At 61.3% G+C, this 57,021-nt stretch carries 54 protein-coding genes (2 of these 54 cut by a window edge); 20 read left to right on the top strand and 34 right to left on the bottom strand.

Translation table 11 applies throughout. From position 1 onward, the window contains the following. From cas12b to HZ994_15545, 4 genes are all read right to left on the bottom strand, one after another. Positions 1 to 2,844 carry the 5' portion of a type V CRISPR-associated protein Cas12b gene (gene cas12b, locus HZ994_15530; protein QTN33661.1) on the bottom strand. Its footprint begins 1,293 nt before the window's first position, so the window shows 2,844 of its 4,137 coding nt (coding positions 1–2,844); the start codon lies at positions 2,842 to 2,844; its stop codon lies off the left edge, out of view. A gap of 221 nt (positions 2,845 to 3,065) precedes the next feature. Then, positions 3,066 to 3,386 (bottom strand): hypothetical protein, encoded by a 321-nt coding sequence (locus HZ994_15535; protein ID QTN33662.1) that lies wholly within the window; start codon positions 3,384 to 3,386, stop codon positions 3,066 to 3,068. A gap of 208 nt (positions 3,387 to 3,594) precedes the next feature. Continuing rightward, positions 3,595 to 3,882 carry a hypothetical protein gene (locus HZ994_15540; GenBank protein ID QTN33663.1) on the bottom strand — a complete coding sequence of 96 codons (288 nt, stop codon included), beginning with the start codon at positions 3,880 to 3,882 and terminating at the stop codon, positions 3,595 to 3,597. 172 nt (positions 3,883 to 4,054) lie between these two features. After that, positions 4,055 to 4,723, bottom strand: a complete 669-nt coding sequence (locus HZ994_15545) for a VWA domain-containing protein (protein ID QTN33664.1) — start codon at positions 4,721 to 4,723, stop codon at positions 4,055 to 4,057. A 418-nt stretch (positions 4,724 to 5,141) separates the two neighbouring features. Between HZ994_15545 and HZ994_15550 the strand changes: the two genes are divergently transcribed. Next, positions 5,142 to 5,864, top strand: a complete 723-nt coding sequence (locus tag HZ994_15550) for a WYL domain-containing protein (protein ID QTN33665.1) — start codon at positions 5,142 to 5,144, stop codon at positions 5,862 to 5,864. Positions 5,865 to 5,927: 63 nt separating this feature from the next. On the opposite strand, the gene HZ994_15555 is transcribed toward HZ994_15550, so the two are convergent. Beyond that, a complete protein-coding gene (locus tag HZ994_15555) occupies positions 5,928 to 6,983 on the bottom strand; it encodes a DUF21 domain-containing protein (GenBank protein QTN33666.1) in 1,056 nt (351 codons plus the stop codon). Positions 6,984 to 7,050: 67 nt separating this feature from the next. Next, positions 7,051 to 8,319, bottom strand: coding sequence for an N-acetylmuramoyl-L-alanine amidase (locus tag HZ994_15560; protein ID QTN33667.1), 1,269 nt, complete (start codon positions 8,317 to 8,319; stop codon positions 7,051 to 7,053). Between the two features lie 144 nt (positions 8,320 to 8,463). On the opposite strand from HZ994_15560, the gene HZ994_15565 reads away from it, so the two are divergent. Both HZ994_15565 and HZ994_15570 read left to right on the top strand, forming a co-directional pair. Then, positions 8,464 to 9,810, top strand: coding sequence for a DUF2868 domain-containing protein (locus tag HZ994_15565; protein ID QTN33668.1), 1,347 nt, complete (start codon positions 8,464 to 8,466; stop codon positions 9,808 to 9,810). Further along, the gene (locus tag HZ994_15570; protein QTN33669.1) at positions 9,807 to 11,255 is read left to right on the top strand and encodes a GTPase/DUF3482 domain-containing protein; all 1,449 of its coding nucleotides are present in this window, start codon (positions 9,807 to 9,809) and stop codon (positions 11,253 to 11,255) included. The genes HZ994_15565 and HZ994_15570 overlap by 4 nt, the downstream gene beginning before the upstream one ends. Positions 11,256 to 11,258: 3 nt before the next feature. On the opposite strand, the gene HZ994_15575 is transcribed toward HZ994_15570, so the two are convergent. Beyond that, on the bottom strand, positions 11,259 to 11,654 hold the full coding sequence (locus tag HZ994_15575) for a DUF3147 family protein (GenBank protein QTN33670.1): 396 nt from the start codon (positions 11,652 to 11,654) through the stop codon (positions 11,259 to 11,261). Between the two features lie 88 nt (positions 11,655 to 11,742). On the opposite strand from HZ994_15575, the gene HZ994_15580 reads away from it, so the two are divergent. From HZ994_15580 to HZ994_15605, 6 genes are all read left to right on the top strand, one after another. Continuing rightward, entirely contained in the window at positions 11,743 to 12,192 is a 450-nt protein-coding gene (locus tag HZ994_15580; GenBank protein QTN33671.1) for a single-stranded DNA-binding protein, read from the top strand. A 7-nt stretch (positions 12,193 to 12,199) separates the two neighbouring features. Then, entirely contained in the window at positions 12,200 to 12,664 is a 465-nt protein-coding gene (locus HZ994_15585) for a DoxX family protein (GenBank protein QTN33672.1), read from the top strand. 43 nt (positions 12,665 to 12,707) lie between these two features. Continuing rightward, a complete protein-coding gene (locus HZ994_15590) occupies positions 12,708 to 13,052 on the top strand; it encodes an acyl-CoA thioesterase (protein QTN33673.1) in 345 nt (114 codons plus the stop codon). 580 nt (positions 13,053 to 13,632) lie between these two features. Further along, entirely contained in the window at positions 13,633 to 15,231 is a 1,599-nt protein-coding gene (locus tag HZ994_15595; protein QTN33674.1) for an FAD-binding protein, read from the top strand. After that, entirely contained in the window at positions 15,228 to 16,334 is a 1,107-nt protein-coding gene (locus tag HZ994_15600) for a hypothetical protein (protein ID QTN33675.1), read from the top strand. Before HZ994_15595 ends, HZ994_15600 begins: the two co-directional genes overlap by 4 nt. A 32-nt stretch (positions 16,335 to 16,366) precedes the next feature. Continuing rightward, positions 16,367 to 17,836 carry an SUMF1/EgtB/PvdO family nonheme iron enzyme gene (locus HZ994_15605; GenBank protein ID QTN33676.1) on the top strand — a complete coding sequence of 490 codons (1,470 nt, stop codon included), beginning with the start codon at positions 16,367 to 16,369 and terminating at the stop codon, positions 17,834 to 17,836. 2 nt (positions 17,837 to 17,838) lie between these two features. On the opposite strand, the gene HZ994_15610 is transcribed toward HZ994_15605, so the two are convergent. Both HZ994_15610 and cysE read right to left on the bottom strand, forming a co-directional pair. Next, positions 17,839 to 20,292 (bottom strand): MFS transporter, encoded by a 2,454-nt coding sequence (locus HZ994_15610; GenBank protein QTN33677.1) that lies wholly within the window; start codon positions 20,290 to 20,292, stop codon positions 17,839 to 17,841. Between the two features lie 4 nt (positions 20,293 to 20,296). Further along, positions 20,297 to 21,115, bottom strand: a complete 819-nt coding sequence (gene cysE, locus HZ994_15615; GenBank protein ID QTN34421.1) for a serine O-acetyltransferase — start codon at positions 21,113 to 21,115, stop codon at positions 20,297 to 20,299. Between the two features lie 28 nt (positions 21,116 to 21,143). Here cysE and HZ994_15620 point away from each other — a divergent pair, with 28 nt between their 5' ends. After that, positions 21,144 to 21,557, top strand: coding sequence for an Rrf2 family transcriptional regulator (locus HZ994_15620; protein QTN33678.1), 414 nt, complete (start codon positions 21,144 to 21,146; stop codon positions 21,555 to 21,557). A gap of 56 nt (positions 21,558 to 21,613) precedes the next feature. Continuing rightward, positions 21,614 to 24,814 carry an efflux RND transporter permease subunit gene (locus tag HZ994_15625; protein QTN33679.1) on the top strand — a complete coding sequence of 1,067 codons (3,201 nt, stop codon included), beginning with the start codon at positions 21,614 to 21,616 and terminating at the stop codon, positions 24,812 to 24,814. On the opposite strand, the gene HZ994_15630 is transcribed toward HZ994_15625, so the two are convergent. After that, on the bottom strand, positions 24,800 to 25,051 hold the full coding sequence (locus tag HZ994_15630) for a helix-turn-helix transcriptional regulator (GenBank protein QTN34422.1): 252 nt from the start codon (positions 25,049 to 25,051) through the stop codon (positions 24,800 to 24,802). The two genes, HZ994_15625 and HZ994_15630, sit on opposite strands and share 15 nt — an antisense overlap. Positions 25,052 to 25,123: 72 nt before the next feature. On the opposite strand from HZ994_15630, the gene HZ994_15635 reads away from it, so the two are divergent. Further along, entirely contained in the window at positions 25,124 to 28,174 is a 3,051-nt protein-coding gene (locus HZ994_15635) for a hypothetical protein (protein QTN33680.1), read from the top strand. 260 nt (positions 28,175 to 28,434) lie between these two features. Further along, positions 28,435 to 29,016 carry a hypothetical protein gene (locus tag HZ994_15640; protein ID QTN33681.1) on the top strand — a complete coding sequence of 194 codons (582 nt, stop codon included), beginning with the start codon at positions 28,435 to 28,437 and terminating at the stop codon, positions 29,014 to 29,016. Between the two features lie 17 nt (positions 29,017 to 29,033). Here the strand turns inward: HZ994_15640 and HZ994_15645 are convergent, their stop codons facing one another. The 12 genes from HZ994_15645 to HZ994_15700 all read right to left on the bottom strand — a co-directional run bounded on the left by HZ994_15645 (position 29,034) and on the right by HZ994_15700 (position 39,744). Next, positions 29,034 to 29,828: an HAD-IIB family hydrolase gene (locus HZ994_15645; GenBank protein ID QTN33682.1), complete on the bottom strand. Its 795-nt coding sequence runs from the start codon at positions 29,826 to 29,828 to the stop codon at positions 29,034 to 29,036. Positions 29,829 to 29,989: 161 nt separating this feature from the next. After that, a complete protein-coding gene (locus HZ994_15650) occupies positions 29,990 to 30,727 on the bottom strand; it encodes a PEP-CTERM sorting domain-containing protein (GenBank protein ID QTN33683.1) in 738 nt (245 codons plus the stop codon). A gap of 170 nt (positions 30,728 to 30,897) precedes the next feature. After that, positions 30,898 to 31,668 carry an imidazole glycerol phosphate synthase subunit HisF gene (gene hisF / locus HZ994_15655; protein ID QTN33684.1) on the bottom strand — a complete coding sequence of 257 codons (771 nt, stop codon included), beginning with the start codon at positions 31,666 to 31,668 and terminating at the stop codon, positions 30,898 to 30,900. Between the two features lie 81 nt (positions 31,669 to 31,749). After that, positions 31,750 to 32,064 carry an L-rhamnose mutarotase gene (gene rhaM / locus HZ994_15660; protein QTN33685.1) on the bottom strand — a complete coding sequence of 105 codons (315 nt, stop codon included), beginning with the start codon at positions 32,062 to 32,064 and terminating at the stop codon, positions 31,750 to 31,752. After that, on the bottom strand, positions 32,064 to 33,836 hold the full coding sequence (locus HZ994_15665) for a family 78 glycoside hydrolase catalytic domain (GenBank protein QTN33686.1): 1,773 nt from the start codon (positions 33,834 to 33,836) through the stop codon (positions 32,064 to 32,066). Before HZ994_15665 ends, rhaM begins: the two co-directional genes overlap by 1 nt. A gap of 149 nt (positions 33,837 to 33,985) precedes the next feature. Beyond that, complete coding sequence (locus HZ994_15670; protein ID QTN33687.1) at positions 33,986 to 34,945, bottom strand: acetyl-CoA carboxylase carboxyltransferase subunit alpha; 960 nt, start codon at positions 34,943 to 34,945, stop codon at positions 33,986 to 33,988. Between the two features lie 65 nt (positions 34,946 to 35,010). Then, entirely contained in the window at positions 35,011 to 35,907 is an 897-nt protein-coding gene (locus tag HZ994_15675) for a LysM peptidoglycan-binding domain-containing protein (GenBank protein ID QTN33688.1), read from the bottom strand. A gap of 48 nt (positions 35,908 to 35,955) precedes the next feature. Next, a complete protein-coding gene (locus tag HZ994_15680; protein QTN33689.1) occupies positions 35,956 to 36,492 on the bottom strand; it encodes a hypothetical protein in 537 nt (178 codons plus the stop codon). Positions 36,493 to 36,645: 153 nt separating this feature from the next. Continuing rightward, positions 36,646 to 36,888 (bottom strand): acyl carrier protein, encoded by a 243-nt coding sequence (acpP, locus tag HZ994_15685; protein QTN33690.1) that lies wholly within the window; start codon positions 36,886 to 36,888, stop codon positions 36,646 to 36,648. Positions 36,889 to 36,999: 111 nt separating this feature from the next. After that, on the bottom strand, positions 37,000 to 37,821 hold the full coding sequence (locus HZ994_15690; protein QTN33691.1) for a hypothetical protein: 822 nt from the start codon (positions 37,819 to 37,821) through the stop codon (positions 37,000 to 37,002). 61 nt (positions 37,822 to 37,882) lie between these two features. Beyond that, the gene (locus HZ994_15695) at positions 37,883 to 38,773 is read right to left on the bottom strand and encodes an alpha/beta hydrolase (GenBank protein QTN33692.1); all 891 of its coding nucleotides are present in this window, start codon (positions 38,771 to 38,773) and stop codon (positions 37,883 to 37,885) included. A gap of 5 nt (positions 38,774 to 38,778) precedes the next feature. Further along, positions 38,779 to 39,744 carry a ThuA domain-containing protein gene (locus HZ994_15700; GenBank protein QTN33693.1) on the bottom strand — a complete coding sequence of 322 codons (966 nt, stop codon included), beginning with the start codon at positions 39,742 to 39,744 and terminating at the stop codon, positions 38,779 to 38,781. A gap of 419 nt (positions 39,745 to 40,163) precedes the next feature. Here HZ994_15700 and HZ994_15705 point away from each other — a divergent pair, with 419 nt between their 5' ends. The 4 genes from HZ994_15705 to HZ994_15720 are packed head-to-tail and all read left to right on the top strand — an operon-like array spanning position 40,164 to position 42,125. Then, positions 40,164 to 40,277 carry a transposase gene (locus HZ994_15705; GenBank protein ID QTN33694.1) on the top strand — a complete coding sequence of 38 codons (114 nt, stop codon included), beginning with the start codon at positions 40,164 to 40,166 and terminating at the stop codon, positions 40,275 to 40,277. Then, complete coding sequence (locus HZ994_15710) at positions 40,274 to 40,480, top strand: hypothetical protein (protein ID QTN33695.1); 207 nt, start codon at positions 40,274 to 40,276, stop codon at positions 40,478 to 40,480. Before HZ994_15705 ends, HZ994_15710 begins: the two co-directional genes overlap by 4 nt. Positions 40,481 to 40,536: 56 nt before the next feature. Next, the gene (locus tag HZ994_15715) at positions 40,537 to 40,986 is read left to right on the top strand and encodes an IS3 family transposase (protein QTN33696.1); all 450 of its coding nucleotides are present in this window, start codon (positions 40,537 to 40,539) and stop codon (positions 40,984 to 40,986) included. 44 nt (positions 40,987 to 41,030) lie between these two features. Continuing rightward, positions 41,031 to 42,125: a transposase gene (locus HZ994_15720; GenBank protein QTN33697.1), complete on the top strand. Its 1,095-nt coding sequence runs from the start codon at positions 41,031 to 41,033 to the stop codon at positions 42,123 to 42,125. Positions 42,126 to 42,407: 282 nt separating this feature from the next. Here HZ994_15720 and HZ994_15725 read toward each other — a convergent pair whose 3' ends face one another. From HZ994_15725 to leuC, 8 genes are all read right to left on the bottom strand, one after another. Continuing rightward, positions 42,408 to 43,241: a pantoate--beta-alanine ligase gene (locus HZ994_15725; GenBank protein QTN33698.1), complete on the bottom strand. Its 834-nt coding sequence runs from the start codon at positions 43,239 to 43,241 to the stop codon at positions 42,408 to 42,410. Then, positions 43,238 to 43,819 (bottom strand): CDP-alcohol phosphatidyltransferase family protein, encoded by a 582-nt coding sequence (locus HZ994_15730; GenBank protein QTN33699.1) that lies wholly within the window; start codon positions 43,817 to 43,819, stop codon positions 43,238 to 43,240. Before HZ994_15730 ends, HZ994_15725 begins: the two co-directional genes overlap by 4 nt. Before the next feature lie 55 nt (positions 43,820 to 43,874). Further along, positions 43,875 to 44,573: a DUF882 domain-containing protein gene (locus tag HZ994_15735; GenBank protein ID QTN33700.1), complete on the bottom strand. Its 699-nt coding sequence runs from the start codon at positions 44,571 to 44,573 to the stop codon at positions 43,875 to 43,877. 148 nt (positions 44,574 to 44,721) lie between these two features. Next, positions 44,722 to 46,473 carry an apolipoprotein N-acyltransferase gene (lnt, locus tag HZ994_15740; protein QTN33701.1) on the bottom strand — a complete coding sequence of 584 codons (1,752 nt, stop codon included), beginning with the start codon at positions 46,471 to 46,473 and terminating at the stop codon, positions 44,722 to 44,724. Between the two features lie 55 nt (positions 46,474 to 46,528). Continuing rightward, complete coding sequence (locus HZ994_15745) at positions 46,529 to 47,095, bottom strand: 3'-5' exonuclease (GenBank protein QTN33702.1); 567 nt, start codon at positions 47,093 to 47,095, stop codon at positions 46,529 to 46,531. Between the two features lie 224 nt (positions 47,096 to 47,319). Next, complete coding sequence (locus HZ994_15750; protein ID QTN33703.1) at positions 47,320 to 48,087, bottom strand: haloacid dehalogenase-like hydrolase; 768 nt, start codon at positions 48,085 to 48,087, stop codon at positions 47,320 to 47,322. 23 nt (positions 48,088 to 48,110) lie between these two features. Beyond that, complete coding sequence (leuD, locus tag HZ994_15755) at positions 48,111 to 48,713, bottom strand: 3-isopropylmalate dehydratase small subunit (GenBank protein ID QTN33704.1); 603 nt, start codon at positions 48,711 to 48,713, stop codon at positions 48,111 to 48,113. A 42-nt stretch (positions 48,714 to 48,755) separates the two neighbouring features. Next, positions 48,756 to 50,180 carry a 3-isopropylmalate dehydratase large subunit gene (gene leuC / locus HZ994_15760; protein QTN33705.1) on the bottom strand — a complete coding sequence of 475 codons (1,425 nt, stop codon included), beginning with the start codon at positions 50,178 to 50,180 and terminating at the stop codon, positions 48,756 to 48,758. A gap of 198 nt (positions 50,181 to 50,378) precedes the next feature. On the opposite strand from leuC, the gene holA reads away from it, so the two are divergent. Next, a complete protein-coding gene (gene holA / locus HZ994_15765; protein ID QTN33706.1) occupies positions 50,379 to 51,515 on the top strand; it encodes a DNA polymerase III subunit delta in 1,137 nt (378 codons plus the stop codon). A 37-nt stretch (positions 51,516 to 51,552) separates the two neighbouring features. Here the strand turns inward: holA and HZ994_15770 are convergent, their stop codons facing one another. The 4 genes from HZ994_15770 to deoC form a co-directional block, all read right to left on the bottom strand. After that, a complete protein-coding gene (locus HZ994_15770; protein QTN34423.1) occupies positions 51,553 to 52,125 on the bottom strand; it encodes a DUF2238 domain-containing protein in 573 nt (190 codons plus the stop codon). Positions 52,126 to 52,230: 105 nt separating this feature from the next. Further along, positions 52,231 to 53,379, bottom strand: a complete 1,149-nt coding sequence (locus tag HZ994_15775) for a terpene cyclase/mutase family protein (protein QTN33707.1) — start codon at positions 53,377 to 53,379, stop codon at positions 52,231 to 52,233. Positions 53,380 to 53,605: 226 nt separating this feature from the next. Then, positions 53,606 to 54,610: a hypothetical protein gene (locus tag HZ994_15780; protein ID QTN33708.1), complete on the bottom strand. Its 1,005-nt coding sequence runs from the start codon at positions 54,608 to 54,610 to the stop codon at positions 53,606 to 53,608. Between the two features lie 101 nt (positions 54,611 to 54,711). Then, positions 54,712 to 55,647 carry a deoxyribose-phosphate aldolase gene (gene deoC / locus HZ994_15785; GenBank protein QTN33709.1) on the bottom strand — a complete coding sequence of 312 codons (936 nt, stop codon included), beginning with the start codon at positions 55,645 to 55,647 and terminating at the stop codon, positions 54,712 to 54,714. An 83-nt stretch (positions 55,648 to 55,730) separates the two neighbouring features. Between deoC and HZ994_15790 the strand changes: the two genes are divergently transcribed. Together HZ994_15790 and HZ994_15795 are read left to right on the top strand one after the other, a co-directional pair. Beyond that, positions 55,731 to 56,945, top strand: a complete 1,215-nt coding sequence (locus HZ994_15790) for a chloride channel protein (protein QTN33710.1) — start codon at positions 55,731 to 55,733, stop codon at positions 56,943 to 56,945. A gap of 49 nt (positions 56,946 to 56,994) precedes the next feature. Then, a protein-coding gene (locus HZ994_15795) for a hypothetical protein (protein ID QTN33711.1) crosses the window boundary here: on the top strand, positions 56,995 to 57,021 show its 5' portion. Its footprint extends 456 nt past the window's final position; only the first 27 of its 483 coding nucleotides appear in the window; its start codon is at positions 56,995 to 56,997; its stop codon lies beyond the right edge, outside the window.

Raw genomic sequence — 57,021 nt, forward strand, 5'->3', positions numbered from 1 at the left:
GGAGTTTGCCAAGTTTTCGAGATGGGTCTGTAGTTCGTGACGCAAAGCGGCGAACAGGTCGGCGGAGGCGTTGCGGAAATCAGGGATGGTGGTCTCGGTTAGGAGCGGGATGAGGGCTTTGACTTTTTCGTCTTCGTAGTGCGCGAGTTCAGCAACCTGGCCTTCGATGACTTTCTTTCGTTTTTCGGGATCCTGGATTTCGTGTGCCTTGAAGCAACTCCAGCGATGGTAAGCGGCAAGGCGGCTGAGGCGGCGATTTGCGATACGGAGGAGCTTGTCATTCAACTCGGGGAGGCTGAGATCGCCGTGGGGGCGTAGCCATTCGGTGGCTTTTTCGATGTCTAGTTTTTGGGCAAGGCTGATGGCGGCAATGTATTCTTCCGGGCTGGGCATGCGTCCGGTTTTACCGGATTTTTCACGTTCCCATTTCCCCTTGTTCTGGATTTTCAGGTCTTCTCCTGGGAGTCGGTACATTCCCGAGTCGATGACGGTTGCGAACCACTCGCGGATGCCGTCAGAGCCGATGGGGATGACGGGTTTGTTGGTATTGGCCTGATGGCAGGTAACTTTTAGTAGTGCCCATGCGCCGGCGTTACGCTGGCCGAGGTCGTTGGATAGGATGGTGAAGCCGTGCTCGACGATACGGGGGTTTTCCCACCAGCGGTTCTTCTTGGTCGCGTCCCTCTCTGTGCCCGGCCAGTGGAGATGGATGGATTTGTCTTTGGTGCCATTGAACTGATTTTTCCAAAGGGCTGACTTTCCAAGGAATTGGTGGAGAGGCTCGGCATCCAGGGAAACGGGGAAGTTCAGGAGGTGTCGGATTTTTCCATCGGCATCGCGATCCGGCATGAGGGATACGGCGCTATCGAAGGCGGCGGCTTTCTCCGGTGCGGGGAGTCCGAGGGCGGCGGTCATAGGCTGGAGCCATTTTGATTCCGCTCCTCCGAGAAGTTCATCGCGGCGGAGTCGAGGGGCGGAGTAAAATATGCGGACTCGCGTTTCTTTGAGGTGCGTGCCTGTCTGGAAGGCGATGGCGGTTTCCACGAAATGGCGTGAAGGAGCGTCCCCTTCGCCGGGGATTTCACCCAGTTTCACCTTTGCGAGTTTGTCCCCTAGGTCGGAAAACATGAAGAGCCTGCGTGAAAGATCCGGCTCGGCAGGGGTGAGCTTGATGGGGAGGCGAAAACGTTCAATTTCGCGTTCCAGCCGATGAATCTGGATAGCGGCTCGAAAGATTGCGATGCTTTGTGCGGACTTCTCCTGTTCATCTTCGTCGTCGGAAACTTTTTTTCCGGTCTGCCAGAGGGGGCGGTAAGTTTCTGTGCAGAGCAGGAGGAACAGTTGTACGGATCCGATCTCTCGCTTGTTTTTGTCATCGGCTTGGAATTTTTTTACCACCTTCTCCAGTTCCTCGGTGCTTGCTGTGAATTTTTCCTTTTCCCAGAGTTCGATGACATCGCGCAGGCCGCGAACGGAGCCGGTGCTGATCTGCCACTCGCCTTCGTTGAGGTTTCTGCCGAGTTCTGTTTCGAGGTCTGTGATCAGTTTCCATTTTGCCTCCCAGTCCTCGCGGCTTTTCCCGTATCTTGAGGGTGCTGCGACTTCGGTGTCTTCATCGCCGGATTTCGGGGCTTCGTCGGTGCGCCAGAGGAGGAAATCGCGCTCGTGGATGGCGCGGTGGAGTTTCTCTTCGCGTTCGATGGTTTTGAGATTGAACTGGTTGAGTGCTTTGAGGGCTTCCTTGAAGGCGGCGATGTCGAATTCTTTCCAGACGGGAAGGCCTTCAGATGCCGGGTTCCAGATCGGCAGTGAGGTAAAAGCCGGGAAAACGTAGCCGCGATTTCCACGGGCGAGTTTGATGGGATCGTCACCGAGGGAGCGGAAGAGGCTTTCGTCGTCTTTTTTGGCGGAGACTTTTGTCGCTTTGGGTGCCTTGATCCCGAGGCGTAGGAAGCGGCGGGTGAGTTCGCTGGGAAAGTGGATGAAGGTGATCGCCGAGAAGGTGAGATCTTTTGCGGCTTTTCTGTTTTTCGGTATGGAAATCTCATCGGGAAGCGTGGCGATTGCATCACGGTAAGCGGAGAGTTGTGTGGCCGGTTCCACCCCGAGATTCTCGAGAGCTTCGGTGAGGCGCTTGCTAGGATTTTCCAGCATCGATAAGAGATGGGAGATGGCTTCGTGGAGGCGCGCTTTAGCATCATTGCCTTTGTAGAACTTGCCGGGTTGGAGCTTCACACCCGCCCATGAGAGATCCATTATGGCGGCGATGGATTCGAGTTCAGCTTGGGAGGGTTCCGAATGAAGAACATTCGCGAGGGTGTCGGAGCCGGAAGTCGATTCGAGAGATGAAGCGCTGTAGTCCCAGGTTGGATTGGTTTTGGGATCGCAGAACCGCGGGAAATATCCGCGTCCTCCCTGCTGGATGGCCGCGTCGCCTCCGCATTTTGAGAGCAGAAGGGTGAGGGAGACCATGCGGACATTTTCCGGGGCTTCATTACCTGTGAGGATGGCTTTGAAGCCTTCCCCGATCGTGGCGTTGGTTGGTAGCGCGGGAAAAGTCCTTCGGAGAGAAGCCCTAAGTCCGGATAGTGGTGATTGGTTGCGAGGATGCTTTTCCCAGGAGGCGTCCAAGCGAACGCGAAGATCACGAATGACGCGGCTCGGTGATGATTTGTCCGCAAGTGATCCGAGGGCGAGCAGGTAGTAGTTCACGGCATCTTGGAAGATGCTGTGGTGCTTCCAGAGCGGGCAAGAGAGGGGATCGCCGATGGTTGATGTATGGGTATTGCCCTCCGAATCGATGATTTCGAGGGATTTGGCACGGCCTTGGTAGATGCGGTTCATGGGGGCTGATTGGTGAAGTATGAATTTCCGACGATGTGTTAGATTGACGGGTGGAATGCGTGAGTCGAGGTGAAAGACTGGGATGATTAGATGTTGAGTGATGTTTGCGGACGATCTGGGAGGGTGTGGGCGTAAGTTGGCACTTGGGATTGTGGCTTCTCCGAGAATGGAAGGCGGTTGTTTTTTTGTCGGGCGGTCAGCGCGCAGGCACTTGCCCTGAATCACGCGCAGACGGCGGGCTGGGGCTTTCGTTTTGCCTTGGCTTTGCGGGGAGGCTGGGAGCTTTGGCCCGGTTTGCGGAAGCGGGAGCTGTTCCAGGGGATGGGTTGTCCGTTGAAGAGGACGCGGAGGCCGGTGAGGAAGAGGCCTTGGTTTCCGTCGGGGCTGTGGCGGACGGCGACGACGTGGTAGGCGGTGCCGGGGCGGAGCGGGCCGTCGGGGAAGGAATAGGCGGAGAGGGGGATGCCGGGCGGTGCGCAGAGGGGGCGGGAGAGGTCGGTGTTGTAGGCGACGGCTTTGTGGCCGGGGCGGAATGTTTGCATGGGTGTGCCGGGGTTTGTTTCAGGGGGTCATTCGAGGGTGAAGACGCCGGTGGGTGTGGGCGTAGAAGGGCATGGCGTGTTGGGTGGCAGAAAGGGGTTTCCATTTTTCCTTGGGCTGGCCTTCGAGGGTGTGGGCGTAGGAATTCATTTTTGGGGAAAGCAGAGATGCTGATTTGGATGAGGTGGCGACCGAAGATCGCCACCACGTTCACAGTCGGGCGATGGATTCGATCTGGGAGAGGGTGAATTCGCGTTTGCCGAGCTGGAGGAGGAGTTGGGAGCGGGTTTTGGGGAGGGTTTTGGAGGCGATGGTGAGGATGCCCTGGAGGGGCTTGTCCTCGCCGATGAGCTGGAGCTGGACGGGTTTGCCCAGGATGACGCCGAAGCGGGATTCGATTTCCCGTTTGCTGGCGTCCATTTCATCGCGCCATTTTTGGTAGCCGTTGGCGTCGTTGGCGGGGGAGTCGAAATCGAGTTCGCCTTGGTCGAAGTCCATGGTCGCAAATTTGAAAATTTAAAATTTCAACTTACAAGGAAGAAGGGTGATTCCCGCGCCGCGGTGTGCAATGAGCTTTCCGCCCTTGCGGGTGGGGTGGCTGTCCGCGGCGCGGGAAAGGGGGGACTGTTGAGAGCTTGGGGATCGGTGACTCCTGACTCCTGACTCCTGATCACTGGCGGCGTTTTTGGTCTTCTTCGCGGAGGATGTCGGACATGGGGGCGTCGGCGTCGTGGAGTTGTTCCGGGGTGGCGAGGCCGGATTTTTTGGCGCGGGAGGCGAGGGATTTGCGGGAGAAGCTGGCCATGGCGGCTTGGGATCCGGCGGCGTCGGCGAGGTAGGCGGAGGAGTTGTGGGCGTGGATGTTCATCTTCGCGGCGGTGGCGATCGCGTCCTCGCTGGCTCCGAGGAAAAGGAATTCCCAGTCGTATTTCCCGGTCTGGTGCTTGATCCGTTCCGCGATGTCCTTCCAGGTGAAGCGGGTGGAGGAGTTTTCCTCGCCGTCGGTGAGGATGGCGACGGAGACGTGGTCGGGGCGGTCGGCGGCGGGGAGGGCGGCGAGTTTTTTCCCGAGTTTGTCGATGGTTTCGCCGATGGCGTCGAGGAGGGCGGTGCAGCCGCGCGGGACGTAGGTGTCCATGTTGAGCGGCAGGATCTCGGCGGCGGGCAGGGACTCGTAGCGGTGCTCGGTGTCGGTGTCGAAGAAGACGAGGGAGAGGTTGGTCCGGCCGGGCGCGGCCTGCTGGTCGCGGAGGTATTGGTTGAAGCCGTTGATGGCGGCGGTGCGGATCGACTCCATGGAGCTGGAGCGGTCGAGGATGAATGCGATTTCTGTTTTCATGGGATCTGAGGATTGTTGGGGTTGAGGGAATTTTAACCGCGAATCCGACTTCGCTAAAGCTACGACGGACAGGTGAACGCGAATCTGGGTTGAGGGCTGGGGTTGAGGGGGGGTGGAACCACGAATGTCACTAAATGCACGAAAGGAAGAGGCGGTGGGATCGGCTTCTTTCGGGTTTCTTAAAGATTGGCTGGCGGGATGGGGGTGGATCGTGTAGTGGGACTGGAGACAGTCGTTTTTATCGTCCCGATCAATTTCCCAAGAAAGGGTGAACGCGTCAAGAAAAACGATGGGATAAAATTTAACGACACGAAAGGCGATGGGTAACACGAGCAACAGGGATCAGTGGGCGGTGCGGGAGCGGCAGCTGTTCATCGAGCGGCTGGCTTGGTGGAAGGGGGTGGTGAACCGGGGGGATGTGCGGGATGTGTTCGGGATTTCGGCGGCGCAGGCTTCGGCGGATTTGCAGGGGTATCAGGAGGCGAATCCGACGGCGTTGGTTTATAATGTGCGGGCGAAGCGGTATGAGGCGGGGGAGGGGATGCGGTGCGTGATGCATGAGCCGCGTTTTGAGGAAGCGCTGAGCTTGTTTCTGGGGGTGGAGGTGCCGGGTGCCGGGTTTGCGGGCGATTTGTCAAATCGTGCCTGCCGGGTGGATTTTTTCAGGCCGCTGGTGAGGGAAGCTGGTGCGGAAGTGCAGCGGCGCGTATTCCTAGCGATGGATCAGGGGCGACGGTTGCGGGTGCGGTATTGGAGCGTGAACAGCAGCCAGGGGGCATTGCGCGAGATTGCGCCGCATGCGCTGGGGCATGATGGCTACCGCTGGCATGTGCGTGCCTGGTGTTTTGAAAACGGGAGCTACCGCGATTTTGTGTTAAGCCGCATGGAGGGCGCGGAGTGGCCGGGTGAGGAATTTACTGCGGATGCAGTAGATGGGGACTGGGAACGGATGGAGACGGTCGTGCTAAGGCCGCATTCGGGCCTGGATGAGGACCAGAGGAAGACCATCATCCGTGACTATGGGATGAAAGGGGGTGTGCTCAAGGTGGAGGTGAGGGCGGCAATGAAGGAGTATTTCCTGGCACACTGGAGGTTGCCGGTGGCGGGCAGGCCGGCGCATCTGGAGATTTCAAGCCCCTAGCCCAAGCCAGGGTGCTCAGGGCGCTTCGCGGGTGGGGAATCCGGGCGGAAGCCCGGCTCTGCTTCATTCGAGCTCGAGGCCCATTTTCTTGGCGCGTTCGTGCCAGAGGGAGCGGGCGTGGTGCTGGAGGTCGGGGTGGCGGTCGGATTCGTCGAGGATCTCGATGCCGAAGATGGTCTCGATGATGTCCTCGAGGGTGACCAGCCCGACGGTGGTTCCGAACTCGTTGGTGACGAGCATGATGTGGTGGCGCTCCTCGATGAAGCGCTGGAAGAGCTTGTCAACGGGTGTGTATTCCGGGGTGACGGCGATGGGCTTGATGACATCGGCGAGGGTGCCGGTGTCGTAGTGATCCTTGAGGTGGGCGAGGAGCGCGTCTCCGCGGATGGCGAATCCGGTGAAGTCGTCGCCTCCTTTTTCGTAGAGGGGGATGCGGGTGAAGGGCTTGTCCTCGATGAGTGCGGCGAAATCCGGGAGCGGTGTGGACTGTGGGAGCGAGAAGATGACCGGGCGGGGTGTCATGATGTCGGAAGCCTTCATGGCGTGGAGCTGGATGAGGTTGTGGACGAACTGGCTCTCGCGCTCGTGGAGGGAGCCGGAGGTCTCTCCGATGCGGGTCATGGCGAGGATTTCCTCGCGCTGTTCCGAGAGGTCGGGCACCGACTGTGCGGGCGTTATGAGGCTGGTGAGGGATTTGGAAGCGAGGACGAGGGGCTTGAGAGCGGTGATCAAAAAGTTGCAGCCAAAGGCGGTGAAGGGAGCGAGCAGGTTTGCGAAACGCGAGCCGATGGTTTTGGGGATGATTTCCGTCATCACCAGGATGGCAAGCGTGAGTGCGGCGGCGAAGACGGCCTCGCCGGTGTTTCCGAATATTTTCGCGTATTGTGCGCCGGCGCCGGCGGCACCCATGGTGTGGGCGATGGTGTTGAGGGTGAGGATGGCGGAGAGGGGGCGGTCGATGTCTTCCTTGAGGCGCTGCATTTTGAGGCCCCATGGCTTGCCGTCCTGAACGGCGCGGCTGACGGAGGTGGGTGTTAGGGTGAGGAGGGAGGCTTCCAGCAGGGAGCAGAGGAAGGAGAAGACGAGGGCGATGAGGACGTAGGTGATGAGCAGGGCCATGGTGAAAATTCTGAAATCTAAATCTTAAATCCTAAGGATTGCGGGGATGCGGGGATGCGGACTGGAGTCAGCGCTCCATGCGGGAGTAATGGTTTGCGAGGCCGGTGGCAAGGGCGGTGGCGTATTCGCGGTAGATGGAGGGTCGGTGCTGGCCGTTGATTTCCCGGAGCCCTTCGTAATCGCCGGCCTGGAAGCGGGGGTAGTCGATGTTGGAGTTCATGACATATGGCTCCATGTAGATTACGGGGCAATCGTAGAGGCGGTTGGCGAGGAGGTTGCGGGCCCAGAGGAAGGGGTTGGCGTTGACGGGGCGGAAGTTGGCGCCTTCGCCCTGATAGATGTATGGTGGGAGCCCGGAGATTTCGGCGAAGGTTCTGGCGACGGTTTCCGATACGAGGGCTTCCTCTTCATGGGTGCGCTGGAGGAGCTTTTCCAACATGGCGAAGCGCTGGTCAGCGAGGTGGATTTCGTCGGAGGTGTATGCGCCGTTGAGGAGGATGTGGAAGTGGGTGCGCGGGACGAGTTCGGGCTGTGCGGGGTCGCCCCATGCCTCTGCGTTGAAGTGGAGGCAGAGAACGAGATCGGGTTGGATGGTTTCATTGACGAGCTTTGCGCGGGCGCGGATTTCGGCGGTGCGGTAGAAGAGTTTTTCCGCAAAGAGGCGGAGGGAAGCGGGATCGGAGAGGGAGTCCGCCTCGGCGAGCCGGGTGAAATTCTCCGGTCGCAGCGGGGTGACGGGTTGGTTGGTGGAGCGTACGAGGGAGACTTTTGCGCCCATTGCCTCAAGCAGAGGTTTGAGGATTTCAGCGACGCGGAGGGTCATATCGCCTTCGATGACGGGTTTGGCGGAGCCGATCTGGAACCACCGGCCTTCGATTTTGGCCCATTCGCCTCCGATGTGGCCGGGGTCGATGGCGATGTGGAGGTTGGCGAGGGCTTGATCCGGCGGGGGGCTGGGGAGGGAGCCGGTGGATTGCCAGGTGCGGGGGGGCTGGAGGGTTTTCGCGGGGGTGGCGAATTCGAGGATGAAGGGTGGCTCGGAGGGATCGGTGGAGGTGAGGATTTCGGCGGAGTGATCGGAGAGTGAGATATAGGTTCGCCAGGTGTCGTCCGTGGTGAAAATTTCGGTGAGGAGCTTTTCGAAATCGCTGCGTGTTATGGTGTGCTGGTAGGCGGCGAGTGCTGGCCAGTCGGGCGGCTCGGCAAGGATGGAGAGATCGGGCTGCGGTGCCGGGGCAGGGGGCGGCTGCGGGTCGGTTTTTTCGGGGCGCAGTAGGAGAAAGATGGCAAATACGCCGAGGGTTGCGGTGGCGATGATGGGGGCGGGGTTTCGCATTGGGTAAAGATTAGGCATTTCGTATCAAACTCCAAATCTGAAATGAGTCGAGTGGAGGGGGAGGGGGCACAGCCACTTCTTGCGCTGTTGGATGGGGTCGTTAGGATGGCGTGGTTGAAGGCGCGATGGACATTGCGGGATTTGGTGGATTTCGAGGCCCTGGCGGGTCGCGGGGGGGTGGTGCGTACGGAGGATGTCAGGGCGGCGGTGAAAGGCCTTGAGGGTGCGGAGGCGCGGCGGGCGGGGATGCGGGTCTGGCTGGACGGGGCGAGGGGGGAGGGTGAGACGCCGGGCGAGGTGTGGGAGGGCGCCAGGTTTCTGGCGGGGGTGCTGGTCGGGGTGGTGATGTTGCTGGCGGGGGTCGGGGTGATGACCGGGATGCTCGACCGGGGGCGGATGGGCTTTCATGTGCCCATGGTGCTGGGGGTGGCGGTGGGTTTGCCGCTGCTGGTGATGCTTGCCGGTGGGTTTGCCTGGGTGTTGAGGGTCAGGTTTTCCAAGGGGCTTGGGTTTGTGCCACGGCTGTTAGGTTGGCTGGTCGGGAAGCTCGGCGGGGCTGGGAAAATGGAATGGTGGCGGACGCTACGGCAGGAGGGCGGCAGGGGATGGGAGGCGCTGGGCTGGAACCTGGTTAGGCTGACGCAGGCCGGGGCGGTGATGTTTTCCCTGGGTCTGATGGCGGGGCTGCTGGGTTGCATCTGGTTCATGGAGGTGGGCTTTTTCTGGGAATCGACGACCCCCGGGTGGATGGCGGCGCGGCTGCATGATGTTTCTGCTTTCGTTGGATTGCCCTGGGGATGGCTGTTTCCGGACTGGGTGCCGGGAATCACCGGAATTTCGCTCACCCAGCATGAGGAGGGTGTGGGGTCGGCTTGGCGGATGCAATCGGCCGCGACGTGGTATCCGTTTCTTTTTGCCGCGATTTTTGTCTGGGGCTTGCTGCCGAGGGGGCTGTTGTGGGTGATCGCCGTTGCGAAAGAGAGGAAGGCGCTGGGCGGATTGGATTTCCAGGCGAAGCGGCACCGTGAACTTTGGCGGGAGATCATGGGCACGCGGCGGTCGGATGTGAGCGAGGCTCCCCTGGACGGCGTGCTGGTGCTGGATGTGGGCGGCACTGGGCTGAAGGCGGACGGTCTTAGGGGTTTCCTGCTGCGGCGTCTGCGGGTGAATCCGGGGGATTGGTTCGAGGTGGGGGTATGGGACGGGAAGGGCGAGGAGGCGGCTGCGGAATCCATCCGGAAAGCCCCTGCGGGGGTGGTTCTTCTGTCCGAGGGTTGGGCGCTCTCGCCACCGAGGATGAAGGCGCTGCATTCCCAGATCCGCGCACTTGCGGGTGCGGAAACGATGATCCATTTCCTGGTGGCGAATGCAGGCGCGGATGGAAATCCCGCCGCTGTGAAACCGGAGGAAATGGAAATCTGGCGTGATTTCGTGGACGGCCTGGAGGATGCGGCGGCGGAGATATTTTTCTACGGGGAGGGGGGATTATGAGCGGGGGTGTGCCGGAATTCGCGGTGGTGGGGCGGGTGAACATGGGCAAGAGCGCGGTGATCGCGACCTTGCTGGAGATCGATGACAACGAGCTGATCCGCGTCAGCCCGACGCCGGGCGAGACCACGCGGGTGCAGTCGCACAAGGTGGTTTTCGGGAACAGGGAATGTGTGCGTTTCATCGATACGCCGGGATTTTCCAGGCCGGTGGAGGCGATGCGGGCGATCCGTGAGATCCATGGAGAAGGGACGCCGGGGCTCGGGGCTCTGCGGAGGTTCGTGGAGGAAAAGGGCGATGATTTTGCGGATGAGAAACGCCTGCTCGCGCCGCTTTTGGAGGGGGCGGGAGTTTTGTATGTGGTGGATCCGGGCAAGCCTTTGCGGGATGATTTCCTGGCGGAGATGGAGATCCTGCGCTGGACGGGCAGGCCGCGGCTGGCGCTGCTGAACCGCCGTGGGGAAGGCGCGGCGGAGGGTGAGGAACTGTGGCGGGAGAAGCTGGGAAGCGCGTTCAACCTGGTGAGGACATTCGATGCCCACCGCGCGAAGTACGAGCAGAGGCTGCTGCTGATGAAGGCGCTGCTGGAAATCGAGGAGCGGCACCGCGGGATGCTTGAGGAGACGATCTCGCTCATCGAGCTTGAGTGGGATGAGCGCCGCAACGAGGCGGCGGAAGTGGTGCGGGAGTTCCTCGCCGAGGCGCTTGAGCTGCGGGTTCGGGCCAAGATGGAGGAGAAGGACGAGCGGATGCCGACTCGGCGCAAGCAGAAGGAAGAGGCTCTGCGGGTGGAGTATTTCGACAGGCTGAAGAAGCTGGAGCGCGGGTGCTTCGGGAAATTGCTGGAAATTTACAGGCACCACTTGCTCAAGGTGGAGAGCGGTGAGGAGAGCTTCCGGGACATTGATCTTGAGAGCAGGGAGCTGTGGAGGAAATGGGGGCTGAGCCGTCAGCAACTGACGGCGCTTGGCGCCATAACCGGTGCGGCCAGCGGCGCGGCGATCGATACGGCCACGGGCTTCATCTCCCACGGAGTTTTCACGGCGATCGGTGGTGTCGGCGGTGCGGGCGTGGCGTGGTTCAAGGGCGGGATGCTTCCCGATCTGCGCGTCGATCTGCGGGATGGCCTGAAATTTTCCACCGGAGAGACCAAGGAGCTGGTGATGGGGCCGCCGGGCAATATCAATTTCCCTTGGGTCCTGCTGGATGGTGTGCTGGTGCGCTATGGGCGCATCCTGGAAAGGGCGCACGGGCGGCGCGACATCGAGGTGCTCGGTGCGACGGATGAGGGGGGATTTACGAAACATTTCCCCCAGGATAGGCGGAAGCTGTTAGGGAAATGGTTCGCGGGTTGTTCGAAGGGCGAGAGGCCGGTTGGCAGGGACCTTGAGACGCAGGTGCTGTGGGCGCTCGAGGAGGCGCTGGCCGAGGTTGGTGCCGGCAGGTGAGCCTCACTTCGGCATCAGGTCGATTCCGACTTTGCGCAACAGGATCACGGTGATCCAGAAAAAGGCGGTGGTGAGGACGCAATTGGCCCCGAGGGCCGTCCAGAAGGACCAGCCGCTGCGGAGCATCCAGGGGAGGATGAGGAACATGGGCAGGGTGGGCAGGACGAACCAGAAGGTGCCCTCGGCGTGGCCTGCGATTCGTGATGCCTTCTCCCCGCCGTGCCACATCCAGACCATGGCCAGCAGGGAGGTGAGCGGCAGGGCGATGAGGAGGGCGGAGAGCTTGTCACTGAACAGCTGGATTTTGGTCACAAAGAGGATGATGGCCGCGGTCAGAAGGACTTTCACAAGATCGAAGGGCGTGACGGCGAGGATCTTGCTCCATGGGATGTTGCTCATGGCGTGAATTTCCCGCCTGGGCCGCACGTCTTCAACATAAAACGCGCGGAAGTTGACCCTTATGCGGATTTGGTTAAAGTCACTCCGTATGAACGCCGCAGAACTTGCCTCAAAAATCCTCGACGCCATGCTCGGGCACCTCGGGATCGTCGCCGAGATCCAGACGCAGGAAACAGCGGATGGCCCGTGCCTGCAGATCTTTTCCTCGGACAAGGAGACGATCATCGGGGAGAACGGCGACCGGCTCGACGACATCCAGTATCTTGTGAACCGCATCCTGCGCCGCCAGATGCCGGATGCGGAGAGGGTGAAGGTGGATTGCGAGCATTTTCGCTCCATGCAGGAGGATTCGCTCCAGCAGGAGGTGCTGGATCTCGTGGAACTGGTGAAATCCCAGAAAAAAACCTACCGGATGCGCCCTCTCAACGCCTACTACCGCCGCCTGGCCTACAACGTGATCGCCGGCCAGGAAGGGGTCTCGGCGACTTCGCCATCCGGCGACGACCGCCTGAAGCGCATCAGCATATCCCCGAACTAAGACGGCCATGAAATCATTCTTCTTCGATTGCGGCACCCGCGATGCCACCGCGTCCCTCGGTTTGCTGGCCCTGCGGATTGGCATCGGGCTGATGATGTTCCTCGGGCATGGCCTCGGGAAGATTGAGAATTTTGTGGACAAGAAGGACGGCTTCCCGGTTCCGGATTTCTTTCCGCTCAAATACATGTCCCCGCCCGTCAGCCTGATGGCGACCATAGGCGCGGAGGTTGTGTGCTCCGTGCTCATCATCTTCGGTTTCGCGACCCGTCCGGCCGCCTTCGTTTTCGCATTCACCATGACCGTGGCGGCCTTCCACATCCACGGCGGCGGCCCATGGTTCCTTGGCCAAGGGGAGGGCCCCAAGGAACCCGCCTTGCTCTATCTGATCCCCGCCGTCGCCATCCTCCTTTCCGGCGCGGGCAGATATTCCTTCGATGCCGCCATCCTCAAGGAGCGCCGCCGCAAATGGTGAGTCGCCTTCCCTTGATCTGGGACCTAACCTTGAAAGTGGAATTTTGGAAACGCACCGACTCGTCCTGCCCGGAGACCTGAACCAATACGGTTCCCTCTTCGGCGGGCGGCTGCTCTCGTGGGTCGATGAGGCGGCTTGGATCGCAGCCTCCGCGGAGTTTCCGCACTGCCAGTTCGTGACCATCGCCATGGACAAGGTCGAGTTCCGCCACGGCGTTGGCGATGGTACGATCCTGTGCATCGCCTGCGAGATGACGCGCAAGGGGACCACTTCCGTCACCTATCGGGTGCGCGTGACCGATGTCAGGAACGCCCCGGACATCCCCGTTTTCCAGACGAACGTTTCCTTTGTTTCGGTAAATGATCGCGGTGAGAAGCGGCCGATATGAGTGGCGATGGCCATCAATGGAATTGGGATAGGATTCTGTCATGACGCGCGACCAACCGGCGTGCCTATCCCAAGTGTCGACCTTCTTCATCCCTGCTGCGGATTTACGACCATGAGCAGCTCCTGGCGCATCCGGCACTCGGTGCATCATGGGAGGGCTTCGCGCTTGGGCAGGTAGCCAGATCCCTTGGGCTGTCGTAGGAACAGTTGTTCACTTGGAGCGTCCGGAGCGGCGCGGAGATCGATCTGGTCTTCATGTCCCAAGGGAAGCTGTTCGGCGTGGAGTTTGAAAATTCCGAGGCTCCGCGAACCACGAGATCCTTTACAATGGCTTTTGAGGAGCTGGGTCTGGGGGCGGCGGCGATCGTTCACCCCGGATCAAAAACCTACGAGCTTGCGGACAAGCGCTGGGCTGTTTCGATACATGACTTGGAAAAGCTCAAAGGTCTGTTTTTCGGGTAGATCACCTTGGGGAAGCATGGAAGGGGTTGACGGTGAATTGGCGGGAAGGCACGTTCCCTTGGGTGCATTCATGGGAATAATTTTCGGTTGTTACCGACTTGATGTATCACCATTTCCAGATGATCCACACCGTAGACATCGTCCTCCCGCTTGGCGTTTCCGAAGATACGGAGGCGCGGAGGGGGGCTGTGGCGAAGATGCTGGGGGTGGAGCCGGGGCGCGTGAAAGGCCTGCGGCTGCGAAAGCATTCCATCGATGCGCGGCAGCGGGAGGTGAAGGTCCAGCTGCGGCTGGAGGTGGCGGTGGACGAGGATCTGCCGGAGGAACCCAGGCCGGCCTGGACGGCTCCGGCGCTGGCGGGAAATGCGAGGCGGGTGCTGATCGTCGGCTCCGGGCCCGCGGGGCTATTCGCGGCGCTCAAATGCCTGGAGCTGGGCGCGAAGCCCATCGTCCTCGAGAGGGGCAAGGATGCCTCGGCGCGGCGCTTCGATCTGGCCCCCATCCTGCGGGAGGGACGGGTGATTGCGGAATCGAACTACTGTTTCGGCGAAGGCGGGGCCGGGACGTTCTCTGACGGAAAGCTCTATACCCGCGCCAAGAAACGCGGCCCGGTGGCGGACGTTTACAGGGTGCTGGTGGCTCACGGTGCGCCGGAAAAAATCCTGACAGATGCGCATCCGCACATCGGTTCGAACCTTTTGCCAAACGTGGTCAAGGCGATGCGGCAGTCGGTCATCCACCACGGCGGTGAGGTGCATTTCCAGGCACGGGTGAGCGATTTCCTGATTTCCGCTGGGAGAATCCGGGGCGCGATCACGGCGGACGGGCGGGAGTTTTTGGCGGATGCCGTGATCCTCGCGACTGGCCACTCGGCGCGGGATGTCTATCGCCTGCTGGCGGAAAAGGGTGTGCTGATGGAGCACAAGCCCTTTGCCATCGGCTTCCGAATCGAGCATCCGCAGCCTTTCATCGACCGCAACCAATACCACGTGCCCGAGGGGAAACCGCGCCCCGAGCTGCTGCCCGCCGCGCGCTACCGGCTTGCCACCAAGATCGCGGACCGGGGCGTGCATTCCTTCTGCATGTGCCCGGGGGGATGGATCGTTCCGGCGGCGACCGATGACGCCCAGGTGGTGGTCAACGGCATGTCGCTTTCCCGCCGCGATTCGCCCTTCGCAAACTCCGGGTTGGTGACGACCATCGAGCCCGTGGACATCGCGCACCTCATTCCGCAGCATGGGATCATGGCGGGGATCGCTTTCCAGGAGGCGATCGAGCGTTCGGCGAAGGCTGCGGGTGGGAATGTGGGGCTGGGACAGGTCGCGCCGGGGCAGCGCGTGGCGGATTACCTTTCCGGGAAAATTTCCGCCGATCTACCACAGACATCGTACTTCCCCGGGGTGAACCCCGCCCCGCTCCATGAGCTTCTTCCCCAGGCGATCACCTCGCGGATGCGCAAGGGGCTGAGGCTCTTTGATCGCCAGATCAAGGGCTATGCCTCCAGCGAGGCGCTGCTGCTCGGATTCGAGACCCGCACCTCATCGCCACTGCGCATCCCCCGAGATGAAATCACCTTGCAGCATCCGGAAGTGGTTGGGCTTTTTCCCTGCGGGGAGGGGGCGGGATACGCGGGTGGGATCGTTTCTGCGGCCCTGGATGGGATGAAGTGTGCGGAGGCGGCTTGCGGGGCGCATCCGGGATTTCCCCGCCCAACATGAAATTTGACGGGGCGGGGGATTTCCTTCACCATGCCGGGACGATGAAAGGGAAGCGCCTGTTTGTGATTGCGTGCTGCGGGCTGGGCCTGATGGCATTTTCACAGTTGCTGATCGCCGGGATGGCGCTGGCGGTGCGGATTGAGAAAGGGCGGGAAATCAGGATCGTGGAGCGGCAGGTGGAGAAGCTCGTGCCGATCCGGATCAGCGTGCCGGTGGCTGGAGGTGAGGCGATTGCTCCCAAAGCGGAGGTCACACTTGTCCCGGAGCTGCCACCGGTGCCGGAGCCACAGGACCTGGAGATGCCGGCCATCGCCGATCCCCGGGCGGAGCTGCTGGTGCAGGATGGCAGGAAGGCGCGGATCGCGGGCGACATGGGGATGGCGATCGTGAAACTCGAGGAGGCGCTGAAGCAATCGCCGCAGGATCCCACGGTGCTCTACGAGATGGGCATGGTGCATGAGATGATGGGTGTCTACGGGGCGGCGGCGGATTACTATGAAAGGGTTTTCAATCTCGGGGTGACCGGCGCGGGCGAGCTTTACGAGGCGGCTGCCGCGAAACTGCGGGATGGCTTCGAGCAGCCGACGGACATGCTCGGCAAGGTCGCGCTGGGCAGGGTGAGGATTTTCAACGATGCCAAGGCGCAGGGCGGGCAGCGGGTGGTGCTGAGCGTGCCGGTGCAAAAGGCTCCAGGCGAGGAACTGGATGCCCAGGAAATCGAGGTTGCGGTCACCTTTTTCAACAAGACGGACAAGGGACAGATCGTGCAGTTGGAGGATGAATCCTGGGCGGAGCCTTCATGGGTATCGCTGCCCTTCGACTGGGCGGGCGGTGAGGAGACGCTGCGCATGAATTACCGGATCCCAGAGCGGGATGCGCAGACGGCGCATCTTTTCGGAGAGCTCAGCTACTATGGGCAGGTGGTCACCCTGACCTACAGGGGCGAGGTGCTCGATGTGCAGGCCTGGCCGCGCGACCTGGCCGCGCGGATCGGCCAGACAGCGCCGGCGGGCGGGGATTTTCCGGAATTCCTTAGCGAGGATATCCTGCCTCCGGGCTTCGATCCGGATATTCCGCTTCTCAATCCGCTTCCCAACGAGTGAAATCTGCGGCCACATCGGCAAGTATGGATAGCGTGAGCGAAGAGAACCACAGATTCGGCGATTACATCCCGAAGGAATGCCTTTCGGAAACCAGGACGACAAGATCCTGGCTGGCCGAGCAGGCATCGGTCGGGCGCATGGTGCTCATCGAGGAGCTGAAGGAGGAGGCTGCTGGCGAGATCGAGGCCTTCCTCGCGGATGTGCGCGCGATGGCCGCCGTGGAGCACCCGCTGGTGGGATCGATCTATGAGGCATGTGCCGAAAACGGGAGCTGCCACTACGCGCATGAGCTGCTGCCGGGCGATACCCTCGCGCGCCGTGCGGCGCAGGGGGATAGGATCAAGCCGCAGCTTTTCGTGCATATCCTCAAGAGGTGCGCCGAGGCGAACATCTACCACGAGACGCATGGCAACGCGACATCGCCGCTCGGGCTGGATGCGATCCACGTGGACAAGCAAGGGGTGATCCGCATGAAGAACCTGGTGGTGGCCGGCGAGCGCCCGCCTGAGGATTCGCCCCGGGATGTGGTGGCGATGGGCATTGAGATGGAGCCGCTGCTCGACCGGGATCAGCCGGGTGCCACGCGTTGCCTGACTTTGCTGGCTTGGATGCGCGGGCAGGATGTGCCCAAGCCGCTGCGCTGGGCGCAGGTGCGCGGTTATTGCGAGCAGATCGAGCAACAGCTCACCACACCGTCGGATGTCGTCGCCCCGCCGACTGCGGCGATGCGCCCGGAGAAAAAGAACGGGTTTGTGTGGGTGGTTGGCATCCTGCTGCTTGCGGTGATCGCAGCCGTCCTGCTCTTGCCGAAGAAGCCGAAGCGGGTGGCCGCAGAGGCTCCAAAGCCGGATTTCGTATCCGTCGAGCGCGGCAGGCACACCACGCCGGATGGCATGAATGTGCGGGTGCAGGATTTCAGGATCTCCGCATATGAGGTGACGATAGGCGAGTATGCGGCTTTCCTTGAGACCCTTGGCGTCCTCGGGGATGAGAAGGCCTTCGACCACCCGGAACAGCCTGCGGGCAAGGCGGGCCACCTGCCGGATGACTGGGCTGCGCTATACCAGGCGGCCAAGGCGGCGGGAGAATGGAACGGGCGGGAAATCGACATCCACACGCCAGTCGTGGGGGTCGATTGGTGGGATGCCTACGCCTATGCGAAATCGAAGCGCGCCTATCTTCCCACCCAGGAAATGTGGCTCGGAGCGCTCATGTCAGGCGCAGCGGTCCCTTCCAAAATCCCTGTCAGCGATCTCGTGCCGGTGAACGCGGAGACGGCGGATCGCACCACCAACGGTCTCCTGGGTATGGCGGGTTCCGTTTCCGAATGGACATCCGAGCCGCGACAGAATCCTGCCAATCCGCTGGGCGAGCCGCTGTGGCCGATCCTCGGAGGATCCTATCTGAAGCCTGGCAAAGGTGCGCTTGAGCGTGTCTTCGAGGCGGACAGGATGCTGCGCAGGCCGGATCTTGGCTTCCGCATCTGCAAGGACGCGGAGTGAATTCACCCGCGCACCAGGAAGCCTTCAGCGTCCAGTCCGGAGTCTTCCGGAAGTGGGATGGCACCGGGCATGATGCAGCCGTCCACGATGTGCCAGCCGGGCAGGATCTTGCCCCACGAGCCGGGCTTGTGGCCGGGCTGGAAGGCGCTCGTCCGCATCGGCATGGGCGGGTGGGGCATGGACATCGCGATGACATCGCCACCAAGCGCGAGGCCGGGCAGGTGGGTCAGGTTTTCCCGTTCGCTGGGTTGCAGCGCATGGGCTCCGAAATCGTGGAAAACAACCGCATCCCCTAACAGATCTGTCCCGGAGATCTGCGTGCGCAGCGATTCCCCGCCGATCCAGCGCCCCCCCACGAGCGGCTCGAAGCGGTCGTGCCTGACCAGCCTCCCCTTGGTGAGATTCGCGAATTCATCGAGCGATGCGAGTAGGGCGGGCTCGAGTTCGCCCGCGAGGACATGAATGCTTGCGCCGCGCGGGATCGCGGCGAACTGTGCCATGCGGTGGGCGTTGCGCCGCGCGGGCGATGCCCCGTGCGGGAATCCCAGGGCTGTTGCCGCCGTCGAGGTTTTCATCAGCGCCGCCTGCAGATCCGCACAGGTCGGCTTGGCCGGTTCGATCTCCTCGCCGACGGCGATCGCCAGGCCGTAGGTCATGCCATATGGGATTTTTCGGAAAAAACGACCGCGCTCGAAGGAGAAAATGGATCCCCAGGAGCCATCGACCCATACCGGAATGATGGGTGCCTTGGCCTTTCTCGCAATGAGCTCGAAGCCCCGCTCGATCCCGCACAACCCGCCTGTCCGGGTGAGCTGGCCCTCTGGAAAAAGGACGACGAGGTGACCCTCCTCCAGCGCGGCGATGGTTTTCCGCACGGCCTCCAGCGGCTGGTCGCGGCGTATCGGCACGCCGCCGAAGAGCCGCATCGCGAATCGGATCACCCGGTGCGACATGAAGGCCTCATCCATCACGAAGCGCAGGGGCCGCTCGCTGGCGGCGGAGAGGAAAAAGGCGTCCGCGTAGGTGACGTGGTTGGGCAGCAGCAGGGCGCCGCCGACCTTCGGGATGCGCCCGGTGCCGGTGAGGCGGATGCGGTAGATCGATTTCACCATGCCGATGCACACCAGGCGTATGAAATCCGCTGGCAGGATGCGAAGGACATACCATGTCATCAGACCGCAGGAGAGGCCGATGACGGTCATCTGCATGCGGAAGCCGGCAAGCTCCGACATCCCTAGTAGATCCGCAAGCGCGATCATCCCTCCGATCGCGGCGACGGCGAGTATGCCCGCAAAACAGTCCTGGAGGTTCACGGCGGACTGGAGCTCGCCGCGCTTGTCCGCCGGGTAGCGGTCCTGCATCCATGCATTGAGGGGGGCGAGGAAGAGTGCGGCGGAAAAGGCAAGCAGCCCGAGGCAGGCCAGGAATGGCCATCCGCCCGCAGGCAGGAAGGCCAGCACCAGTGCGCAGCCTGTCATCATCAGGCCGGCCAGCGGCACCCAGCCAAGCTCGATGCGTTTCCGCAGCAGCCATGATGCGAATCCGAAGCCGATGGCCATGCCCAGAGAGGCGGCTGCCATGAACACCGAGGAGAGCGTGCCGAAACCCTCGCCGCCATGCGTCAGGGATTTCGCCACTTTCACCGACCAGAGATTGATGAATGCCGCGAAACCCCAGAAATACGCCACCCCCAAGGAGGCGCGGCGCAGCCCCGGCTCTTTCCAAAGCTCACCCAGATCCTTGAAATGGCTGAACAGCAGCTTCGCGGTGAGCCTTTCACTGCGGTGAGAGGCAACCTTCGGAATCGCGATGGCCATCAGCACCGAAGGCACCGAGAAGAAGGCCAGGATGACAAGGGGTGCGAAGGCGGCTCCCCACGCTTTCTCCGGTAGCGCGCCGACCTCCTCATAGCGACGGTCGAACCACCACCCGGAAACAATCTGCCCCGCCAGGATGGCCAACATCGCCATCATCTGCTGCACACCCGCCGCGAAGCCCAGGTGCTTCGAGCCAACGAGTTCCTTGTTGATCCCGATTTTGGCAGGGCTGAAAAACGCCGACTGCACAGCGAGGAGGAAAAACCCTACCAAAGCCAGCCGCATATCCTGCATGGAAACCGCCACACAGATCAGCGTCAGGATGAAAACCTGGGCGATTGCCGCACCTAGGATGACATTGCGCTTGGAGAACCGGTCGCTCATCCATCCTGCCAGGGGGGCGAAGAGGACGAAGGGCAGCGCGATCATCAGCCCGGCGGCGGACTCCACCGTGAGGGAAACCGTTTTCCCCAGATAGGTGCCAAGCGATAGCTCGAAGGCCACCGCACCGCCCAGCGGGATCAGGATGAACTGTGCGGCCTTGTCGTTGAAGGCGTTCTGCGTCTGCTGCACGATCATGCTCCAGAAACCCACCCACTGCCGCTTGTCCGGCTCACCCACGGGTTCCTCGGCGCTCATGGTCTCAGGGTTTTCCGCCGCGGCAGTCGAGGTGCTGGTTCATCTCCATGGCGGGATTGGCATCCCTGGACTCCCCGACGACCACCGCCGGAACCCCCGCAACCGTCGTGTGCGGCGGTACATCCGCCAGCACCACGCTTCCCGCTCCCACCTTCGCATGCGTGCCGATCTCCACCCTCCCGAGGATTTTCGCACCCGCGCCCAGAAGCACGCCGGAGCGGATGATCGGGTGGCGGTCGCCGGTCGCCTTGCCGGTTCCTCCCAGCGTGACCTCATGGAGTATGGACACATCGTCCTCGATGATCGCCGTCTCGCCGACGACGAACGAAGTCGCATGATCCAGCAATATCCCGCAGCCTATCCTCGCCGCGGGATGGATGTCGGTGGAAAAGACCTCGGAGGATACGCTCTGGAGATAGAGCGCCAACCAGCGCCGCCCGTCCTGCCAGAGGCTATGGCTCACCCGGTAGGTGGAGAGGGCCATGAAGCCCTTGAAAAAAAGCAGCGGCTCAAGAGGCGAAAAGCAGGCCGGATCCCGCTCGAACATCGCCAGCAAATCCCGCCCGCAGGCATGGGCGATGCGGCTGTTGGCGGAGATGATTTCCGAAAACAAGGGCTCGATCATCTCGCGCGGCATGTCCTCCCGCGCCAGCCGCCTGCCGAGGCGCGCCGCCAGCGATTCCGCAAAGCTCCCGCGCGAGATCACCACGTCCTCCACGAGATGCCGCAGCCCCGCCTCCTCCGCGTGCAGCCTCTCCGCCTCCGAGCGCAACTTCGCCCACAGGTTTTCCAAATTCGCGGCTTCCCCACCGCACAACTTCATCCCACCCTTGGCTTGTTCCTTCTCGCTCATGAAAATTTCCCAAAAATTAGAATACGCATGCCGCGCCCTCGTGCAGCTCGCGAAGACCTATGACGGGAAGACCCTTACCCGACTCGACGACCTTGCGCAACGCGAAGCTGTCTCCGCGAACTTTTTGGTCCAGATCCTCAATGACCTCCGCCGCGCCGCCATCATCGACTCCCGCCGGGGTGCCAACGGCGGCTACCTCCTCTCCCGCCCGGCGGAAAACATCACCCTGCGCCAGATCGTAGAGGCCGTGGAGCCCTCCCAGCTCCAGAACACCGCCCTGGAGCACGGCGAATCCGGCTCCGCCGTCCGCCGCGCATGGGAGGGCGTTTCCACCAAACTCGCCGGCGACCTCGACACCGTGACCCTTGAATCCATCGCCAGCCCGCCCTCGGATCCGATGTTCTACATCTGAGGACTTTGCCCCGTTAGGCAAGATAACGCCCAGCCCTGCGTATTATCCACCTCCCAATGATCCGCTGGTTCGCAAAAAACGACATCGCCGCCAATTTCCTGCTTTTCGGGATCCTTGCGTGGGGCGCTTGGTCGGCGATTGAGAAGGTGGCGCTTGAGGTGCAGCCATCCTTCAACCCGGAGATGATCTACATCAACGTGCCATACCGCGGCGGCAGCCCGGCGGATGTGGAAAAGGCGGTGATCCTGCCCATCGAGGCGGCGCTGGAGGGGCTCTCCGGGATCGATTCCGTCGAGTCCCGCGCTGATGACGGAAATGCCCGCGTCATCGTCTATGCCGCCTCCAAGCGGAACCTCAAAAACCTGCTCGAGGAGGTGAAAACCAGGGTCGACCGCATCAGCAGCTTCCCGCCGGAGATCGAGCCGCCGGAGGTCTCCATCCCGGACAGCAGCCAGTGGTTCGACGTCATCAAGGTCGCGGTGTGCGGGGAGATGGAGGAGACCGACCTCCTGCGGGCTGCTCGCACCGTGCGCGACGACCTCATCGCGATGAGGGGCATCTCGCAGGCGAACGTGCTTGGCAACTCGCCGCTTGAAATCGCGGTGGAGGCGGATCCCCGCAGGCTGCGCGACTTCGGCCTCACCTTTGCGGATCTCAGCGAGGCGATACGCACCTCATCGGTGGATCTCCCCGCCGGCCGCATCCAGACGGATGAGGGTCCGCTGAACATCCGCTCCAAGGGCCAGGCCTACACCCGCGCGGATTTCGAGGGCATTGTCATCACCAACAGCAAGGGCTCGGAGGTGAGGCTGGGTGATGTCGCCTCCGTCTCCGACGGTTTCGAGGAATCAAGGAAAATCATGCGCTTCAACGGCAAGCCCTGCCTCATCGTCGAAGTGCTGCGCCTCGGCGATGAGAATGCCCTTGAGATCGCCGCGAATGTGAAACGCTACGTCGCCTCCGCTCCGGGCCGTTTCCCGGAGGGTGTCGCCATTTCCGTCTGGGACGATTCCTCGGAGGAGCTCCAGGGGCGGCTCGGCACCCTGCTCAATTCCATGTTCATGGGCGGTCTGCTGGTGCTCATCGTCCTCGGCCTGTTCCTGCGCCCCATGCTGGCCTTCTGGGTCGTGCTGGGCATTCCCGTCGCCTTTGCCGGCGGCCTCATCGTCATGCCCTGGGTCGGCCTGACTGCGAACGTCATGTCCATCTTCGGCTTCATCATCGTGATCGGCCTGGTGGTGGACGATGCCATTGTCACGGCCGAAAACGTATACACCAGGCTCCGGGCGGGCGAGGATCCGCTGGAGGCCGCCACCGAGGGCACCATCGAGATCGCCACCCCCGTGACCTTCGGTGTGCTGACGACCATCGTCGCCTTCGTGCCGCTCATGTTTTTCGATGGTTTCTACGGTGCATTCACAAAGCAGATCCCGCCCATCGTCGCCGCCGTGCTGATCTTTTCCCTCATCGAGTCCAAGCTCGCGCTGCCCTGCCACCTCAAGCATGTGAAGGTCCATAGGAAACGGCTCAACGTCTTCGAGCGTTTCCAGAAGCGCATCGCCGACAGCCTGGAGTGGTTCGTGGACAGATTCTACGATCCCACGCTGCGGCTCGCGACACGCCACCGCTATGTCACCCTCTCGCTTTTCCTTGCGGCCGGGATGGCCTCGGTCGGCTATTTCAGTTCGGGGAAAATGGGCTTCGTCAACATGCCGTCCATCGACAAGAACCGCATCATCGCAATGGTGCGCATGCCCGCCGACACCCAGGTGGCCGGAACGGAGGTGCGCACCGACTACGTCGCCTCTTTCCTGCCGCAGCTAAAAAGGGAGTTCACCGATCCGGCGACAGGCGAGTCCCTGATCACCGATGTGCTGGCCTCCGCCGGCGGTTTCCCGCACCGCAACGGCGTGGATGCCAACACCGGCTGCATCATCATCGGTGTCACCGATCCCGGGAAACGCAGCGAACCGGGGCCGAAGAATTCCGAGATCGCGGCGCGCTGGACGGAACTCGCGGGCAGCATGCCGGATGTGCAGAATTTCTACATCTCGGGGGACAGGGGCTTTGGGATGGGATCGGACAACGAGGTGGAGTCGCTCAGTGTCGAGATCCGCGGGCCGGATGGGGAGGGGAAAGACCAGGTGGTGCGGGATGTGGAGACGCTGCTGGAATCCTACGATGGGATCGAGAGCGCGTGGTCCAGTTCCGGCGGGTCGAACGATGAGCTGCTGGTGACGATACGCCCGGAGGGCGAGGCGCTCGGCCTGACGCAGAGGGAGCTTTCCCGGCAGGTTCGCGCGGCTTTCTTCGGTGAGCAGGCGCAGCGCATCCAGCGCGGGCGGGACGATATCCGGGTCATGATACGCATGCCTCTTGAAGAACGGGAAAGCCTCGCCACCCTCGACCAGCTCCGGATCCGAACCCCCTCCGGCGGCGAAGCCCCTTTCCCGACGGTGGCGAACGCAAGGTTTACCAAGGCCCGTTCCCGCATCGAGCGGGTGGACGGCGCGCAGGTCGTGGAGGTCCATGCCACGCCGGTCGATGAGGACGTTGATGTCGTAGGCATCTCGCGGACCCTCAGCGCGGAGCTGGAAGGCATTTTCAACTCCCACCACGACCTCTCATGGCGCTACACCGGCTACGTCGCCGACCATGAGGAAACGAAGTCCCGCGCCATCTACGGCGGGCTTGCCCTGTTCTTCGCGCTCTACGCCTTGCTGGCGATCCCCTTCCGCTCCCTCTATCAGCCATTCTTCGTCATGCTCGCCGTTCCCTTTGGCGCGATCGGTGCGCTCTTCGGCCACATCATCATGGACATCACGCCGTCCTATCTGTCGATCTTCGGGATCCTCGCGCTGGCCGGGGTGGTGGTGAACGATTCGTTGGTGATGGTGGATTTCATCAACCAGAAAGTCCGCGATGGAATGGGCTTGCGCGAGGCGGTGGTGCAGTCTGGAACCCGCCGCTTCCGCCCCATTTTCCTAACCTCCGCCACCACCTTCGCCGGGCTGCTGCCGCTGCTATTCGACCGCTCGCTCCAGGCGCAGCTGCTCATCCCGATGGCCACCTCGCTGGCCTTCGGCATCCTTTTCGCAACGGTCATCACCCTCTACCTCATCCCATCCGCATACCTCGCGGCGGAGGACATCCGCAAGCATCTCGGCAAGGCATGGGTCTGGTGGCGGTATCCGGGTGGGAAGCCCGCACCCGATGGGGAGGCTGCGGAGGCTGTCGCCGGATCAACCGTTCTTTGACGATCCCTTCGTCCCCCTCCCGATGGGTGCCAAGAGTAGCCAAACCTCAATTTCGTGCCCTTCCGCCAATCTTTCCAAAGTGGAAAGCCTCAGGTCTTTTTTCCTACCGGCCTCAACGGCCTGATAGTATTTGTATGACATGCCTGCAACTTCAGCGAATTTCTCTTGCGTCCAACCACGCTCCTCCCGCAAGGCTTTGAGCCGCCAGAGCAAGCATTTAAGAACGTCACCTTCCATTAAAAGCAAGCAGCGTATGTCTCCGAGAACGGGCTTTACACCTCCTTCACGGTAGTCTTTAGTCTGAAGCGAATGAAATCGCTCTTCCTCCTCCCCTTCGCGATCACCACCCTCTCCGCCACGCCGGAGAACCCGCTCATCCCATCCACCTGGTTCCAGGAAATCACCGCCACAGATGGCTCCACCCAGCAGTGTGTGATCTTCACCACCGTCCCCGGTGTGGAATACACTTTCTACCACTCCGATGCGCTCGAGACATGGACGGAGATCGGGAAGACCTATGGGCTTGGCCACGAGTTCGCCGCCGCGATGCGGGAGACGGCTCCCGCCCCTCCGCCACCCGATCCTGAGAATCCGCCGCCAATGCCGCCCGTTCCCAACAGCGCCAGCATTGCCATCCAGGCCTCATCCGGAGCCAGCGGAGGGACAGTGGTATCCTGGCCGTCGCACGACCACGGCAACGCGATCCAATACCTCATCGCCGGAAACATCGCATCGGATTGGGATACCGTTCCAATCTTCGCAGCATCCCACGGCACCCACCAGTTCTTCATCACACGCCCCGCCGGTGCAACCACCCCGCCCGTGCACAATCCCTTTCTGGAAACGAAGGACGCCGCAATGATCGCCGACCTTGAGGCCGGATTCGCGGATTTTAACACAGCGGTGGCGGCCGCCGCTACGACCGCCCGCAACACCCCCCCGCCACCGCCGCCTGCCCCGGGTGCGATGGGTTATTGGCGCATCAAGGCCGATTGGTCGCTCGACTCCGACGGCGACGGCAGCCCCGATCATCTCGAGTTCGCGCTCGCCGCCGCGCAGGCGGCAGCCGGTGACGGCCTGGTTGCCGACCCCTTCAACGCCGACACCAACAAGGACGGAATCCCCGACGGTCAACAGCTCGATTCCGACGTCGACGGCATCCCGGACGCCCTCGACATCGCCGCAGATGACGGCCTCGTCGCCTACGAAATCGTGGCCCTGCCGCGCTACGCAATGTTCGTTTTCCCGGCCGCCACAACTCCCCCTATCGCAATCAATGATCGGGGTACAGTCCTCTTTCCCAATAAAATCTGGAAAGGTGGCGTGTTCCAGAATCTCATCAACGACCAAGGCCAGATTCCCGGACATCAGCAGCCTGAACACGGAGACCACGGCATCTACGCCCGGGCTATCAACGAGCGTGATCAGATCATCGGCTCCGGAAACTATTTCATGGTCGGTGACGGGACGGTTCCTGACCCCTGGTTTTTCGACGCCCTGTTCCAGTGGCCGTCTCCGGAAGCAATTCCCGCCATGGTTTCGCTGGGGGCAAACGGCGTCACGACCTACGCCGAGCTGACGGACAGCCGGTACGCGCTCCATCTTGACAACGACGGGAATTTTTTCAGCCATGCCTTCATCTGGGACGGGGCATTGGCGGGGGGCGGGCCGCCAGGAGAGGATGCTGGCTGGAAAAAATGGACGCTCCCCGCCGGAGGCAACCCGCTTGCATCCGCCCCCGCCGCCGAATTCACCAAAGGCACCGGACCCGGAGGCATCGTCTGGGGCAGTGAATACGACATCCTCGGAGCCTGGTCGGAAAGCAACATCACCTCGCCCTTCAATGTGGACATCCCAGTCCGCGACCCGGTGAACATCCTCGACAACGGCAACGGCAATCCCGTGGCAACCTCCGCCTCGCCGTTTGAACAGGCGCAAGTCTTCAAGGATAACAAATGGCAGGTCAGCCAACTGCTCGCAGATACCCTCGACATCGCGGATAACGGCACAGCCATCAGAAAACATTTCCCCGAAGGGGAGCTTCCTCCCGCCATCCTACTAAATGGCAAATGGACAAGCATCGCCCGCGCCGCCCCCGGCATCCCGGAGCGCTGGAAGACCAGCCCCGTTGCCCAGCTCTCCGACACCAGCCCCGGAGGCTGGATCCTCGCCCACGACCGCCCGGCCGATACAAACCCTCCGGACAATGTTTCCGCTGCTCTGCTGCCGATCCGCATCAAGGGACGTTCCACCAATTCGGCGAACGTCATTGTGGAGAAGGCCGTAGGGGTGGATGCGTTCTCTATCGGCAGCAGCGATCCCGCGACTTCCGATGACAACATCGACCACGTCCAGGATCGCATTTGGATCATGGCTCCGCGCGGCAGCTACTCAAAGGAGATCGTCATCGACGCGCCCATACATGAAACCGCTCCGCTGACACTTTCGGCGGAGGGCATCACCTTCGGCGGGCAGCCCGAGGGCACTGTCACGGCACCGGGCCAGTCGCTTATGATCAGAGCGGCGCCATTGACCGACACCGGTTCGGAAATCCTCCTCGACCTGAAGATGGGGGACAACACCTCCGTCTCCAAACCCGTCGGCTTCAAGGTGATGAAATACCGGAAACTCAAGGTCACTCTCTGGCTCATCACCTCGGATCAAAATCCCCCCAACACATCGCCCAACGACCCCAACTATAAGCCCTTGCGTGCCCCGGACTTCCAACCCACCAAGGAACTACTCGACAACTATCTCAACGACCTCTTCACGCCCCAGCTCAATGTGGAATTCGACTGCAAGATAGAGGAAAACACCGTCCGATTCGACACCGCCACGGGAGCGGCCTATGGCGCTCCACCGAACGCCTTGAACGCCCCGACTGCCACAAATGGGCATCTCGATACCCAGGCCGATTTGAGTATAGAATTCGATTCCATCAGGGCGGCGGGACACGACGACGATGCCTCCATCAATCTTTACGTCGTAGGCGGGGCGACGTACCTCTTTATGCGCGGCTGGTTTCCCGATAAGAACCAATTCTATTTCAATTTCGCAGACGGACTGTCAAACATTCCCACAAGGACCTGCGTCATCGCCAATGGACTGCGAAATACAGACGCGGATTTCCTCGACACCATTGGGCACGAGATCGGCCACATTTTGGTCGGCGAAGGGCATCCCGACCTCGGAGACAACCTCTCTCCACTGCCGGGCACGAATCACGGCGAGCGGCTCATGCGCTCCGGCACAAAAAAGAAAACCGGCAACTCCCTTGGCCTGCTGGTGAAGCGGGAGTGGGATGATGCGGAGAAATGGTTAACAGCCGAAGAGGCCAGATTAAACAATCCAAATCAATGAGAGTAATCAGCATAGCCTTCGCACTTATTCTGGCTGTGACCCCAAGCAGTTTTGCTAGTGATTACTACCAAGACTCGGTGAAATTCCACCGTGAATGGGAAGATGCTGGTTCGACATGGCTTGAACGGTGGTCAGCTATGGAACGTCGCTCCTCCAATATGAGCAATGAGGAAAAGATCAGGCGCTTTTCGGGAATATTAGACGCGCCAGTAGAGACATATGGCACTGAGGAGGCAGATATCTATTACAAGATCCAAACCATGCTATTGGAGACACCAGGCCATGCCACCTACTACCTAGATAGGTGGAAGGAGAACCCCCACCATCCGGAAACCCGGTTCATGTTCCAGTATTTTCGCAACCTCCCCAGTCCGGAAACCATCGGCGTCCTCGGCGAGCTGCTCGCGGATGAAAGCCCGCGTCCAAAGCTCGCTGACGACGCCTCAAATGTGGAAGCAGTCATGACAGCATACCCAAATTGTGACAAGGCGGTGGAAGTCCTTTCCGTGCTCTTGGAAAACCCGCCAACAGAAAAAGGCCATTACAACTTCCCCACCGACCTGGTGATCTGGCAGCAATGGTATGAGCGGGTGAAGTCGGGTAGGGAAACTTTCCGCCTCGTCGGCGATCCGGTGGACTACACTCTGCGCGGCCCGTCGAAGCGCGGGGCCGTGACACCCGGCCCGAGGGACGGGAAGCGGAATGCCGGGACTGGCGCGGAAGCACCTTCTCCCGACAAGGCGCAGGCCGAAAATTCCGGGTATCTTCCCTACCTGATCGGCGGACTTTTCCTTCTTGCTGGGGTTTTCATCTACCTGCGAACCAGGTGGAATCCAGCCTGACCTGGATATATCTGTCGTTACAGGAAATATTTCCGCAACGCCTCCACTATACCCTGTCCGTGAGCGGCTTCTGTGACAAAGCCGCCGCGCGAGGCGACGAGATCGCGGATTGCGCCGACGGCGTTGGCCGGGCAGGCGGCGAAGCCGGAGTGCTCCACCGAAAGCATCTCGATGTCGTTGTGGCTGTCTCCGGCGGCGAAGGTTTTGGAGGTATCCAAGCCGTAGAGGCGGGCGACTTCCGATAATGTACTGCCTTTCTGGTAGTTCTTATGTCCGAAACGGAGATAGATCGAGTTCCGTTGCCAGCCGAGATCCGGCACGGCGGCGATCATTGGTGTGATCCTTTCCACGATCCACTCCATCTCCTCCTCGGTGCGCGAGATCAGGCCGGCTGGCTCGCCGTCCATCTCGATGTATTGGGCTCCGGTGTGCTCCTCCACTTCCTTGCGGACGGCTTTCAGTGCCTTCTTCGCCTTTTTGAAAAGCCTGTGGATCTCCTTCTCGCAGCGGTCGTTCCATTGCTTGTGGGGCGCGAAACGGCCGAACTGGTTGGGGAAATGGATCTCCCTTTCGCGCGCCACCACCCAGTCGGGAAGGAAGGGGAAATTGCTTTCGATGAAGCCCTCGACCACCTGCGGCATCGAGCGCCCGGTGTTGATCCCCCAGACGGCATTCTTGAGTTGCCGGAGATCCATGATGGTTTCGAAAAACGAGGCGGGTACAGGCGGGCTTTCTGCGGGGTCATGCAAAGTGCCGTCGAAATCGAAGGAAAGTATCAGTCCGGGCGTGGGACAGGCGTCTAAGGTTCTCACGCGGGGAAGCTACCGCATCGCGGCGGATGGGCAAGTGCGGGGGGATGGGAACCACGGATGAACGCGGATGTAAACGGATCGGAATCCGTTAACAGCAATTCCGGCAGCCGCTTGATTGGAATGCGGAGCGGAGAAAAGCCGGTCACAGACGCGGCTCTCCATCAGCGCCTGCGGCGGACGAGGAACCCAAGGATCGAAAGCCCGAGCAACATGGCACCGGAGGGCTCCGGGATTACGGAAAGGGTCAATGCGTTCAGAATCACGGCGCCCGAGGTTCCGGGGGAAATCGGACTGGAAGTCGCATTGATGGCCTGGGTGGTTCCCGAGGCGGTGAAGGTTCCGATGAAGTATTGCTTGGTGATCTGAGCCACCTCGGCTGTGAGGTTGCCGTTCCCGTCATTGAACCGGATTGACCTGCGGTCCCCGATATTGGCGCGAGAGTCGGAGGTGAAAAGCTGGACGGAATACTTCACCCCGTTTGTCAGCCCGGAAAGGGTGAAAGTGGCGCTGGCGCCTGGCGCAGCAACACCCGGGCCGTGTGCAAAGCTATCCATGACCTGGCTGAAATCGGCATCGGTCGGCGTGCCGTCCCAGATGGTGCTGAGGGGGGCGATGCCTTGGTTGTTCCAGCCCGATGTCATGGTCAGCGTGACGCCGTTGCTCGTGATCGCACCGGATGCCGTGCTGGCGAAGGTGACCGTTTGCGGGTTGACGGTGGTGGTCACAGCCCAATTTGTGGTGGTATTCGATAGGTTGAATGCCGATGACACGTTCGCTTGGATGACGTTCTCATTGGTGATGGTTCCCTGGGATGTCCATGTGATCGTGGCGGCATGAGCCAGCGGGCAAGAAGCGACGAAGATGCCGACAAGGGCGGATAGGCTGTGTTTTGCTTTCATGGAATATTATGATGTCTGACATGGGAAATATGAGAATCACCGAAGGCTGCGACAAGAAAAATTGCGCGCAGTAGGTATCACTTGGCATGAGGAAGGCCGGGATTCCGAGCAGGCTAATTCTTATGCATGGCTCCCAGAGCAAGGAAGCCGGTCGCAGGCGCGGCGCTCCATCAGTGCTTGAAGCTCGGGCGGACGGGGACGCCGTTTTTCGCGAAATGCTCCTTCGCCTCACCTACCGTGTGCATGCCGAAGTGAAAGATGGAGGCAGCGAGGACTGCGTCGGCTTTCCCTTTCTCCAAGACCTCCACCATGTGATCGAGGTTCCCCGCGCCGCCTGAGGCGATGACGGGGATGCCGATGGCGGAGGAGATGGCGGCGGTGAGTTCGCAATCGTATCCGGCCTGGGTGCCATCCGCGTCCATGGAGGTGAGCAGGATCTCGCCCGCGCCGCGCCTCCAGACTTCCTTGGCCCACTCGACGGCGTCGAGGCCGACGGGAGTGCGGCCGCCGTGGGTGTAGACGCCCCATTTTCCGGGGCCCTCGCGTTTCGCATCGATGGCTACGACGATGCATTGGTTTCCGAAAGCCTTTGCGCCTTCATCGACGAGGCCGGGGTTGTTGACGGCGGCGGTGTTGATCCCGACCTTGTCCGCCCCGGCGAGGAGCATGGTGCGCATGTTGTCCACGGAGCGGATCCCGCCGCCGACGGTGAGGGGGATGAAACATTTCTCCGCCGTGCGGCGGACGACATCGACCATGGTGTCACGCGCGTCCGAGGATGCGGTGATGTCCAGGAAAACGAGTTCGTCGGCCTCCTGCTCGTTGTAGGCGATGGCGCACTCCACGGGATCGCCCGCGTCGATGAGATCGACGAAGTTGACGCCCTTGACGACGCGGCCGTTGGTGACATCGAGGCAGGGGATGATTCGTTTTGCGAGCACGCGGGGAACTTCAATTTTTAAACTTCAAACTTCAATGAAGAAAGGGCTTCCGGGATTTTCTTTTCCCGAGCGTGTATTTTTTCACTCCAGGTGGAACACCCGCCGGAGATCGCCGCAGGCGGGGGAGTTGTCCGGGTTTGTTTCCATGAGTGGAGCCATGTGGCTCCACCATTTTTTCACGATGGGATGGTGCGGGAGTCCTGATGCACCGTGGCCGGCTGCGCGTTTCTGGATGGCGAAGAGGGTGAGCGTTTCCTCATCGAGAAAGATCGAGTAATCGGAGATGCCCGCCTCCCGGATCGCCTCCGAAAGCTCGGGCCAGATCTCGTTGTGGCGCTTCTCATACTCGGCCACGCTGCCGGGCTTGAGCTTCATGGTGAAGGCGTGTGTTTCCATTATTTCACTTCGATGGTCGCGGTTCCGGAAATTTCGTCTTTCAGCACCCAACGCGAGTTTTCCAGTGTGGCTTCCGCTTTTTTCCCGCCGATGAAAACCCCGGTCGATCCTGCTGCTGCCGGGAGATCCACTTTTGCGGCCATTCCCTCAGGGAGGGTAATGGAGATGGAGAAAGTTGCTGCCTTTTTCCAATCCACGGTGATGGCTCCGCGTGGTGTCGGCACCTTGCCCTTGGCATACTCCAGATAGCCGGGGTTCGGGCTGATGTGCGCCTTTTCCCAGCCGGGGATGAGGGGGCGGACGCCGAGGGTGAAGCGGGGCAGGAGGTTTGCGGGAGCAGCGCCCCATGCGTGGTTCCAGTCCTGGTTCGGCTTGTATTTCTGATCCCATGCCTCGTAGGTGATCGTGGTTCCGGTGTTGAGCATGTGCTTCCAGCTGCGGTCGCCATCGGCGGTGATGAGCTCCATCGCCTTGTCAGCTGCGCCGTTGTTGAATAGCCCTTCTAACAGGTATTGCGCCGCATAGACCGAGCAGGCCATGCCTTTTTTCCGCAGGAAAGCGACGACGCCATCCCGCTTGCCAGCAGGCACGAGGCCGAAGGCCAGCGGGAAGAAATTCGCATGGGCGGAGGCATGATCCGTGCCGATCCCATCCCGGTAAACCCCGCGCTTTTCGTCGAAGAGTTTCTCCTGGAAAACAGCATGCTTCTCTCCGGCCATTTTCCGAAAACCCTCAGCCTCTCCTTTTTTCCCGACGGCCTCCGCGAGATCCGCCATGTCACGAAGCGCCTTGATGTGGAATGCGTTCACCACGGTGTTGGTTTCCGTGAAAACGAACTTGTCGCGCTCGGTGTGCGGCCAATCGACGATGTCGCCCTTCTTGATCTGCGCGGCGTTGCTTTTCACCAGCCCATCATCCCCGGCGCGATCCGACAGGGTCTTTTTCTTCAGCGCCTCGTAGCGAGGTGCGAGCCATTTGCTGTCGCCAGTCCGCATCCAGTCGGCGTGCGCGATGAAGATCATGTGAGGTGCCCACTCGGTGGGCCAGGTCGCATAGTTCATCAGGTAATCATAGGTACGACGGGCGAAGCCGGTGTCGTCCGACGTATAGTAATGGCTGAGCTGGTTCAGGTAGGAGTCCGCCTCGTAGGGGATGCGCTCGCGGTCGCCATCGACATAGACGCCGGCGAAGGCGGTGGCCTTGATCGTGTATTTGCAGAGATCCCAGATGCGGTTGAGCGTCTCGTCCGAGGAGGAAAAGGAAGAGGCTTCCTCATCCCAGTCCGCAGGGAATGCGGCGCGGCGGACGATCTGGTCCGCATTCAAGCCACCCGGCAACCCCTCGATCTCGACCCACCTGAAAGGCAGGATAACGCCCCACTCCGGCGGGGTGAGGATGGCGGGCGGGGTTTTCCCATCGCCCTGCTGGGTGTTCCGGGCATCTGCGGGCGGCGCAATGATGACGGGATCCGTTCCTGCGACATGGATCTCCGCCGTCGCATACCGGACGGTGCCGGGCGGCTTCCTGTTGATGCGCCCCTTGTCGAAATCTTCCCCAAAGTGGACTGTGACCTTGCCGCTTGCACCGTTGGGCGGTGTGAGCATCAGGTTCCCGAAGGCGACTTTTCCGAAATCGACGAGAATGATCCCGGGAGCGGGCTCGGTGATGGAGACGGGCGGCTGACCGTTCAGTTCAACCGGTGCTGCGTATGCTAGGTGCAGGCCTGCGATCAGGAATACAACGGAGGTGAGGATTTTTTTTCGATGTGGCATGTCGCCCCATGCTGGATATGTTCATGGAAAAGTCACGCAGGACTTCCGAGCAGCATCCAGAGGCACATAGCCATCATCATCAGGCTTCCCGTCCGGGAAAGGAAGCCATGCGGCACCCCGGTCCGCCCTCGCCATGCATGGACGATCGGTTAGCCCTCCGCCTCGTTCCACTCGCCGAATTGGCGGAATTTCTCGTAGCGCTCGTTGAGGAGTTGCTCGATCTTGAGGGAGCAGAGGTGGTCGAGGTGTTTGGAAATCACCTCGCGGAAGGCGATTGCGGTGGCGTGGTGGTCGTGATGGGCGCCACCGGTCGGCTCCGGCACGACGTCGTCGATGAGCTTTAGCGACATGAGGTCGGGGGCGACGAGTTTCATCGCCTCGGCGGCCTCGGGGGCGTGCTTGCGGTGTTTCCAGAGGATGGCGGCGCAGCCCTCGGGGGAGATGACGGAGTAGTAGGCGTTCTCCATCATGATGACGCGGTCGGCGACGCCGATGCCGAGCGCGCCGCCGGAACCGCCCTCGCCGATGACGACCGCGATCACCGGAGTCCTGAGGAGCATCATCTCGCGGAGGTTGAAGGCGATGGCCTCGGCGATGTTGCGCTCTTCCGCACCGATCCCGGGAAACGCCCCGGGGGTGTCGATAAGGGCGATGACTGGCATCGAGAATTTCTCTGCGAGCTTCATCAGGCGCAGCGATTTCCGGTAGCCCTCGGGGTGGGCGGAGCCGAAGTTGCGCTTGAGGTTCTCCTTGGTGTCGCGGCCTTTCTGGTGGCCGAGCACGACGCATTTCCTGTCACCCAGCATCGCGAATCCACCGGGCATCGAGGCATCATCCCCGATGTGGCGGTCGCCATGGAGTTCGGAAAAATCCGAGAATGCCAGTGAGACGTAATCGAGCATGAACGGGCGCTGGGTGTGGCGGGCGATCTGGACGCGCTGCCACGGGGTGAGGTTTTCGTAGATCGCTGAGCGGGTTTCGGCGAGCTTGCGTTCCATCATGGCGATTTCATCCGACAAGTCGAGATCCTGCGCGCTGGACTTCGCACGGAGCCTTTCCAACTCCTTTTCAAGCTCTGCGGCGGGTTTTTCGAATTCGAGGAGTTGCATGCGTTCGCGGGAGTTGGTGGTGAGGGCGATGCGCAAGTCTAAATGCCCGCATCACGGGTGTGGAGTCATTTTTTCGGGTTGCGGATCTCCACCTCGTTGCCGGTTCGGGTGAGCAGGAAAAGCTCCTCGATGTCCGCCTCGCCGAGGAAAATCCCAAGTGGCGGGCTCTCGTCGGATTCGTCGTAGGGAAAGATCTGGAGGGGAGGGCTCTTGAGTTGGATCGATTTCGAGGTGGCGCGGTAGTTCTTTTCGGTGGGCGGGACGGCCCTGCCGTCGAGCGTGGCCCTGCGCGATGCGATCACGGTTTTGCCGGCGGAGGGCGCGGAGCCGTTGAGCTTCAGTATGGGATACTCGCAGACAAACTTCGCCCCGTCCCAGAGGGAGACGGCCTTTCTCTGCGGCTCGATGAGGACGCGGAAATTGAGCGGCATGAGCTGGAATTCGTCGCCGGGCTGGAGATCCTTGAGGCTCATCATGCCGTTGAGGTGCATGATCATGTCGAGGGATGTGTCGCTGCGGCCTGCAATGGCGAAGTAGGAGTCGCCGCGCTTCACCTCATACTCGGTTTTTCCCTCCGTGAAATGGCTGGCCAGGATCTCATCGAGGTTCATCTGGCCGACGATGCGGCGGGCGGTGGGGGCGGCGGGGGAGGATGGGAAGACGTTGACGATGGCGAGCAGTTTTTCGCGGCCTTCGGCGATTTTCCCCAATGCGATGAGTTCGTGGGCTTTCTGGAAGGCGCGGTCTCCAGGCTCGAAATCCGGCATCTCCGCCGCATCCAGGATTTTCGCGAAATCCTCCTCCTTGGTGACCCGCAGCACGGTGCCGGCCTCCGGGATGATCCTCTCAAAGATCCCGCCAAGCGGCTTGACGGTGATGTGGTAGGCGAGCATTCCGGTGAACGTCACCACGCCCGCAACCGCAAGGCCGGCGATGATCTTGATGATGAGCCAGATTTTCACGCGAAAAACTCAAGGTTCGGAAATTCAACCCAATGGATGCGGCCTCGCCTAGATGAGACCCTTGCGCTTCAGGTCGAAGGCGTTGATCTGGTGGGAGCGCAGTATCATCTCGAAGGAGAACTTGAGGATGGAGATTTCCCATGTGTCATCGACCCCCTCAATGATGGCGCGGGCGGGATTCCCGGTGCGGCGGATGTCTTCCAGCACGCGTTCGCGGACGGTTTCCAGGGAGTCATGGATCAGCTCCTCGTTCACCGCTCCGCGCCTGAAGCGGAAGCCATATTGCAGGAAGGCGAGGTCGCGCCCCTGTTCCCTGAATTTCTCCACCATCGCATCGAAGCGCGCGCGGGCGTTCTCATCGAAGCCCTCCAGCTCGATGCCCCGGTAAGGCTCCGGGCGGAGGATGCGCGGCTTCATCGCCTCCACCTCCCCGGTGCGGATGCGCACCTTGCCCACCTGATCCATCGGCTCGCTGAGCAGCTGGAACTCGAAACGGGTCTCTCCGAAGGTCTGGATGCGGTGATCCGGCTCATGGAGCACACGGGTCGTCTCCATGGCGTATTGGATGTCGTCTTGGCTGGGCACTTTGGGAAAAAGCTGGGATGCAGGGGCGGAACCGCCGAAAGGGGATCGCGATCCGCGTGGCCGGATTATGCGCCGGATCTCGCAGGATTGCAAAGAAAAGGGCGGGAACCTTCCGGTACCCACCCTTTCTGGTGAAAATGAAAGCCTGGTGGCTCAGCCTTTTTTGCTGGTGATGAAAGAAACCACATCGCTGACGGCCTGCAGTTTCTCCGCCTCATCGTCCGGCACCTCGACATCGAATTCCTCCTCTAGTGCCATGACAAGCTCGACGGTGTCGAGGGAGTCCGCGCCGAGATCCTCGACGAATTTCGCTTCCGGTGTGACCTGGTCGGCGCTGACGCCCAGTTGGTCCACGATGATATCCTTTACCCGTTCTTCGATCGATTTGTCTGACATAATTGGTGAGTGGTTGTGTGTGTTGGTGGTTGGAAACGCTTACCGCTTGCGGACGCAGCATGGCAACAATGAAAAATTGGAAAAGGGGAAAAGCGCCACAAAGCGAAGATTCTAAGTGCCTTCCGCCGGTGCTTCCGGCTCTTCCTCCGGGGCGACAACGGTGTATTCGATGATTTCCCCGGAAAAATTCGCCCGGATCCGGGCCATGAGCTTTTCCGCAGGCTCGCCCTGATCCTTCTTGAAGCCGCCGTAGGTGAGTCCGTCAATCCTGGCGCTCCCCCGCCCGGAGCCGCCTTCATACTGGATCATCGCGATGCCCTTGGTGTCCCATTTCCGCAGGTCGAGCGTTTTCATCTCCGCATACGGGATGCGCTTGCCGTTTGCGCTCACAAGCGCCTCGCCATCCGCGGTCAGGGAGCGGCGGGAGGTGCGAATCAGGAAAAAGAGAGCGCCGAGGGCGAGCCCGAGGCAGATGTAGAAAACGATGATCTGCTCGCGGATTTTCCCGGCATCGAAGGGCTGCTCCTTCACTTTCTCGCTCATCCGGTTCTCGCCTGAATACTCCTGCCACAGGAGGTTGTGCTGTAGCGGCTTGACCTTTTCGTAGTCCGTCAGCACGGGCGGCCATGGCATGGGCAGCTCCGTGTCCGCGGGGATGAGCGATCTGTCCTTCGGGAAATCGACGCTCTGCTTTTCCGCGTATTCCTTCCAGCCCTCTTCCGTCAGATCGCCCTTCGCATTCATCTCGGAAAACTTGGCGGTGGCCTTCGGGAAGGTTGCGTGGAGGTAGTATTCCAGGTTTTTCTCACGGTATCCGGTGGTGCCGTCTATGTAAAAAAGCACGGCGAACACGCTGAACATCGCCAGCATCGCTCCGGCGCGGAGTGTGAACCAGGGGGTGGGTTTGCAGACGATCTGCTCCGGGGCATTCATAGGCTGGGTCTAGGGAAAGCTGTGGGTCGGGGAAATGCAAGCCGCATCCGGCCTACACCGGTCAGTCCGCCCAGCGCTCCGCCAGCCATTTGTCCAGCAAGCCCGGCCATTGCGCAAGCGGCCCCTTGCCGTTCAGGCCGTAGCCGTGGCCCCCTTTCTCGAACATGTGCAGGGCGACGGGAACCTTGTTCTCCTTGCAGGCGGTGGCGAAGCGCAGGCTGTTGCGGCAGTCCACGCCGTCATCCGAGGTGGTCAGCAGGAATACCGGCGGGCTGTCCTTGGCCACCGCCTTTTCGGTGGAAAGCCTCTCCAGCAGCTCCGGCGCGGCGTTTTCCCCGGCGAGGTTCTTCCGCGAGCCGCTGTGGCCGATCCCGTCCATGGTGATCACCGGGTAGCAGAGGATCGCGAAATCAGGACGGGCGGAAAGCTTGTCGGTTTCATCCGATCTCTCTTCGGGAAAGGTGTCGGCGAAACGGGTCGCACACAGCGAGGCGAGGTGGCCTCCGGCCGAGGAGCCCATCACGCCGATCCGCTCCGGCATGATGTTCCATTCCGCCGCATTGGCGCGGACGGTACGGATCGCGCGGCGGGCATCGAGGAAGGGCACCGGATATTGGTAGCCGAGGCCGGCACCGACGCGGTATTTCACCACAATGCCCGCTATGCCCCGCTCGTTGAGCCACTTCGCGTATGCATGGCCCTCGTGCTCCATGGCGAGGATGCCGTACCCCCCGCCCGGGAAAATCACCGCCGCCGCCCCGTTGGCCTTTTCCTTCGGTGGCAGGTGCACCCAATACTGCGGCACCTCGATCATTTTCATCCGCCCGCCCTCGTAGGTGGACTCGGTTCCGGCAGGTGGCCGCACGGCACCGGGCGCTGCACCGGGCCACAGGTTTTCCCACTCCGCGCGGAGCAGGGGCGAGAGCAAAACGGCGAAGATCAGGATTCTCATGGGGATCACTTTTTCAGTTCGAAGGCGCGGGATGACGAGGCCTCCGCTCCGGGGAAATCCTTAGGGACTTCCTGCGTGACCTTGCCGGTCGCCGCCCATTCGCTGCCGCGCTGGAGCGTGACGATGAATCCGACGCTCTCAAGCGCCTCCGTGTCATGTCCCAGCGTGGTGTGGAAAACCCGGCCTTTCCCGTAATCGATCACCATCAGCATCGGCTCGTTGCGACCGGCTTCCTTCAGCGCCGGGGTGTCGGCTGCGGTCGCAAGGATGGTCATGTTTTCCGCCGGGCCGCGCAGCATGGAATAGCATTCGTCCTTCGCATGCATCCAGAAATCCGGGACACCCCTCGTGATCGGGTGCTCCTTGTCCCGCATCGTGATGAGAAATTCGCTTTGCGGGCCGTGCGTGCCGCATTTGCCCGGCCCATCGTCGCGGACAACCTTGCCATCCGCATCGTAATACACATACGGGCCGGACTTCTCGTTGCGCCCGCCCCACCCGCCCAGGCCGATCATCCTGTTGAACTCCACCCAGTTCCCCCAGCTGTTGTTCGCCGCATGCACCACCACCAGGCCGCCGCCCGCCTTCATGTAATCCTCCAGTGCCAGCCTGGTCTTCTCCGGCCAATCCGCCGCGCCGAACCCGAAGTTGCTCACCACGACATCGTATCCGGAGAAATCGGGTGCGAAATCAGGATCGGGCATTGGCTTTTCCATCCCTTCCGATTCCCCGGCGCCCGCGAGCGGCAGCCATTTTTCCTCGCGCTTGAAATTCGAGATGAACTTCGTCCTCGCAACATCCACCTCGAACAGGCCAGTGTCCGCCAGATATTGCTTCATCATCACCGTCGCCTTCGGCCAGACCGCGTGGTTGTTTTGCCCATCGACGATCAGCGCCTTGAGTTTCTCCGCAGCGGTCGCTGGGAGCGCTAGGAGGACGACGGCGGGCAGCGCAAGGAAAGTCTGTTTCATGGGCTCAGCATACGGCCCTGGGACTGGGCTTCGATCAAAAAGTCGCGCTCCGTGCGACGTTCAAGCCGATGCTTCGGATCCGCTCCAGAGGCCGGATTCGCAAGCCCCCGCTGATTCGTCTTGGTTTATAAGGGATGGGGCCCGGTATCCCACCTGAAACCACTTTCCCGCCCCCATCGGTTGTTTCCGGCTCTCCATCAGGCTCGCTTGGGCGATGGAGCCCTCATTACTCGCGAAAATGTCGCCTGGTCGTTCAGAAAGGCCAGAACCGGATACGAGTGCCTTTCCTCGGATTCGGCTCATCGAAAAAAAACCAGCGCTTGCCCCCCTTCCTGGGGAACAACCCTACCTGTAAGCTTCCCTTGCCGTGAGACAGGCTGAAAGTAGAGGATTCGGGTCGCAACCAGAGACACCGAACCATGAAGAAGAGCAAATTCACGGCGAGCCAGATCGTGGCGATCCTCAAGGAGGCCGATGCCGGGATGAAAGTCGCCGATGTCTGCCGCAAGCACGGCATTTGCGGGATGGAATGAAGGGGAATCAGTCCCGCCATGTCGCTTCGCTCCATTGCCAGCCGACCTGCTACAACTGGAAGAGCAAATACGGAGGCCTCGGGGTCTCCGAACTCAAGCGCATCAGGGAACTCGAGGCCGAGCACTCCAAGCTCAAGCGCATGTATGCGGATCTCGCCATGGAGAACGATGCCTTGAAGGAGCTGATCGAAAAAAAGCTCTGAGGCCGGTCGAACGCCGGGAGGCGGTCGGCTGGCTCGTCGGAGAGCGTTCGATGCCCGTGTCACGCGCCTGCCGTGCCATGAAGCTCGGGCGTGCGCGGTTCTACCGTCCGCAGCGCGACGGTGCCGCGCACGACGCACCCGTCATCTCCCGGCTCAACGAGATTGTCGCGAAACACGGGCGCTGGGGCTTCTGGAAATGCTTCCACTGGATGCGCCTCAAGGGCGAGACCTGCATCCACAAGCGCGTTTGGAGGGTTTGCAAATCCATGAAGCTCAACCTTCCCAGGCGAGCCAAGAGGAGGCTGCCGGCTCGCGTCAGGGAACCGCTCAGCGCTCCGCCGCAGGCGGATCTCCAGTGGTCGATGGACTTCATGCACGACACTCTTTATCACGGCAAACGCTTCCGGACGATCAACGTCCTCGACGAGGGCATCCGCGAAGTCCTCGCCATCGACATCGTAATATTCCATCGTAATATTCCCATCGTAATATTCCAGGAAAACTGAAAGAAAACCTTTGACTGCTTGGAAAATCCGGGCAGGATGGGGGTATGTCAGGCAAGAAAGGAACGAAGCGTTGGCTCACTCCGTGGGCGGAATCCGAGGAAAGGCCGTCCGTATACCACCTTACGTCTCGCGTGGTTGATCGGCGGTTCGTGTTCGGTGATGAGGAGCGGGGGAAATTCCGCATGTTCATGCGGATGATGGAGAGCTTCAGCGGCTGCCGGGTGCTTTCCTACTGTGTGATGTCGAACCATTTCCATATCCTGCTTGAGGTTCCGCCGATGCCGAAGGGCGGGCTGAGCGATGCGGAGCTTCTCAGGAGGCTTGGCGTTCTCTACGGCGAGAATTTCGTGAAAAGCGTGGCCGATGAGCTTGCCGCGGCGCGGGCGGAAGGCGATGGCGAAGGGGGGAACGCGTATCCGGTTGCTGGGATCCACGGACGTTTCACGCCCAGGATGCATGATTTGAGCGATTTCATGAAGACTCTCTTGCAGAGATTCACCCGTTGGTTCAACCGCACGCACAACCGCACGGGAACGCTTTGGGAGGATCGTTTCAAGAGCGTGATCGTGGAGAGCGGAACGGCGGCAAGGACGATCGCGGCCTACATCGACCTGAATCCGGTTCGTGCCGGGATGGTTTCCGATCCTGCGGATTACCGCTGGAGCAGCTACGGCGAGGCGGTGGGCGGTGGCGCGAAAGGCAACGGGAAGAAGGCGCGCGAAGGGCTTGTGCGAGCCTGTATTAGCCACAAGGGCGCGGGTTTTGAGGCGGAGAGATGGAAGGATGTTTCAAGGATCTACCGCCGTGCGATGGGCATGGCGCTGGGACGGAAAAGCGGGATGACGGATGTTGGCAAGGCGCAACACGCGACCAAGAACGAGGAAGAGATGCTTGCGTCGAAAGACAACCAGACGGTGCTGCCAGACCTCGGCATGGCCGGGATGTTGATGAAACGGGTGAGGTACTTCACAGACGGTGCGGTGATCGGGAGCAAGGAGTTCGTGAACGAGGCCTTCGCGGGGGCGCGGGATCGGTTTTCCAAGAGGAGGAAGGATGGAGCGCGACGAATGCGCGGCAGCGGCGCGGCGGCGAAGGGGGTGCTCTGGAGCGTGCGGGATTTGCGGGTGGGCGTCGGTTGAACTTCCCGTATCACGAAAATTGGATCAGAGCTGCCTCATGGCAACATCCTGAGTGAAATTTCGTAGGGAAATAGTAGGGCTTTCCCGTTAGCTCGGGGCATTTTGCGGGATAGGTAGGAGGGTTCATGGCCAGGCCGATTCGATTCAAATATCCGGGTGCTTGGTAACACATCATGGTAACGCGGCGATTGGGGGCGCTTTTCGAGGACGCCGCCTACCGGGAGGCTTTTATCGCCGGTGTGGGCGGGGGGGGGTAAATCGGAGCGTTCCCGCCATGTTCGGTCATCTCGGCGGGATGACGATGTGGTCGATGAGGCGGACATCGCCGTAGAAAACGGCGCAGGCGAGGACGGAGCGGCTGGTTAGGGTTTCTACGGGAAGAAGGGTTTCCGCATCGACGAGCGAGAGATAGTCGATGCGGGCGTGGGGCGAGGCCTCGATGGAGGCCCTTGCTGTTGCGAGCATGTCATGGGGAGATGTTTTTTCGGACGCCTTGCTGAGCGCCTTGCGGATGCGGGGTGCATCGGCGCGGTGTTCGGGGGTGAGCCTTGCGTTGCGTGATGACTTCGCTAGGCCGTCGTCGTCGCGGACGGTGGGGTGGGGGATGATTTCCACACCGAGGTCGAGGTCTCGGATCATGCGGCGGATGATGGCGAGCTGTTGGAAATCCTTTTCGCCAAAGACAGCGGCATCGCAGCGGGTGAGGTTGAAAAGTTTCAGGACAACGGTGCAGACCCCATCGAAGTGCCCGGGCCGTGTAGCTCCGCAGAGGTGCTTGGATAGGGATGACTCTATGACGGTGACCGAGCGATCGGGCGCATACATTCCGGAGGCTTTCGGTGCGAACACTATGTCCGCTCCCTGGCGCTCGCAGATGACCAGATCTGCGGCGAGGGCGCGGGGATAGCTTTCGAGGTCGCCGATGCGGTCGAACTGGATGGGGTTGACGAAGATGGAGACGATGACGGTGCCGGTTTGCCCCGCCTTTTCCCGTGCGAGGCTGATGAGGGAGGAGTGTCCCGGGTGGAGGGCGCCCATGGTTGGGACGAGGATGATGGGGCTTCCGCAATGAGGGAGCAGGTTGCGGAGTTCGGATGTGTTGGCGGCGGTCCTCATGGGGTTTCGGTGACACGGAGGATGGCGATGCCCTGGCGGATGTATTCAAGCATGGAGAGGATGATGAAAACCGATGCGATCAGACAGGGGTAGGCGGGCGGCAGATCCACCACTTGGAGCATCACCCAGGCGAGTACGACGAAGAGCGCGAAGGTGCAGGCTTTCCCGGTCCAATGCGGTTTGATGGCCACCTTTTTCCCTGCGGAATAGAGTATGCGGATCCCGGCAAGGATCACAACATCGCGCAAGACCACAATCCCGCAGAACCAGATCGGAAGCCCCCATCCGTCGGGGCCCCATTCGAGGAGGGTGAGAATGATGACGGCGCTGAAGACGAGCGCCTTGTCTGCGATGGGATCAAGGAATGCGCCGAGTTCCGAGATTTGGTTGAAATGGCGGGCGATCCAGCCATCGATCCCGTCGCTGGCGGCGGCGGCGATGAAGACGGCGAGCGCGGCGAGGCGGTATTCCTCCACGGGTGCTCCATTTCCGACGCTGAGGCCATAGGCGACGGCCAGCACGGCGAAGACCGGCACCAGAAACATCCGGAGGATGGTGATTTTCGTGGCGAAGGTCATGCCACGAGGCTATCAGGCGCTTCCGTGAAAGGGAACGAGGAAACGCGGCCTGTTCCTACCAGTTGATGTTTTGCCCGCGGGTGTCGATGTGGGTGAAGCTGGAGTAGCTCCCCACGCCGCCCTTGAAAAGTCCGCGGTCGCGCAGGCTGCGGGTGGCGGCGGTGACATTGCGGGCGGAGGTGTGGAACTGCACGTCCACGGCCACGTTTGCCTGGTGCCATGAGTGGGACTTCGCGCCGGAGCAGCGGGCGTTGTATTGCGGGCTGCGGTATGCGGAAACGATTTCCTTCACCCCGACGTTCATTTCCGAGGACACGCGGTCGATGACTTTGAGGGTGTATCCCATACGGGTCCACCACTGGCGGGGCGGAAGGCTGTTCCAGACGCCGCCGCGCTCCTTGGCGTGGGCCGCGATTACGTCCTGGGCGCTGATGTTGCGCATTTTCAGGGAATTCAGGTAGGCGGCGTATGCGTCCAGATTGCGACCCTGAAGCCGGACCCATTCCTCGGGGAATCCGCCGATGTTTTTGGTGGGAGCTGAGTTGCGAGCCATACGCGCATCACTCGGGATCGTCCTAACCTTCACAACGGGGACATCGTCCTTCTTTTCCCAGAACCATGCGCTTGCCTGAGTGGAGGAGGAACAGAATGCGGCGCCTGCAAGACCCAGCGTTCCGATGAGCTTGCGGCGGCTGGTGAAAGAGTCCGATGGGTTTCCGGGTGTCAGGTCGGTCGGGGCTTTCGGGTAGGTCATAGTGTGGAATTTGATGTCTGAGTGAGCGGGAAACGTGCCAAATCGAGCGTCCGGATGGTGCACGCATACCGTAATTCCCGCTACCCAAGCAGCCCAAGCCGATCGGACAAGCAAAAAAAGCCGCCTGGGGGCTAACAATTCCTGGGATTCAGGGTGAGATCCGTTGGTGTTCCCTGAAAACAAATGCCGATATGAGTCCGAGCAGCGAGAGCACGATGATCCCCCAATCCCCGATCAGCACGTAGAGGGAGAAGGATGGTTGGAGCGGAACGTTCAGCTCGGTGAGCAGGCTGCCACGCAGGAAGGTGCTGCCGCTTTCATCGAGGATGACCTGCGGCTTTCCCGTCTCCGGATGCGCGGTGGAGCCGATGGTGTCGATTGCGGCGCTGACGCCGGTGTTTGCGCAGCGCAGCATGGGGCGGCGAAGCTCGATGGCGCGGAAGCGGGCGTTGGCGAAGTGCTGGGCGGCGGCCTGCGATTCCTTGAACCAGCCGTCATTGGTGAGGTTCACGATGACCTGCGGCCCGGGGCGGACGAATTTCCGAGTGAGCCGCGGCACCGTATCCTCGAAGCAGACGGCCGGGATGATCCCGATTTTAGTCTCATCGAGCAAAACGGGCAATGGGTCGAGCGCGGGGCCGGCGGAGAAGGAGCCGTTGTATTGCGCGCCGGATTGCTGCTCGTAGATTTTTTTCAGGAGCGGGACGGATTCCACAAACGGGATGGTCTCGCCGAAGATGACGAGATGGTGCTTGCGAAAGGTCTGCAAATCGCCTTCGGCTGGTTCCACGGCGATGGAGTTGTAGATGCGCGGCTGATCTTTTTCGTAAAGCCCGTCCTCGCGCAGCTCGCCCTCGACCTCGACCACGCCGTAAATGAGGTCGAAGCGCCCGGCATCACGGACTCGGCGTATCGTATCGAGGTTCTCACGCCATGCACCCCACTCTCCGTCATCGGTGCGGATGATGCGGCCGTTGAGCGCGGTCTCCGGCCATAGCACCCAGTCGGGGCTGCCCAGCTCGATGCCTCCCTCCTCGCCCTTGCGTATGGCTTCCCGGAGTTTCGTTTCATCCCTTTCGGAGATGCTTTGGAGGGCGGAAATCGTTTCGTCCTCGTAGGCCATGTGGATCTTTTCGGCAGGCCAGAGCTGCTGGCTGGCGGTTTGCGGGATGTTGATCTGAACGAGCAGGGATTTGAGATGTATGGATTCCTTGCCTGCCTCGCCGGCGATGCGGAGGATGCCGTAGGCGAGCAGGAAACCCACGCCGAGTGCGGTTGCGGCGAAATCCCAGCGAGGTTTGCGGATGCCGTCGAGGCTTGCCCGATGCATGCGCCGGCCGACCTGGGCGAGGACGCATTGGAAAAACACGAGAATGAGCGAGAGGCCGGTGACTCCTAACAGATCCGCGGCCTGGGAGATGACGAGGGTATCGTGAAAGGCGACGCCGAGCCCGTTCCATCCGAATCCGGTGAACAGCCAGCCGCGCAGCCATTCGAGGCCGGCCCAGACGGTGGCGTGGGTGAATGCGTTGAAGAGGGAGCGGAACGGGTTTTCCAAGACGCCGTCCTTCCTGTGCCATGGGTTTCCGAGCGTGGCGGCGAAGGCTCCGAACGCGCCCCAGTAAAGGGCGAGGTATGCCGAGAGGACGATGGGCCCGAGCCATGAGACGGTGGAGAGCCAGGAAAGCTGGACGCCGAAGCTGACAAGCCCGGCGAGATAGCCGATGAGGAAACCTTTTTTTGCCCGGTGTGTCCCACCCAGCGACCAGAGGGCGATGAGAAGCGGGATCAGGCAGATCCAAGCAAGACCCGCGAAGGAGTAGGGCGGGAAGAGCGAGGCCACCATCAGGCCGGTGGCTGCGATGGCGAGGGACCTGAGGATGAAAGAGCGATCGGGCATGGCTCGGAGTCTGGGCATGGCCTTTGAAATTGCCATGCGATAATGGCGCAAGGATTCAAATGGAAGCCGTTATCCCATGCGCTTTCCGAAGGCATCCGAGCAACACCCGGCAATCCGCCAGTGCCCGGTGCGCCCCGCCGCCGCTCACGCGAAGATGTTCCGCAAGTATCGTCAGGCCGAAGCCTTTCCTGCCCGGCAACAGCCGCTTGAAAACCGGGATGGAGCATTCGAGCGGAAAGCGAAAATCTTTCCCCGACCGCAAGGCGTTGGCATCCAGGAACCTCCGGTCGAAACTCGCGTTGTGCGCGTATGAGGGCATCCTGCCCATGAAGTCCCAGGTCTCATCCAGCACCGCGGCGAGCGGCTGCCCCTCCGCCCGCAACAACGCATCGGTTATCCCCGTGATCCCGGTGATGTGCCATGGCACCTTCCCGGAAATTCGCACCAAGCGGCTCATCTCCCCGGTGATTGCGAAACGTTCATCCACCCGGATCACCGCGATTTCCGTGATCTCACAGGAATCCGTCGATAGCCCCGTGGTCTCGATGTCGAGTAAGCAGAAGGAACGTTTCCCGAACGGTGAATCAGGCGCTTCTTTGATAATCCTCGGTTTATTTTTCATCTCGGCAATCTCCCGTTGAGAACTGTTGCCCGCCTCCACCGGCCACTCCCCCATATTACGCGGCAGGCTTTTCAGATGTTTGGAATGATTGAGGCGGGGCATGGGGTGTTATCTCGCCATGATTGCGGATGAAGGCGGAGCCGTGATGCCAAGGATATGTAATTCCATGTCCGGATCATTGGGTAAATGAGGGTTGCGAAGCCGGTCGGGGAAGCTGATTCCGGTTAGAGTTTGGCGGGGTTTTCGCAGAGAGCGAGTAAGAGGGCGAGCACGCGCCAGCCCTTGTCAAAATCGGATTTCCAAGGCCGGATGGGGCGGAGGATGAGCCAGTCGTTCTTTTCTCCGATGGCGGTGAGCTCCGCCTTAGGGTTCACGAGGGTGGCGGTTTCGCAGATCGAGAGCATGGGGAGGTCTGCGGTGCTGTCGGTGTAGCCGCACGAGTTCGCGAGTTTCCCGTCCTTGAAATACGATGGGGGTAGTAGTTCGCGGAGGCGGGCGACCTTGTTCGCACCCTTGTGGTTGGTGAGATCGGGGAAGAGGCGGGTGTTTTCCAGGACGGTTCCGAGGGAGATGTCGAAGCCGAGGAGTTTCCCGACTTCGGTGGCGTAGCATTCCGGGCTGGCGGAACTGAGGATGGTGAGGTGGCCGGCCTGTTTGTGGTGGGCGAGTCTTTCCTTCAGCTCGTGGTAGATGCTTGGCTGGAGTTTTTCGGCGAAGCTGCGGGACAGTTCCGCGAGGCGCTCGGGCGGCATCTTCCAGAGGAAGGAGTGGAAGACGCGCTTCATGTTCTCGGTGCCGAGAAGTTTTGCGAAGGGCAGGAAGGCTAGGAATAGCGGGACGGAATAATAGCGTGCGGGTTCCTCTTTCAGGACGTGGTGGCGGAACAGGAGCTGGCAATCCCATGCCAGCAGAGTGCCGTCCATATCGAAAAGGGCGATGCCGGGCGGTGGGGTTTCCGGCGGGGTCATAGCAAACGTTGGGAGGTTTGGCATGGCGGATGGATCCGCCGCCAGGGTCACACGTAGTGCAGTGCCTTCGCGCGCTCGTTGATTGCGGCTTCGTTGTCCAGCAGTTCCTGGATGGGATCCCAGCGGCCGGAGACGAGGGCGTCGCGTGCGGACTCCGGCATCTTCACGGGGAACTCGAGGTCGCAGCAGGTGCTGACGGTCATTCTCTCGAGGTCGATGGTGATTTCCGTGTCCGGCTTGGCCTCGATGGCGGTGCGTAGTTTGGCGATGTCGGCGGCGGCGGCCATCACGCATGGCATGGCGAGGGTGGTGGAGTTTCCGTAGAAGATTTCCGCAAAGGATTCGGCGATGACCGCGTTGAAGCCGTATTTTTTCAGCGACTGCGGGGCGTGTTCGCGGGAGGAGCCGCAGCCGAAGTTCACCCCGGCGATGAGGATGGAGGCATCCCTGAAGCGCTCGTCGTTGAGGGGGTGGTTCGTCTTCTCGCCTGTTTCGGAATCGAAGCGCACGTCATAGAACGCGAATTCGCCGAGACCGTCGAAGGTGACGCATTTCATGAAGCGCGCGGGGATGATGCGGTCGGTGTCGATGTCCGCGCCGGGGATGAAAACTCCGGTGCCGGAGACTTGCTTGACTGGTTCGAGGGCCATGGTGGGGTAAATGCTGAAATTCTGAAAACTGAAATGCTGAAATTAGGCGACGGCGGAGGTTTCCGAGAGGTCGAAGAGTTCGCGGGCGTCGGTGATGTGGCCCTTGATCGCGGCGGCGGCGACCATGACGGGGGACATGAGGACGGTGCGTCCGGTCGGGGAGCCTTGGCGGCCTTTGAAATTCCGGTTCGAGGACGATGCGCAGAGCTGGTCGCCGATGAGCTTGTCGGGGTTCATCGCGAGGCACATGGAGCAACCGGCGGCGCGCCATTCGAAGCCCGCGGCGCGGAAAATTTCCGGGATGCCTTCCTGCTCGCACTGGATCGCGACGATCTGGGAGCCGGGGACGGCGATGGCGTGCACGCCCGACGCGACCTTGTGGCCCTTGATGTATTTGGCGACCTCGCGGAAATCGGAGATGCGGCCGTTGGTGCAGGAACCGATGAAAGCGACGTCGATTTTCACGCCCTGGATCGGGGTGCCGCCGGGGAGTTTCATGTAGGCGAGGGCTTCCTCGATGCTGGCCTTTTCCTCGGGGGTCTTGGCCTTGAGCGGGTCGGGGATGCTCTCGGTGATGCCGATTCCTGCGTCAGGGGAAATGCCCCAGGTGACGGTCGGCTCGATGTCGCCGGCGTCGATTTTCACGATGTCGTCGAAATGCGCGTCGGCATCCGAGGCGAAGGACAGCCAGCGGGCGGCGGTTTCCTCGAAATTGTCGTTGTCCACGTATGGACGGCCTTGGAGGTAGGCGATGGTCTTCGCATCCGGGTTCACGTAGCCGCAGCGGGCGCCGCCCTCGATGGACATGTTGCAGACGGTCATGCGCTCCTCCATGGACATGCGGTCGAAGACATCGCCGGCGTATTCGTAGGCGTAGCCGATGCCGCCGTTCGCACCGAGCAGGCGGATGATGTGGAGGATCACGTCCTTCGCATAGACGCCGGGGCGGAGGTCGCCGTTGACCTCGATACGGCGGACTTTCATCTCGCCGAGCGCGATGGTCTGAGTTGCCAGCACGTCGCGCACCTGGCTGGTGCCGATCCCGAACGCGATCGCCCCGAAAGCCCCGTGGGTGGCGGTGTGGGAGTCGCCGCAGGCGATCGTCGTGCCCGGCTGGGTGATGCCCTGCTCGGGGCCGACCACGTGGACGATGCCCTGCTTGCCGGATTTCAGGTCGAAATAGGTCACTCCGAAGTCATCGCAGTTTTTGCGGATCGCATCGATCATCTCAGCGGCGAGCGGATCGGCGGGCTGGTCCTGGTTGATCGTCGGGACGATGTGGTCGATGGTCGCGAAGGTGCGCTGCGGGAATTTCACCGTCAGGCCCAGGTCGCGGAGCATCCCGAAGGCCTGCGGCGAGGTGACCTCGTGGATGAGGTGGGTGCCGATGAAGAGCTGTGTGCGGCCATCCCCGAGGGTGCCGACGCGGTGTGAATCCCAGACTTTTTGAAAGAGGCTTTTTCCCATTGCATTGATCCGCCGTGGTTTGCGGCGGGGCGGGAATGTGGATAGGCGGCGGGGAAACTTCAACCCCCAAAACGTAGGGGCGATCTTCGGTCGCCCATTCGTTTCCTTGGGGTATGTGAGGGCGACCGAAGATCGCCCCCACATCCCGGCAGGAGAAATTCCCTTTCTTAGCCAGCCGCCGCCCGTTACACCATCCGCGTGCCCGCAAAAAAGAAGACAGCCTCCGCAAACGCCAGTTTCCACGTGATCGTGGGGAGCGACGACGGGCTGGTGCGGGAGGAGGCTCTGTCGCTTTACAATGAGCTGACGGGCGGGAATGACGACGGTTTCACCCACGAGACCATCGACGGGAATGCGGACAATTCCGAGAACGCCTACCAGCTTTGCTCCACCGCGATCCAGTCGCTGATGACCATGCCGATGTTCGGCGGGGACAAGGTGGTTTGGCTGCGGAACGTGAATTTCCTCGGCGACGACGTCACCGGCCGGGCGCAGCGGACCGAGGCGGGGGTGGAGGCTTTGCGGGGGGTCTTGGAAAAGGGGCTGCCGGATGGGATCAGGTTCATCCTTTCCGCCGACAAGGTGGACAAGAGGAGGGCGTTCTGGAAATTCCTGGAGAAAAACGCATCGGTCCGCAGCTACGACAAGATCGATATCAGCCGGGATGGGTGGCAGGATGAGGTCGGCAGATTGGTCGAGGGCCGTGCCAGGGAGCTGGGTTTGGAGTTCGAACACGATGCGCTGGAGCTCTTCATCATGCTCGCCGGGGAGCAGACAAAGCAGATCGCCAACGAGCTGGAGAAGATAGACCTCTATCTTGGGAAGGAACGCCGCAAGGTCACGGAGGAGGATGTGCGTGTGCTTGTGCCACTGAGCCGGGCGGCGGTAATTTTCGAGACGGGAAAAGCGATCCAGATGGGCAATGTGGCTCGTGCGATCCAGCTCATCGACGAGCAGCTAGAGGCGGAGGAGTCGGCGGTGGGGATCATGCGGGCGTCGATCATCAATGTCGTCCGCAACCTGTACATGGCGAAGCTGGTTCTGGAGAAATTCAAGCCCAATGCCGGGAGCTATTCATCCTTCGCGGGCGCGCTCAACAAGCTTCCGGCCGCCGAGCGTGGCTGGCTGCCGCAGAAAAAGGACGGCTCCGGGGTGAATGTTTTCCCGATCTTCCTTGCGGTGCCGAATGCGAAAAACTTCGATCTCGCAGGCCTGCAGCATGTCATGGAGCAGACGCAGAAAGCGGATCAGGCGCTGGTGACGACCGGGCTGGATCACCGGCTGGTGCTGCACCGGTTGATCGCGGAGATCGCGGCGGCGAGGAAGGGGAGGTAGTCTGGCATGGCGGATGCGAGCCGCCGCCACGTTGCCGCTAGGAAAGTTTCCGCATCGAGCGGTCGTGCGGTGCCCGCAGCAGGATCACCGCGAAGAGCGCGCCGATGAGGGCGCAGAACATGTCGCTCTGGGTGTCCCAGTTGTCGCCTTGGGTGCCGAGGAATGATTCGGCGGCTTCTTCCGAGACAAGGGCAGCGACCCATTCGAGGAGTTCGTAGATGGCGCTGACGGCCATGCAGAAGCAGACGGTGCAGAAGGCCATCCAGCCGCGTTTTGCGATCACCTTGTTGCGGATGAAGACTTCGCGGCAGACGATGGCGGGGACGAGGCCCTGCATGATGTGGCCGAGGCGGTCGTAGTGGTTGCGGGAAAATCCGAAGGAGTCCTTCGCCCAATCGCCGATGGGGACAAGCGCATAGGTGTAGTGTCCGCCAACGGTGAGAACCACCATGTGCAGGCCAACGAGGACGAGGGCGAAATTGGAAAGCCTCCAGCCCATCGCCTGGGCGATGAAGATGACGATGAATCCGACGAAGACCGGGGCGACCTCAAGCCACCAGGTGAGCGTGTCGAAGGGTTGCCATCCCGACCAGGCGAGCACGGGGAGCATCGCCGCCAGCAGGATGGCATTGGGATGTGATTTCACGAAACCATCCTGAGCATCATCGTGGGCTTAGGTCAAGGAGGCGGATGCAGAGGGGCGCATTGCTCCTGATCAGGGGATGGAGCGGTAGATCTCCTCCAGGGCCATCACCGTGTAGGATGTGACGAGTACGGGGTTCGACTCCATCCAGCGGCCGTTGTCGTTGACCCACGAGCCGTCCTCGCGCTGGGTGGCAAGGAGTTTACCGCCGAGATCCTTGCGCCAGTCGCCCTGCGAGCCGTCGGCGAGGGGTAGCTTGTCGATGCCAGCGGCATTGAGAGCCTTCGCCATCGCCTGGTAGTAGTAGAAAAGGCCTTGGGCGCCCATCTGCGGGTTTTCCTCCACGGTGTAGTTTTTTCCGAGCCACTCTTTGACGGCGACGACGCGGGGATCGTCCGGGGAGAGCTTCGCGTAGATGAGGGACATCATGCCGGCGTAGGAGATGGAGCCGTAGGAGCGGAGGGCGACCTTGCCATCCGCGGTGACATCGGTGCCGGCCTTCGAGTCTCCGGGGGTGTAGATGAAGCCGCCCTTGTTCTTTGGATCGTCGGAAGCCCATTCCTGGTCGTTGGTGGCGGTGAGGTTCTGGCTGCGGGAAAGGAAGGTGAGGGCGGCATCCCAGTTGAGCTTCGGCTCGTCGGCGTAATTGCCGTCCTCGATGATCTTGTCGGAAAGGGCGAGGGCTTCGAGGGCGAGGTAGGTGTTGGACATGTCGGTGTGGTCGTCCTTGGAGCCGTAGCCGATGCCGCCGTCGTTCTTGTTGTCGAGCTTGCCTTTCTCGCCGATGTCCCACTGGTTGGCGATGAGGTGGCGGCGAGCCTTGACGATGTTCGGCTCGAATTTGTCCATGCCTGCGGAGGCGAGGGCGGTGAGGGAAGTGGCGGTGTTGTAGACCATGAGGCCCCGGTTGTAGATGCCGCCGTCCTCTTTCTGTTGGGCGGCGAGCCAATCGAAGCCCTTTTCAAGGTTTTCGGGGAGCTTGCCGCCGGAGAGATCGAGGTTGGGATCGCGCACCTGGGCGGTGAGGGCGAGAGCGGTGAAGGCGGGCAGGCCGCCATCGTCCCAAAAGCCGTTTTCCTTCTGCTGTGATGCAAGCCATGCGTTGCCGCGCGCGATGGATTGGCGGATCTCCTCCTTGATCGAGGTGTATTCACCTTGGGCATGGGTAGGGAGGGCTGTGGAAGCCATGAGTCCGAGGGCTAGGAGTGCTTTCGTTTTCATCGGGATTTGAGCTGAGTGTTGGATACGTTGGATACTGATAAGATCTTTTGATAATCCCCTAAGCGAAGGCGAGGGCGGATCTTGTCTGCCCGAGGGAATTATCTGTCCGATACTCGGATGGCTGCACGATCCCCGCAAGTTGGTTCTTTGGACGAAATTTATCCACAGGGGGGGAATGCGGGTGAAATCTGGCCGGAAGCCGCCGATCCGCATGTGGAAACCTGGCTCAGTCCAGGAAACCCCGTGCCTTGAGGTTATTCAGGCGGTGTGCGGTTTCCACCAGGCCGTCAATGATGACCTGCGTGTAGGAGCGGCCGTCTGTGGTGTCCACGCCGTGGCCGGGGACGGCGTTTCGGAGCGCCTCGAGGGCGGGATCGTCATGGCGGAAGGCTTCCACGAAAACGGTTTCCAGTTTCCCGGTGCGGGCTGCGGCGGAGAGGGTTGCGCCGATCCAGCCATCGTCGGTGCTGAGGCAGCCGCGGGTGGTTTTCGCGGAGGCATGGAAAATGCCCATGTGGCCGGCCTCGGCGAGCTCCGCGATGAGGCGTTGGTTTTCGGCAATGGACAGGCCGGAATCTCCCATGTGTGCGGAGTCGATGAGGAGCTTGAAGTAGTCGCGGCCGAGTTCCTTGTTGATCGCCTTGATGAAGCCCCATGCCTTCTCGATGTTGGTGAAGGTCTTGAATTCCACGGGGCGGAGGAACTCGATGTGCCATGAGGAGATCTCGGAATCGAGCAGTCCGGCCTCTTTCACGGCGCGGATATGCAGTTTCACGTTCTGGGCGATGGCGGTTTCCAGATCCATGTCTTCCGGGCCGTTCATCCATTCCTCGATGGAGGTTGAGCCAACGGTGACCGCGCCGAATTTGACCGCCGCCCTGAGGGATGGGATGAGTTGGCCGATGACCGCGTCCTCATTGGCGGGATCCATGGGGTTTGCGCCGCCGACCATCATGATGAGGTGGACATCCAGATGGAGAGCCTTGAGTCCGGCGATCATTTCCGCGATGTCGGCTTCCCCGGTGCCGGGGAATAGGGATACCTGGATGCAGGTGGGGCGTACGGGTGACAGCGAGCAGATGCGGCTCATTTCCGCGACGACGGCGATGCGTCCGTCGGATTCGCGGGGAAGGGAGCCGTTCTCATCCGGCACGAGGCCGTCGATGAAACCGAGGTGTGTCGGCACGATGCCGAGGGCGATGTTGGGTTTGAGGGTAAGCGTTCCGGGCATGGTTTGAGTTTGTTTCGGAAAACGGGCGAGTCAAGGACATGGGTAACGTGCCCGTGGAAGCCGGATCGGTTCCAAGGCACCAAAGCCCTCTGGGCAGGGTATCAATACCCGCCCGAAGCCTCGCTGAAGGTGTAGGGTGCCTGGTAGTTCCCGGTTTTCTCCTTCATGAGCTGGCGGAGGAGGTCGTTGAGGACGGAGGAGGCCCCGAAGCGGTAGCGGGTGTTGTTGAGCCAGTTGTCGCCGAGGGTTTCCTTGACTGCGATGAGGAAGGTGAGCGCCTGTTTCGCGGTGCGGATGCCTCCGGCCGGTTTCATGGCGATCTCGGTTCCGGTTTCCAGGTAGAAGTCCCGGATCGCCTCGAGCATGACCTGGTTGTTGCCGAGGGTGGCGTTGTCGGAGGTTTTTCCGGTTGAGGTTTTGATGAAATCCCCGGGTCGGAGGACTTCCATGGCCAGGAAGGAGGCGGCGCGGATGTTGTCGTAGGTCTGCAGCTCGCTGGTCTCCAGGATGACTTTCAGGGTGGCCTCGCCGCAGGCATCGCGGACGGCGGCGATCTCGTCCTGCACCTGCCGGATCTCCCCGGCGAGGAATGCGCCGCGTGAGATCACCATGTCGATCTCGTCGGCACCGTCCCGGACGGCGGCCTTGACCTCGGCGAGGCGGGTGGCGAGCGGTGCCTGGCCGGATGGGAAGGCTGTGGCGACGGAGGCGATTTTCACCGGGGTGCCTTTCACGATCTTAGCGGCATGTTTCACCATTGCCGGATACACGCAGACGGCGGCGGTGGTCGGGACATCGAGATCCTCGTGAGGGCGCAGGGCCTTGTGGCAGAGGGATCGGACTTTCCCGGGGGTGTCGTTGCCCTCAAGGGTGGTGAGATCGACCATGGAGACGGCGAGATTCAGGCCGAAGACCTTGGCGGATTTCTTGATGCTACGTGTGCCGTATTTGGCGACTCGCTCCTCGATGCCGACGCGATCCACCTTTCCGACGCGATCGATCAGGGCGTGCAGCCCACCTGCTTTCGGGGAAACCATGCCGGAAGCATCCTTGGAAAAAGTGCGGGTGCCAAGATTCAAGTTCACATCCCCGTGCATCCTGCCAGGATTCCGCCCTAGCCATGGCAGCCGTACGAGCGATGAGATGGATTGCCGCCCTGGCGCTTGTGGCGGCCTTGGTCGGCTCGGCGTCGGCGCTATTCCTGTGGGGGCTTGATGCTGCGACCCGGCAGCGTTTCGCAACGCCGTGGCTCGTTTACCTGCTGCCGCTGGCGGGGATCGCGATGGGGTCTTGCTATCGCCGCTACGGGATACGTGTCAGTTCGGGCAACCACGCCATCCTCGGAAACATCCACAAGGAAAAGGAAACGATTCCCCTTTCGCTCGCGCCAAGCATCATGGTGGCGACGGTGGCGACGCACCTTTTCGGCGGCTCCGCCGGGCGGGAGGGAACGGCCGTGCAGATGGGTGCGGCGATCTCTGCGGGCGTAGGGAGATTTGTCGCGAAAACCCGCGATGCGGAGCACCTGATGCTATTATGCGGGATCTCGGCGGGCTTCGGCGCGGTGTTCGGCACGCCGTTTGCCGGGGCTGTTTTTGCGCTGGAATTCACCGGCCGCAACATCCTTTGCCGGAAGCTGATCCCGTGCCTGCTCACCGCCCTTGCGGCGGATTTTGCCTGCCATGCGTGGAGTGTCGGCCACACGCCTTACCCAGCGATCGCGCTCGGGGAGATCACCGGGGCGATGCTTCCGCTGCTTTGGAAGGTCGCGCTCGCGGCGGCAGTGTTCGCCCTTGCCAGCCGCTTTTTCGTGGCTGCATCCCATTTCATCGCCGGGAAATTCCGCGAGTGGTTCCCCCACGAGGCCGTGCGCGGAGGCGTGGGCGGGGCGATCGTGGTGGGGCTGTTGCTGCTTTCCGGCACAGGCGATTACCTCGGGCTCGGAGTGCTTGCGGAAACTGCGGATTCAATGACACTGCCCCGGTTTTTTTCCTGCGAACTCCACGCGCCTGCCACGGCATGGATTTGGAAACTGGTGTTCACCGTGGTGACCCTGTCTGCGGGTTTCAAGGGCGGGGAGGTCACGCCCCTGTTCTTCATCGGTGCGGCGCTGGGAAACTGGCTCGCCTGGTTCCTCAACGCCCCCGTCGATCTTTTTGCGGGGATCGGCATGATCGCACTTTTCGCTTCCGCCACGAAAACCCCCTACGCCTCCATCATCATGGGCGTGGAACTGCTCGGCTGGCAGATGGGGCTGCCACTCATCGCCGCCACGTTGATCGCCACGAAACTCAGCGGATCGAGATCCGTGTATCCCAAGGTGGATGAGTTGTAGGCTCGATGGCCGGTTTACATTTCCTGAAAATGGGTGAATCTGGGCGGGCATGTTGGAAACACCGAGACAACTTGTG

The organism is Akkermansiaceae bacterium, from assembly GCA_017798145.1.
Lineage (GTDB): Bacteria > Verrucomicrobiota > Verrucomicrobiia > Verrucomicrobiales > Akkermansiaceae > Luteolibacter.

Bases quoted from the DNA above. Each gene is read 5' to 3' on its own strand.
- HZ994_15570 (QTN33669.1), top strand. From the start codon at position 9,807: ATGAGCGGGGGTGTGCCGGAATTCGCGGTGGTGGGGCGGGTGAACATG.
- HZ994_15735 (QTN33700.1), bottom strand. From the start codon at position 44,573: ATGACCTACCCGAAAGCCCCGACCGACCTGACACCCGGAAACCCATCG.
- HZ994_15635 (QTN33680.1), top strand. From the start codon at position 25,124: ATGAAATCGCTCTTCCTCCTCCCCTTCGCGATCACCACCCTCTCCGCC.
- HZ994_15560 (QTN33667.1), bottom strand. From the start codon at position 8,319: ATGCGAAACCCCGCCCCCATCATCGCCACCGCAACCCTCGGCGTATTT.
- HZ994_15695 (QTN33692.1), bottom strand. From the start codon at position 38,773: ATGAGAATCCTGATCTTCGCCGTTTTGCTCTCGCCCCTGCTCCGCGCG.
- HZ994_15555 (QTN33666.1), bottom strand. From the start codon at position 6,983: ATGGCCCTGCTCATCACCTACGTCCTCATCGCCCTCGTCTTCTCCTTC.
- HZ994_15625 (QTN33679.1), top strand. From the start codon at position 21,614: ATGATCCGCTGGTTCGCAAAAAACGACATCGCCGCCAATTTCCTGCTT.
- HZ994_15535 (QTN33662.1), bottom strand. From the start codon at position 3,386: ATGCAAACATTCCGCCCCGGCCACAAAGCCGTCGCCTACAACACCGAC.
- HZ994_15790 (QTN33710.1), top strand. From the start codon at position 55,731: ATGGCAGCCGTACGAGCGATGAGATGGATTGCCGCCCTGGCGCTTGTG.
- HZ994_15670 (QTN33687.1), bottom strand. From the start codon at position 34,945: ATGCAACTCCTCGAATTCGAAAAACCCGCCGCAGAGCTTGAAAAGGAG.
- rhaM (QTN33685.1), bottom strand. From the start codon at position 32,064: ATGGAAACACACGCCTTCACCATGAAGCTCAAGCCCGGCAGCGTGGCC.
- HZ994_15545 (QTN33664.1), bottom strand. From the start codon at position 4,723: ATGAAAACAGAAATCGCATTCATCCTCGACCGCTCCAGCTCCATGGAG.
- HZ994_15775 (QTN33707.1), bottom strand. From the start codon at position 53,379: ATGAAAACGAAAGCACTCCTAGCCCTCGGACTCATGGCTTCCACAGCC.
- HZ994_15600 (QTN33675.1), top strand. From the start codon at position 15,228: ATGAAATTTGACGGGGCGGGGGATTTCCTTCACCATGCCGGGACGATG.
- HZ994_15700 (QTN33693.1), bottom strand. From the start codon at position 39,744: ATGAAACAGACTTTCCTTGCGCTGCCCGCCGTCGTCCTCCTAGCGCTC.
- HZ994_15725 (QTN33698.1), bottom strand. From the start codon at position 43,241: ATGAGGACCGCCGCCAACACATCCGAACTCCGCAACCTGCTCCCTCAT.
- cysE (QTN34421.1), bottom strand. From the start codon at position 21,115: ATGAAGTTGTGCGGTGGGGAAGCCGCGAATTTGGAAAACCTGTGGGCG.
- HZ994_15780 (QTN33708.1), bottom strand. From the start codon at position 54,610: ATGCCCGGAACGCTTACCCTCAAACCCAACATCGCCCTCGGCATCGTG.
- HZ994_15720 (QTN33697.1), top strand. From the start codon at position 41,031: ATGTCAGGCAAGAAAGGAACGAAGCGTTGGCTCACTCCGTGGGCGGAA.
- leuD (QTN33704.1), bottom strand. From the start codon at position 48,713: ATGGCCCTCGAACCAGTCAAGCAAGTCTCCGGCACCGGAGTTTTCATC.
- HZ994_15665 (QTN33686.1), bottom strand. From the start codon at position 33,836: ATGCCACATCGAAAAAAAATCCTCACCTCCGTTGTATTCCTGATCGCA.
- HZ994_15770 (QTN34423.1), bottom strand. From the start codon at position 52,125: ATGCTCCCCGTGCTCGCCTGGTCGGGATGGCAACCCTTCGACACGCTC.
- HZ994_15705 (QTN33694.1), top strand. From the start codon at position 40,164: ATGAAGAAGAGCAAATTCACGGCGAGCCAGATCGTGGCGATCCTCAAG.
- HZ994_15595 (QTN33674.1), top strand. From the start codon at position 13,633: ATGATCCACACCGTAGACATCGTCCTCCCGCTTGGCGTTTCCGAAGAT.
- HZ994_15575 (QTN33670.1), bottom strand. From the start codon at position 11,654: ATGAGCAACATCCCATGGAGCAAGATCCTCGCCGTCACGCCCTTCGAT.
- HZ994_15690 (QTN33691.1), bottom strand. From the start codon at position 37,821: ATGAATGCCCCGGAGCAGATCGTCTGCAAACCCACCCCCTGGTTCACA.
- lnt (QTN33701.1), bottom strand. From the start codon at position 46,473: ATGCCCGATCGCTCTTTCATCCTCAGGTCCCTCGCCATCGCAGCCACC.
- HZ994_15730 (QTN33699.1), bottom strand. From the start codon at position 43,819: ATGACCTTCGCCACGAAAATCACCATCCTCCGGATGTTTCTGGTGCCG.
- leuC (QTN33705.1), bottom strand. From the start codon at position 50,180: ATGGGAAAAAGCCTCTTTCAAAAAGTCTGGGATTCACACCGCGTCGGC.
- HZ994_15710 (QTN33695.1), top strand. From the start codon at position 40,274: ATGAAGGGGAATCAGTCCCGCCATGTCGCTTCGCTCCATTGCCAGCCG.
- HZ994_15640 (QTN33681.1), top strand. From the start codon at position 28,435: ATGCTATTGGAGACACCAGGCCATGCCACCTACTACCTAGATAGGTGG.
- HZ994_15610 (QTN33677.1), bottom strand. From the start codon at position 20,292: ATGAGCGCCGAGGAACCCGTGGGTGAGCCGGACAAGCGGCAGTGGGTG.
- HZ994_15630 (QTN34422.1), bottom strand. From the start codon at position 25,051: ATGGAAGGTGACGTTCTTAAATGCTTGCTCTGGCGGCTCAAAGCCTTG.
- HZ994_15585 (QTN33672.1), top strand. From the start codon at position 12,200: ATGAAATCATTCTTCTTCGATTGCGGCACCCGCGATGCCACCGCGTCC.
- deoC (QTN33709.1), bottom strand. From the start codon at position 55,647: ATGGTTTCCCCGAAAGCAGGTGGGCTGCACGCCCTGATCGATCGCGTC.
- acpP (QTN33690.1), bottom strand. From the start codon at position 36,888: ATGTCAGACAAATCGATCGAAGAACGGGTAAAGGATATCATCGTGGAC.
- HZ994_15580 (QTN33671.1), top strand. From the start codon at position 11,743: ATGAACGCCGCAGAACTTGCCTCAAAAATCCTCGACGCCATGCTCGGG.
- HZ994_15745 (QTN33702.1), bottom strand. From the start codon at position 47,095: ATGAAAAATAAACCGAGGATTATCAAAGAAGCGCCTGATTCACCGTTC.
- HZ994_15540 (QTN33663.1), bottom strand. From the start codon at position 3,882: ATGGACTTCGACCAAGGCGAACTCGATTTCGACTCCCCCGCCAACGAC.
- HZ994_15620 (QTN33678.1), top strand. From the start codon at position 21,144: ATGAAAATTTCCCAAAAATTAGAATACGCATGCCGCGCCCTCGTGCAG.
- HZ994_15750 (QTN33703.1), bottom strand. From the start codon at position 48,087: ATGCCAAACCTCCCAACGTTTGCTATGACCCCGCCGGAAACCCCACCG.
- HZ994_15650 (QTN33683.1), bottom strand. From the start codon at position 30,727: ATGAAAGCAAAACACAGCCTATCCGCCCTTGTCGGCATCTTCGTCGCT.